The sequence below is a fragment of the Geomicrobium sediminis genome (assembly GCF_016908595.1).
GTDB classification, from domain to species: domain Bacteria; phylum Bacillota; class Bacilli; order Bacillales; family Marinococcaceae; genus Geomicrobium_A; species Geomicrobium_A sediminis.
The window spans coordinates 402646-460131 of record NZ_JAFBEC010000002.1 but is presented as its reverse complement, the minus strand read 5'-3'; the positions used below and the strand labels follow the sequence as shown (position 1 = coordinate 460131).

Genomic DNA, 57486 nt, shown 5'->3' with positions numbered 1-57486 from the left:
CGTGTAGCAAGAGCGGGGTAGCGTGTAGCAAGAGCGGGGTAGCGTGTAGCAAGAGCGGGGTAGCGTGTAGCAAAAGCGGGGTAGCGTGTAGCAAGAGCGGGGTAGCGTGTAACAAGAGCGTGGTAGCGTGTAGCAAGAGCGAGTGAGCGTGTAGCAAGAGCGAGTGAGCGTGTAGCAAGAGCGTGGTAGCGTGTAGCAAGAGCGTGGTAGCGTGTAGCAAGAGCGTGGTAGCGTGTAGCAAGAGCGTGGTAGCGTGTAGCAAGAGCGTGGTGGCGTGTAGCAAGACAGAAGGAACCCGGACCAAGCCCAATGAACGCATGGGAAGTGCGACCCAGCCAAACGTGCATTATCAGCAAAACATACGTTGCCTTTTCACCAACACTTACGTCATATGCTTAACGTTAATTCGATGTATAGAAACCGTCACTCATGATGCTGAATTGCATAATTTAGGAGTAGTGTATGCAATTTGAGGTGAGGGGCTAAGCGGTGTGAGTGAGGAAAATAACTATTTATCGTCGATTGTTCATTTCTTTAGTGAATTTCCAGAAGAGCCCCGCGTCTATTCCTTTTTTTTAGATGGGGTTTTTCATTGGATGGAAAGTGACTATATTATCGGTGAGATTTTAATTTCTTCTGAAGAAGACTTAAAAGAAGTTCATCAGATCTTAATGAGTATGACGCATACGGAAGAGAGTATTCATCGTTTTTTGGAATTAATGGCGAAAGCGTATGTGATGGCAAGATAATTCTGACAAGATTGACAATAAGCGCTTTCAAAGGTATGATGAATTCAAATGATGAACTGTTCAAGTCTTATGTTGCCTAGCCATGGCAATTCTCTGGGACTGACAGCCAGTTTACTTTTCAGGGGAGTAGACTGGCTTTTTGCTGTCCTCCTTTCAAAACTATTCATAATATTAGGAGCTGAGTCGTATGGATTTTCATTTAAGTGAAGAGCAACAAATGGTTCAAAAGACAGTGCGGAACTTTGTAGATAAAGAGATTATGCCGAACATCGCTGAGTGGGATGCAAACATGCATTTCGAGCGTAGCGTTGTAGACAAAATGTCAGAGCTCGGCTTCATGGGTATTTGTATCCCAGAACAATACGGTGGAAGTGGCATGGACTATAACACACTTGCGATTGTTTGTGAGGAGCTTGAACGTGGCGATACAGCATTTCGTACAGCAGCGTCTGTTCACATTGGCTTAAACAGTATGACGATCTTACAATGGGGAACAGAAGAACAAAAACAAAAATACTTAACACCACTTGCCAAAGGTGAAAAAATCGGGGCTTTCGGGTTAACGGAACCAAACGCAGGCTCTGATGTAAAAGCGATGAATACGACAGCTAAGAAAAATGGCGACCACTACGTGTTGAATGGTTCCAAAACGTGGATTTCACTTTGTGATGTTGCGGATACATTCCTCGTGTTTGCGTACACAGGTGACAAAAACGAAAACCATAGTGGGATTTCTGCATTCATCGTAGAGCGTGAGTGGGAAGGCTTTAGTTCAAAAGCGATCAAAGGAAAACTCGGTATTCGTGCCGGTAACACAGGAGAGATTTTCTTTGATAACGTGAAGATTCCAGCGGAGAACCTTCTTGGAGAAGAAGGCGAAGGCTTTAAGATTGCGATGTCCGCACTCGACAACGGTCGTTTTACCGTTGCAGCAGGGGCATGTGGTCTAATTATGGCGAGCCTTGAAGCTTCTGTCGCGTATTGCCACGAGCGTAAAACGTTCGGTGTAGAAATCGGGCAACACCAGCTCGTCCAACAAATGATTGCAAAAATGGAAGCTGGACTTCAAATGAGTCGCTTGCTCGTATTTAAAGCTGGTGAACTGAAAAACGCTGGCGTAAGAAACACGAGAGAAACGTCTCTTGCAAAGTGGCAATCGTGTAACTTTGCAAATGAAGCTGCAAACGATGCCGTGCAAGTCCATGGTGCCTATGGCTACTCAAACGAGTATCCAGCAGAGCGTTTGTTAAGAAACTCAAAAGCACCTGTTATTTATGAAGGTACGAGAGAGATCCATACTGTGATGCAAGCAAAATATGCACTTGGCTACACAGAAGACAAACCTCTTCGCAAAATGTTACCAGCGTGGCCGTTCGAAAAATCTACTGTACACCAAGACTAACGAACGGGAGGGAGAACGATGCACGACGCACTTAACGGGATAAAAATCTTAGACCTTTCGCGTGTTCTAGCAGGACCACTTGGAACGATGCTTCTCGCAGACTTTGGCGCTGATGTTTTAAAGATCGAACAGCCTGGAGGCAGTGATGATATTCGGCATTGGTGGCCGTTTACGAACAGTGAAAGCACTTATTATTTATCAGCGAATCGTAATAAACGTTCCATGACGTTAAATTTGAAGCATGAGCGTGGTCGTGAGCTGTTTTTACAACTCGTACAAGACGCTGACGTTGTTGTTGAGAATTTCAAGGCAGGTACGATGGCGCGGCTCGGTCTTAGTTATGATCGTCTAAAAGAAGTGAATGAAGACATAATTCTCTGCTCAATCACAGGTTATGGTCAAGATGGACCGTATCATACTCATCCGGGTTACGACCCGGTCATTCAGGCAATAGGCGGACTAATGGACGTAACGGGTGAAACCGACGGTGAAGCTACACGGGTAGGTACACCGGTTGTGGACATTATGACGAGTCACTATGTTTGTATGAGCGTTCTTGGTGCCTTAAGAAAACGAGATCAGTCGGGGATCGGGGCGCATATTGATCTTTCGTTGTTAGACGTACAAGTGAGCTCTTTAGGTAACATTTCAAGTAGCTACTTGAATGAAGGACACGTATCAAAGAGAGCTGGTAATGCCCATGGAAACATTACACCTTATGAGACGTTTCCATGTGCCGATAAACCATTGATGATCGCTGCAGGTAATGATCGCATGTATCGAGCCCTTACAGAAGTGATTGGTCGCCCAGAATTAGCGGATGACAAACGCTTCTTAACGAATGGTGATCGTGTTCAACATCGAGGCGAACTTCGAGCGATCTTAGTAGCGGAGTTTAAACGAAAAGATGCCGATCAATGGGCAGAATTACTTGCTGAAAAGAAAGTTCCTTGTGGACCAGTTAATAGCATCGAGCAAGTATTTGAACATGAACAAGTAGTACACCGCAATATGAAAATTAGTGCGCCACATCCGACAGTCGAAACGTATCATGGGGTTCGTAATCCAATTTTAGCGGATGGGCAAGTGTTGCCAGTTCGTTACGCTCCTCCATTATTAGGCGAGCAGACGTCAGACATTTTGGCTGAAACTTTTGATTTTAATCAAGAAACGGTTGATGAACTCAAAAAAGAGGGTATCATATAGGAAAGAGCGTTGGTTAACAACGAGCTGAAGGCTTGCTGCTACTTGGCAGGAAGTCTTCCTATATTTTTACGCTCATTTAGCACAAAATGACCAATGGAGGATATTACAATCATGTTTAATTTTGCTAGCAATTGGGACGAGGCTTCTAATGGGAGTGTCATTATTATCGGCGTAGGAGAAGGTGAACAAAGGTTACCTGATCAACTACTTAACGCAAGTGGCGACTGGATAAAGCCAATTCAGAACAAGCACGAATCTGGGGGGATCCGTAGCAAGTCTGGCGAACTAACGTCATTTACGATCCCGTTTAATGAAACGTTCAAAACGTTGATTTTTGTCGGGAAAGGTTCTTCAAAAGAACAAGACATCATCGCAACGAAAGAAGCACTCGGTAGCGGATTTCAAGCTGCTCATAAATTGAAAGAAGCGCACATTGATGTGCTTTTAGACACATTTATTGACCATACATCAGACACGGAAACGGTCATTTCTGCGGCTGCTGAAATGGCTCATACCGCGACGTATACGTTTGAAGCGTACAAGACCAATAAGCATGACACGCTTGCTAGAACGTACACTTTTTATTGTGCAGAACAACATGACGAGGCGATCAACGTTGGAACTGCGATTGCTAAAGGTGTTAACTTCGCGCGAACACTCGTAAACATCCCCGCAAATGATTTAACGCCTGTTGCACTAGCAGGAGAAGCACGTGCGCTTTCTAGCCGTCACGATCACCTCTCATTTGAAGTACTCGGCAACGAAGAGCTTGAAGAAATGGGTATGCATGCGTTGCTTGCTGTAAACCAAGGAAGCGACCAGCCTGCACAAATGATCGTGTTACGCTATCAGGGGCTAGAAAATTGGGATGAGCCGTTAACGTTTGTCGGTAAGGGATTAACGTATGATACCGGTGGCTATTCAATGAAGCCGCCTGAAGGTATGAAAACGATGAAGTCAGATATGGGTGGCGCGGCGGCTGTTCTCGGTGCAATGGAGATCATTGCTGAGACGAAGCCTGCAATTAATGTTATGGCTGTGATTCCGTCTACGGAAAACATGGTAAACGGAAAAGCGATGAGACCTGGAGATGTGCTCGGCAGCTTTGATGGGCAGACGATTGAAGTAACGAACACTGATGCAGAAGGTCGCCTCGTGCTTGCAGACGGTGTGTCCTATGCAAAACATCTTGGCGCTAAGAAGATTGTTGATGTAGCAACGCTTACAGGTGCTTGTGTTGTCGCGCTTGGCGATGTAATTACAGGCGCCGTATCAAATGACGATGACTTTTACAATCGTACGGCGACAGCTGCAATTGAATCAGGTGAAGACATTTGGCGTTTCCCAACACATCCACGTTACTACAAGATGTTACGTCAAAGCGATGTTGCCGACTTAAATAACGCTCCAGGGCGACTGGCAGGTAGCATTACTGCTGGATTGTTTATCGAATCCTTCGTAAAAGATACACCTTGGGTACACCTTGATATCGCTGGCACATCGTTCCTTGATCGTGTCACTCCGATGGGGCCAAAAGGTGGAACTGGAGTTATGGCACGTACGCTTGCAACGCTTGCCAATCATGAAAGCCGCTCATAGGCAAAGGAGGACATTGCGTAATGGCTTTACAACATACTCGTTTTATCGCAGGTCACTCTAAATTGCCTCAAGGCATGGCTGCAAAAAGTGTCTTTGATACGTTAACGATTACCGCTGAAATTGATTGTAAACACGGTGTGATCTTAGAAGCTTCTTGCACACTGGCGACCGATCACGGTCGTCAATACATTCATGATTTATTGCGTGGGATCAGTCTTTCAGACGGCCCTGAAGAAGCAGAACAATTAATCGAAAAGCATTATCATGGAAAAGCTGCAAACGCCTTAGTAGCAGCCGTTCGAGATTTGCACCGCCAATTTGAAACGTTATGATGAACCGACGGAGCAACAGTTGTTGCTCCGATTAATTTTAGTTAAGAGGTGATCACAGTGCGTTACAAAAAAACGATGACTGCTGGAGAAGCGGTATTTGAAGTGTTAAAGATTGAACAAGTAAGCCGTGTGTTTACAGTACCAGGCGAAAGTTTTCTCGCTGTCTTAGATGCACTTGAAGGTCAAGATGAGATCGAAGTGATCGTGAATCGTCATGAAGGCGGCGCGGGCTTTATGGCAGAAGGTTACGCAAGTTTGACGGGTCAAGTTGGCGTTGCGATGGCAACGAGAGGTGTTGGTGCTGCAAACATTTCAATCGCAGTACATACGGCATTTCAAGACTCTACACCGATGGTTGTGTTCCTCGGTCAAGTGAATCGTTCTTTTAAAGGCCGCGAAGGATTCCAAGAAGTTGATTTTGGTAAGAATTTTAATGAAGTTGCCAAGTGGACAACGGAGATTGATGAAGCAAGTCGTGTTCCGGAGCTCGTACAAAAAGCATTCCGCGTGGCTCAAACGGGACGTCCTGGTCCAGTTATCGTCTCGCTTCCAGAGGATATGCTCTTTGATGAAAGAGAGATGGTATTCGGCCCTCCAACGATGATCGCAGCCCCTGCCCCAGCAACGATTGAAGTTGAAGACTTTGCTCGTCGCTTTACAAAAGCAGAACGTCCAATCGTTATTGCCGGTGGTGGAATCCATTCTGATGATGCTCAAATTGCTCTGCGAGAATTTATCGAAAAATTCAAGCTCCCGCTCGTGTCAGGATTCAGACGGCAAGGCATTATTGATAACGAACACGAGGCATACATCGGACATATGGGGCTTGCAGCAGCACCTAAGTTAGTTGAACATTTTAAAGAATCGGATTTAGTGATTGCAATTGGAACGAGGTTGTCTGAAGCAACGTCGCAAGATTATACATTAATCGGTTGGGATCAACAACTTGTTCACATTGATATTGATGCTGATACGCTCGGTAAAGTTTACCCACCTGATCTTGGAATTGTTGCTGACTCCGTAAACGCTCTTAAAGCCTTTACAGCGCTTGATATTGATCGTGATTGGTCGAGTTGGCAACATAGTTGCCGTGAATCACATCAGAAGCTTATGGACAAGGAGAAAGACCCGAGCATTTATAGTCACGTGATGCAAACGTTAAATGAAACTTTACCAGAAGACACCATTGTGACATGTGATGCTGGGAACTTTGCGACTTGGATGCACAACCAATTAGTGATTCGAGATCGTTTCTCTTTCGTCGGACCGACAAATGGAGCAATGGGTTACGGGATTCCAGCTGCAGTTGGTGCTAAAACCGCCTCGCCGCACCGTCCAGTCGTTGCGTTTTGTGGGGATGGTGGGGCGATGATGACGATTCAAGAAATTGAAACGGCAGTTAGACATGACTACCCGATCATCGTGCTATTGTTCAACAATCAAAGTTACGGCACCATCCGTATGCATCAAGAGATGCATTATCCAGACAAAGTCGTCGCAACAAAGCTTGGAGAGGTCGATTTTGCGAAAATGGCTGAGTCAATGGGAGCGTTAGGTATAACGGTTACTAAGAAAGAAGAGTTCACATCAGCGTTTGAAAAAGCGATTCATGCCAATCAAACAGTGTTGTTAGATATTCAATGTAGCGAAGAGCCGTACGTTTCTAACGGTAAGACATACGAAGATGTAAAAGGTATAAAAGCATAAAGAAAAGGTCGCAAGCATTGCTTGCGACACTTTTTGTATGATTAAAATGTCTGTTCAATGTTGATATCAGAAATTACATAGTGTTCGAGGTCCTCATTAAATGTAAAGACATATTCTTCAATAAATTGTGCACGGTTACCAGCTCCATCTTCAATGGACGACGTATGAACAGTAACAACATGCTCACGATCTTCAGTTGTAGAAATATAAATGTCTTCGAAGTCATTGTGGAGGAGTTGGTCGACAATGGTGTAGTGATCCCAATTGAAATCTTGAATGTAAGCATCTTGGTTGTATTGATGATGAATCGTTTCAGCTAAAGGTACGTCATACATCATTTTAAGTTCATCTAACGGTCTTGCATAATTCGTCGTCATGACAACGTCCATCGTTTTATCTTGAACGTCAATGAGCTGTTCATAAATGAGGCTCTCGTCCATTTCAAACGTATCATGTGTAAATGTAAGTTCTTCTTCTGGTGCAATTCCTAATCCTGAGGTTAATGAAGTCGAACCGATTAGTGCTGTCATCACCATTTTCATGATGATCGCTCCCTTCGTATTCCCAATTGTGGGTTACTTATCTATACCCTTCACATGTAATCCATAAACAATAATAATTACAATTTTTAATTTGATTGTAATTATTGACTTGTTTTTGCAATGGAATGTGTACTTAGTTAGTACATGCTTCTTGCTGAAAAAATAGACTAAGAAATTGGGAGGATCATATAGTCGAGAACCCTAAATTTGGTGTACATACAAAAAGAGGCAATCCAAAGATTGCCTCTCGCATATTCATTATACTTGCCCGATCAATTTCATTTCAGCAAGGTATTCGTCATAAGACATCTTCTTATCAATCATACCTTCAGATGAGAATTCGATAATTCGATCCGCAACGGTTTGAATGAATTGATGGTCATGTGATGAAAAGAGTACAGAGCCTTTGAAGTCTGTTAGCGCGTGGTTCACGGCTTGAATGGCTTCAAGATCCAAGTGGTTTGTTGGCTCATCAAGGATGAGTACGTTTGAACCACTAAGCATTAATTTAGAGAGCATACAACGAACTTTCTCGCCCCCGGATAGTACTTTTGCTTTCTTAAGTGCTTCTTCACCACTGAAAAGCATACGACCGAGGAAGCTTCGAATAAAGCTTTCTGTTTGGTCTTCTGGTGAGTATTGACGTAACCAGTCTACAAGGGTAAGGTCGACGCCTTCAAAGAACTCGCTGTTATCTTTAGGGAAGTACGATTGGCTCGTTGTAACGCCCCATTTGTACGTTCCTTCATCTGGTTCCATTTCACCTGCAAGAATTTGGAACAATGTCGTTTTAGCCGTTTCGTGACTTCCGACAAACGCGACTTTCTCGTTTGGTGATAGTGTAAAGCTAATGTTATCAAGAACTTTTTTGCCGTCGATCGTCTTAGATAAGTTCTCAACTGTGAGTAGGTCATTTCCAATATCACGGTCTGGTTTGAACGCTACGTAAGGTGTTTTACGTGACGACGGTTTAATATCATTCAGTTCAATTTTATCGAGTGTTTTCTTACGGGATGTTGCTTGTTTGGACTTCGATGCATTGGCGCTAAAGCGTGCAATAAAGTCTTGTAGTTCCTTAATTTGTTCTTCTTTTTTACGGTTTTGGTCTTTAGCCATACGACGTGCAAGTTGGCTTGACTCGTACCAGAAATCATAATTTCCAACGAAAAGTTCAATCTTACCGTAATCAATGTCTGCAATGTGTGTACAGACTTTGTTAAGGAAGTGACGGTCGTGAGAAACAACGATGACTGTATTCTCAAAGTTCATTAGGAATTCTTCTAACCAGTGGATGGCTTTAATGTCCAAGTGGTTTGTCGGCTCATCGAGTAAAAGGATGTCAGGACTACCAAATAGTGCTTGTGCGAGAAGGACTTTTACTTTTTCTCCACCTTCAAGCTCAGACATCTTCATATAATGATACTCAGCACCGATTCCAAGACCGTTGAGCATTTGAGCCGCTTCGTTGTCAGCGTCATAGCCGTTCATCTCAGCAAATTCGCCTTCAAGTTCCGCAGCGCGCATCCCATCTTCGTCATTGAAGTCAGGCTTCATGTAGATGGCGTCTTTTTCTTTCATAATGTCATAGAGCCTTTTATGCCCCATGATGACGGTTTCGAGCACTTCATACTCTTCATAAGCAAAGTGATCTTGCTTTAGAACAGCCATACGAGAACCTTTAGCCATGCTCACATGACCATCTTGAGATTCGATCTCTCCAGAAAGAATCTTTAAAAACGTTGATTTACCGGCACCGTTTGCGCCGATTAATCCGTAACAGTTGCCTGGGTTAAATTGAATGTTTACTTCTTGAAACAACTTCTTATCTCCGTAACGGAGACCTACATTTTGACATGAAATCAAGTGTCATCTTCCTTTCATTACGTTAAACTCTCTATTTTAATGGAACAATAATCTCCATAAACACGCTACCCATTATCATACCATGATCTGAAGTTGCAATCAAAAGCACGGTCAGGAATTCTGACCGTGCACTCTTGAATTTAGTACGTTTTAATCACGTTGTAGAACGTGTCTCGCTCTACTGGTACTTTGTTTGCGCCTTTGATCATATGAATGAGCTCTTTTCTCGTAATTCCTTGAGACGTTAACGCCCCTACAGAGTGTGAAATTCGCTCTTCAATGAGTGTACCGTGGATATCGCTTGATCCAAATGTTAGTGCCATTTGGGTTAATTGAGGTCCGATATTAATCCAATACGCTTTAATATGATCGAAGTTATCGAGCATAAGTCGAGAAATTGCAATTGTACGCATATCATCAAATGCTGACGTTCGTCTTGTAAGTCCAGCATTTAACTTACGTGGTTGCATGGCAAGCGGGATAAATACCATATAGCCGTTCGTCTTGTCTTGCAATTGACGAAGGCGATCCATGTGAATTAAACGTTCTTCATACGTATCAATGGAACCGTAAAGCATCGTAGCATGTGTCTTTAAGCCGAGACCGTGTGCAATTTCATGCGCTTCTAGCCATTCATCCGTTGAAGCTTTTTCAGGACTCATCTTCGCACGGTAACGCTCAGTAAGAATCTCTGCCCCGCCACCTGGAAGGGTGTCAAGTCCAGCTTTGATTAGTTCTTGAAGAACTTCTTTCATTGAAAGGCCAGCAATACGTGCGAAGAATTCAATCTCAGCACCAGTATATGCTTTAACTGTTACATCTGGGTAATGTTTCTTTAAGGTGCGAACCGTATCTAAATAATAATCAAATGGAACTTCATTATTATGACCACCAACGATGTGGAATTCTTTAATGTTATCGTTCCAGCGATCGCTAACATATTTCAATAAATCATCGGAATCCATCGTATAAGCGCCTTCTTCACCGGGCTTACGTTTGAAGCCACAGAATGAACAACTCGCTTCACATACGTTCGTCGGATTAATGTACATGTTCTCAATAAAGTAGACATTATCGCCGTTTTTCTTTTCATTTACTTCATTAGCTAGTTGAGCAACCGAAAGTAGATCGGGAGTATCGTAAAGTAAAAGACCATCTTCAATTGTCAATCGTTCACCGTTTCTGACTTTTTCACTAATGGCTGCAAGTTTAGGATCTTGTAGTAACGTAGCCATCGTTATCCTCCTTTAAAACGGGTCTCCGTTGTAAAATATAGTATAATGCATTTCGAACATAAGTAATGGGAATGTTTCTCCTCATCTATTATACGCTTTCCCTATCTTATTGGGAAGGGAAGATGACGGAACACTTCTATAAGCGGACAAACACTTGAAAGTCAATAGAGTTTTAAGATTTTTTTGCTTGGTCATCCAGTTTCTAGTAGAATAACAGTAGATTTACTAAAGAGAGATGAATGCTCGTCATGAGCAAGAAAGGAGATCAACATGGAACAGGATCAACAGGAAATCGTTGAGCAGCTGGAACAGTTACGCTCGAAAATGATTGAAATGGCAAAACAGCATGGCATGGATCATCCTCTTGTATTGAAATATAGCCAAGAAATCGATCTTATGCATACAGAACTGTTAAAAGCATCTCATCAGGAGCTTACTGTTGTCTCGACATATTAAGCCCGTTGAATAAAACCAATCCTCCATGCGATTCTCTGAACTTGCGATTCGTGACATACCATATTACAATAACGACAACGTAATCTTTTCGATTTACCCGAAAGGAGGAAGAGGTCATGATTACAATTACAGAAACTGCGGCAGCGCGAATTACTGCAATGAAGGAAGAAGAAGGCAATTCTTCATTGAAATTACGAGTAGGTGTCAAAGGCGGAGGATGTAGTGGATTGTCTTATGGACTTGGCTTTGATGCCAATCAAGCAGAAGATGATACACTCTTTGAGGTGTCTGGCATTGATGTTCTCGTTGATTCGGAAAGTAAGCCGATCGTTCATGGGCTCGTGATCGATTATAAAGAGAACATGATGGGCGGTGGTTTCACGATCGAGAACCCTAATGCTATTGCTAACTGTGGATGTGGCGCCTCATTTAGAACTGCACAAAATGAGGGAACACCAGAAAATTGCTAAACATCAAATGGAAGCGATACGCTTCCATTTTTTTTGTGCAAAAAAAGCCTGGAATCCCCAGGCTTTTTCCTTTAAAACATATGTGAACTGTGTCCAGGCTGAAGTCTTGCTTTTGGATCGATATAAGCTTTTGCATTACTTACAGCAGTTGGCGCTTCTCCAAAACCAGAAGCAATTAACTTAACTTTTCCTTCATAAGAAGTAATATCACCTGCAGCATAAATACCAGGGATGTTGGTTTCCATTCTTGAGTTAACAAGGATGCTGTTTTTAGTAATTTCTAGTCCCCAGTTTTTAATCGGTCCAAGAGAAGATACAAAACCGTAGTTGACGATCACGTCGTCTACATCGATAATTTGTTCTTGTTCGCCTTTAACTTCTTGCAACACGACTTGTTCGATGCGACGTCCGTCACCGCGAAGCTCTTTAATGTCATATGGTGTGTGTAAGGTTACATCAGATTTGTGTAATTCATTGACGCTATGTTCATGCGCGCGGAACTTGTCGCGACGATGAGTCAATGTTACGTTCGCTTGTTTTTCTAGCATAAGAGACCAGTCAACAGCAGAGTCTCCACCACCACAAATCAACACGTTACGGCCTTTAAATGCGCTCAAGTTGTTCACAAAGTAATGCAAGTTACTCGCTTCATATTGTTCAGCTTCTTCAACTGCTAATTTACGAGGTTGAAACGCACCAACACCGCCAGTAATAATAATCGTTTTGGAGTAATGTACGTCTTTATCTGTTTCAATGCGGAATGTTTCATCTTGAAGCTTATCAACCGTGTTAACTGTTTGTTCTAACACGATCGTTTGATCAAACATTTGCATTTGTTCAAGCAAGTTATCGATGAGTTCTTGCGCACCAACCTTTGGAAAGCCAGCGACATCGTAAATGTATTTCTCAGGATAAAGAGCAGTAAGTTGACCACCAAGTTGAGGCATACTTTCGATGACTTTGACTTTTGCTTGCCTCATCCCGCTATAAAATGCTGCGAATAAACCTGCCGGTCCACCGCCAATAATTGTAATATCGTAAAGATCGATAGAGTTTTCCACGACCTCACACCTCCAAGTAGTATAAAACTGTGACAACCTTTATAGTATACCATTGCTTAGGTTTCTCTGAAAACGTTTGAGTGTCTCTTATTGCTACAAAATTCGACTTTAGCTTGCATAAAGCAAACATTTTCATATTGAAATGTCGAGGGACTATAGCTATAATTAACAGTGTACATTTGTGAACGTTTAGTAACATTAATTTTTTTGTCTGAGTACGTGAATGAAATCACAAACTTAGACACGAGGATTTATTAATAGATTGGAGATGTGAGGAAAGTGGCAAAGAAACCACAAATCGTCATTCTTGGTGCAGGATATGGCGGAATGATCGCAGCGACGAAACTTCAAAAAAAGCTAGGTTCAGGTGAAGCACACGTAACACTTGTGAGCAAGCACAAGTACCATTATCAAACAACTTGGTTACACGAACCAGCCGCAGGAACAATGCATCACGATGATGCTCGTATTGAGATTGATAAGGTTCTTAACTCAAACAGAGCGAACTTTGTTCAAGACACAGTAACTTCAATCAACAAAGACGAGAAAAAAGTCATCTTAAAAGAAGGTGGAGAGCTTGCGTACGATTATTTAATTATCGGTGTCGGTGCAACTGCTGAAACCTTTGGTGTAGAAGGTGTCTTTGAACACGCGTACCATAAGTGGACGATTGATGGTGTACGTGAACTTAAAGATCATATTGAATTCCAATTTAGTAAATACCGTAACGAAACGGTTCATAAAGACGAAGACTTAACGTTTGTCGTTGCAGGTGCTGGATTTACAGGGATTGAATTCATTGGAGAACTAAGCGAGCGAGTTCCAAAGCTTTGTGAACACTATGATGTGCCACGTGAAAAAGTAAAGATGTACGTGATTGAAGCGGCACCAAGTGCACTTCCTGGGTTTGATCCAGAACTCGTTGAGTACGCGATGAACTTACTTGAGCACCGCGGTGTTGAATTCAAAATCAACACGCCAATCGCTGAAGTAAAAGAAAACCTCGTTGTTTTAAAAGATGGCGAAGAAATCCCTGCAAGCACGATTATTTGGGCAACAGGCGTTCGTGGAAACAAGCTTATTGAAGAATCTGGTTTTGAAGCGATGCGCGGTCGTGTGAAAGTAGACGCTGATTTACGTGCACCAGGTGAAGAAGACGTCTTTATCATTGGTGACTGTGCACTCATCATCAATGAGGAAACGGAGCGTCCATTCCCTCCTACAGCACAAATTGCAATGCAACAAGGTGCAGTAGCAGCTGAGAACGTGATGGCACTCATCCGTGGAGGCACAACGTCTAACTTAAAGCCAGAAATTCTCGGAACACTTGCTTCACTTGGTGGTAAAGAAGCGATGGGTACTGTTAACGTATCATTCCTTAAAGGAAGAAAGCTTTATGGACGTTCTGCATATTTCATGAAGCATATGAGTGATAACCGTTACTTGATGAAGCTAGGCGGACCGCTTCTAGTTCTTAGCAAAGGAAGAAACCCATTCTAAAATTTGTATTGAAAACTAACTCAGCTGCAACGGTGCGACTGGGTTAGTTTTTTTGTTTGGGGCGAATGAATTTTTGATGCGTCGCAACGTGAAAAACATATGGACAATGTTTGAACATTGTTTAGTTTATTGACGAGGGTGTTCGCCTTTTGTAAACTTAATGTGATATGGAGGTGAGCGGCATGGGAATTACGAGTTTGCCGCAGTTAGTCATTTCCATGATGTTGTTTTTAATTTTGTTTTTTGGTATTGGTTTTCTTTTAAATATGGTACTTCGTTCAACGTGGATGATGGCGGTTCTTTATCCAATCATCGTCGTATGGATTGTAAACTCGGCGACGTTTACGCAATACTTCACGAACCCAATTCAATCCTTCTCAGCTATTCCAGCCGAGTTTGCTGCACTTAGAATTGCGGATATCGTTATTTTGGCATCCGGTTTTATCGGTGCAATTATTGCAGGGGTTGCGATTCGCATGTTACGAGTTCGTGGTTATCAGATGTTTTAAAAACATACATCGTGGAAGCATAAAGCATTGCCAGTTGGCAATGCTTTTTTGATACGTGCATAAGCACGTCTTGAATTGGGCATGCTGTCGTAAGTGAAAGAAGGTGACAGCATGCACTTGACGACTACCGTTTTGCGACGAACACTTCTCGCACTACTCGTAAGCGCTGCCCTTTATGTAACGTACAATCAGCTTACAGGGTTAACGCATAATGATTGGTATGAGTCGAATACGTTAGATACGCAAATTCACGAACAAGTGATTCAAGAAGCATCGTCGGAAGGATTACTGATTAAAGAAAATGCATCCGTAAGAGAAGCGGTTGCCCAGATTGAAGAATTTGCAAATTTTGATGCATTTCCGACGCGACGTGTCATGGCAACAGGCTATACTGCGGGTATGGAATCAACGGGTAAAGAACCTGGTCATCCTGCATATGGTCTTACATATTCCGGTGTACCGGTTTCAAGAGACGTCTATTCAACGATCGCAGCAGACCCTGATGTGTTTCCAATTGGAACGGTGTTGTTTATTCCAGGATACGGATACGGCGTTGTTGCCGATACTGGCTCAGCGATTCAAGGAGAAATTATTGATTTGTATTATGACACTGTTGAAGATGTATTTGCTGAGTGGGGGAAGAAAGAAGTAGATGTCTACATTATCCAAGAAGGAAATGGTCAACTGAGTGAAGATGAATTTAGAGCTTTCCAAGAAAATCGAGCCGTCGATGGTTTTACACCACCTGTGTAATGAATAAAAAAAGCCAGTGCCTACAATTAAGTAGGTACTGGCTTTTGTCTTAGAATAAGGTAGGTTCTAAAAAGTTGTATACGAAGATTGCGAGCAAAATTCCGAGTAGTGCTCCGAAAAAAACCTCAATTGGCTTATGACCAAGCAGTTCTTTCAATTCTTCGCGCTTCTCAACTTCTTCTTTATGCTGCCAATTCTTCGCTTCATGCATGAACTTGTTAAAATCATTCATTAGTTGATTTAACATCGTAGCATGGTATCCTGCGTGTCTACGTACTCCAGTAGCATCATACATAACAATGATGGCAAACATTGCAGAAAGTGCAAAGAATGTTGAATTAAAACCGTATTCAAGGCCGATCGTCGTTGCAAGGGCGGTGACAGCGGCTGAATGGGAACTAGGCATGCCCCCAGTGCTTGTTATTAAAGAAAAATCCACTTTTCTCGTTGCGATAAAGGCAATCGGGACTTTGACAAGCTGTGCAACGATAATGGCTGAGATTGCCATCCAGAGCGGATAATTATAAATGATTTCCATGAAGCTCAACGTCCTTTCTCATCTAAAAGCGTGGACGTTCTTCGAATCGAAGAAAACCCCGTATACGAACATTTACATATTATAACACAGTCCGTAAGGTCCTACACATGAGAAAGAAGTATTGATCATGAATCGTTATGAATATTGCGATGATAGTGGTCGCTTTACGAGTTGTGGCAGTCGGTGTGCGATGACAGCCGCCATAACTGTTAAGAGGACGTCTTTTATGAAAGGCAACAACATCCAAAGCCACACGAGTCCGTAAGAGAATTCATCAGGTGCACCAAAACCGAGCATATAAATGCCATACATCCAGTTTGTCCCGATCAAGTAGTTGGCGAGTAGCCCGAAAAAGCTAGCAACAACATACGTTTTGATGGTCGGTTCAGCTTTTCGCTCAATGATTTTTCCAACGATAAAAGCAACGACGATAAAAGACAGTATAAACCCAAAGGTTGGACGAACAAACATCCCTGGTCCTCCGTGGAACTGTGTAAACACAGGAGCACCAAGTAAACCAACAAGGGCATAAATTGTCATCGCCCAAGCGCCTCGTTTACTACCGAGTACAGCTCCAGTTAAAATCGCCATAAATGTTTGAAAGGTCACCGGTACTCCGAAGATAACAAGAAATGGAAAGAAACTCGTAATATTAGATGCAACAGCCATTAGTGCAACGAACATAGCAATAATGATTAGGTCGAAAGTTCTCACAGTTCCATCTCCTCTAGTTATGTATGGTTTGAACTATAGCGTGTCGACTTCATATTGTCAACTAAAATTTATAATCGGTTAACGAAAGAGGCGCGAAAAAAATAACCGCTACAAGGTGAGCGTTTAACTCGATCTTGCAACGGTTAATGGATTAGACTGTTTTTTCTTGCCGTGATGATTTTGGCTGTTTGTTATCACTATTTTCATGTGAGAGTACGAGCTTTAAACAAATTGCTGCTACGAAGAATAGCCCTCCTGTAATAATGAACACCATTGGAATGCCTAACGTCCCGGCAATAAAACCACCCGAAACAGGACCGATGACATTTCCGAGAAAGCGGAAGCTTTGGTTGTAACCGAGTACTTCGCCTTGCATTGAAATGGGACAGACTTGACGAATGTAAGCTGTCGTACATGGAATTAATCCACCGACTGCAATTCCGAATAAGAAACGAAGTAGAATTAAATGCCACAGTTCGGTAACAAAGGCTTGAGGTATGAAGAATAATCCTGACAACAATAGCAGCACGAGCATGATTTTCTCATGACCGATTCTGTCCCCGATCTGCCCCCATTTTCTCGTGGCCACTAAGTTCCCAAGCCCTGTAACAGAAAACGCAAGTCCAGCTAAAAACGCGAGATTCTCCGTTTGTGTCAGACTATCCACGTACAATGCAAGCAATGGCTGGACGCTAAAGTTGACGAGTTGTATCAGCATTGCAACGACCATAACCATAATGAGAACAGGCTTGGCTCCAATATGTTGAAGAACTTCTTTCCAGTGATAGCGTCTGCGCTTTTCACCTTTTTCTTCGTAGATGACTTCTTTTACGCCGACAATGACGAGTATTGTCGCAAGTACGAGCACACTTGAGGTAATAAGAAATGTTAATTGCATTCCGACTGTATCGGCAATCATTCCACCCATGAGTGGTCCGAGTAAACCACCAGATACCGTACCGGTTTGAAGGGTACCGAGTGTTTCACCAGCCGTGCGTTTATCACTTTGAGCGGAGATTAATGCCATTGATGCAGGGATAAAGCCTGTCGCAAGCCCCATAAATGCCCGTAAAACAAACAGTGATTCAGCGGATTGGACATACCCCATTAAAAACACACTAATTGCGATCCCAAAGCCAGTACCAATCAATATTTTCTTCCTGCCAAAGCGATCTCCAATTCTACCCCATAACGGAGAAACGAGAAAAGCTACTAAAAAGGAGACACCAAACGTTAGTCCAGCCCATCTCTGTACTTCAGCTGGTGTGTATCCACCAAACGAGTCAATATATAATGATAAAAACGGTAAAACCATCGTCATACTTGCTCCGACGAATAGGTTTGCAAACCACATAATAGTCAAGTTACGTTTTTCAACTTTGATGATAATCACCTTCGTTTATGATTGAAGTCAAACGTGTAAAAGAGAAGTAAGAACATGACATGAAGGGAGAGAAGAAGAGCAAGACACGTGAAGATGCACTCTGGTTTACAGAGTGTTGGTGAGTGTTCAATTTATTTCGCTTATCTAAATAATACATCACTCTGATAAAGTGAGTCAAAGACGCTGTTCGTGCTCCTATGTGAAAAATGCTAGAATAATCTAGCCATTTCATTGAAATGCTCTTCTTGATTAAGAATTTCTAACGTATGCTATAAGGAACAGGTAAGGGAGTGATTCAGTTGGTTGAAGCGACGGTTAAAGTAGTTGCCCACCGTGGAAGTACGAAAGGTTCAATCATCCAAGAAAACACACTCCCAGCGTTTGAACGTGCCATTATGTTAGGAGCCGATTACATTGAAACGGATCTTCGAAAAACGGTGGATGGACAAATCGTCTGTGTTCACGATGAATCGGTAGAAGGAAAAAAAGTAAAGTATTTGACGTATGCTGCATTAAGAAAACAAGGTGTGGCAAAGTTAGAAGATGTGTTGAGGTTGTGCAAAGGGAGAATTCGCCTTAATTTTGAGTTAAAAGAGCAACAGCTTGAAAAGGATTTTGTGAGAATTGTAGAACAAAATGGTATGAGTAACGATATTATCGTTACGTCGTTTGATTACAGTGCAATTCAAACGATACAACGTATAAATCCAATGATTCAAACAGGATTGATTATTGGTAAACGCAATCGCTTCCAAAGAAAACGCTTGCCGCTAGCTCATATCGATGTGGTGTGTATCCACTATTCTTTACTAACCGATCAACTTATTGACACCGTTAAAAATCACCGTTCAATGCTCTGGGTGTGGACAGTCAACAATCGTTCGGACATACAAAAATGTTTAAAAAAGAACAACATTGATGGCATTATTACTGATGAAGTTACGCTATGTCGGAACGTTGTCATGGATTATGAAACCTTCCGATAGGGCTCATTTGTTACATATTCGCTTTCAATGCATAGGCTACTGTAGCGAATGACTGTACAAAGGAGAGCCTTAATCCATGTCTAGACTAGAAGTGTTTGCCGCATGGATGATTGTAACTGGAACGGTTTTTGAAGCCGCATCGGTTACGCCGAAGTTTCCAATAACAAATGAATTACGTGAATCATTAGAAAAAATCGGTGTTGCGTTACAAGCAGCTGGAGATGCGATTATTTATGAACTTATAGAAGAATACAACGCAGAAAAGTTAGGAGCTGGGCTATTTACAATCGGAAACTTGACGATCTTACAAGGTTTACTTCGTGAAGATGTCGATGATGAGCAAATGACTAGATTTGATATGCAAGGAAATGCAATTCAAGCTTTAGGAGGCAGTTTAATTTTGTCGGGCTTGTTTCCGCTAGAAAGGTCGAGAGTAGGAATTCTTGAGTTTTATGGGGTGGCAATTGAATCAATAGGGAACGTGTTGCACGTGTTTGCAGGTGCCAAGAATTTACGTGGTGAAGACGGAGATGGAGATACGCTAGATCTTTTCGGCGCTTGGGCACAAGTCGTAGGTTCAACGATGGGAGCAATTGGCCTTGAAATCAGTTTAGTAGAAGATGAGATGAGTGAAATTGACAAGGAAGCCGACTTGCCTCAACAATTAGAAGAGATGAAGGTGAGAATAGCGGCTAAATATTCATAAGTCACGATGATAGCAAGCAAGATTGTATGATTGCCAAATGTTTTGTCCGTGTCGTAAACTAAGTGTAATTGATGATTGGAGTGATGAGTAATGGCTTCTAGAGTCGAAAGCTTTGAATTAGATCATACTAAAGTAAAGGCGCCATACGTAAGGCAAGCTGGTGTTCAGCATATTGGGACGGATGGCATTGTTCATAAGTTCGATATTCGCTTTGCACAGCCAAATGTCACGAATCTAAACCCACCTGAAATTCATACACTAGAGCATTTGCTTGCAATTCACATTCGTGAGTATACCGAAGCATACGATCATATTGAAATTATTGATTTGTCACCGATGGGTTGTCAGACAGGTTTTTATTTAATCGTTGACGGTCCTGCACAAGTCACAGAGATTATCGACATCTTAGGGAAAACGATGACAAGAGGACTCCAATACGATTATGTACCCGCAGCGACTGAGCTAGAGTGTGGCCAGGCAAAATTACACGATCTTGATGTCGCTAAAACGTGGATGACGTATTGGCTAAAGCAAGACAAAAAAGAGCTAGAACAAGTCTTTTAACGAGGCGGGCCAAAGGGCTCGTCTTTTCTTTGCACATTTGTTTGTTTTTAGAGCTTTCAGAGTGCTTTGTCATTCATGTATACTTATGACGGAACACAAACGGAAGGGGTAATCGTATGGTGAATACAGACATAGAAATTGCACAGCAAGCGAAAATGTTGCCGATTGATGAGGTGGCAGGTCGCTTGAATGTACAGGAAGATCAACTCGAGTTATATGGAAAGTACAAAGCGAAGTTAAAAGATGATTTTTTTCATCATTCTAGGAACGATAAGCTTGGAAAACTTATACTCGTAAGTGCCATTACGCCAACTCCAGCAGGGGAAGGAAAAACAACAACAACAGTCGGATTGGGAGATGCATTAAATCAACTCGGAAAGAAAACAGTCATCGCATTGCGTGAACCGTCGTTAGGTCCAGTCTTTGGAATGAAAGGTGGAGCAGCCGGTGGTGGGTATTCACAAGCAGTCCCGATGGCAGATATAAATCTTCATTTTACCGGTGATTTACACAGCATTGGTGCAGCGAACAATCTTCTTGCAGCGCTCATTGATAATCATATTTATCATGGCAACGAGCAAAAGATTGATCCTAAGAGCATTACTTGGAAGCGATGTTTAGATATGAACGACCGTCAACTTCGCAACATTGTCAGTGGTTTACAGGGCAATACGAACGGTGTGCCTAGAGAAGATGGATTTGACATTACAGTGGCTTCTGAAATTATGGCAATATTATGCCTTGCAAGTGATCGAGCGGATCTGAAGAAACGACTGAAAGAAATCGTGATTGGATTTACATACGATAAAGAAGAAATCACTGCAGGTGACCTTAAAGCAGAAGGAGCACTTGCTACGATTCTTAAAGATGCTTTCAAACCGAACCTTGTTCAAACACTTGAGAACAATCCAGCAATTATTCACGGTGGACCGTTTGCAAACATTGCCCACGGTTGTAATTCGGTTGTTGCTACGAAAACTGCGTTAAAACTTGGTGATTATGCAGTGACTGAGGCCGGATTTGGTGCGGATCTTGGAGCGGAAAAGTTTGTGAACATTAAATGTAGGCAGTCAGGACTTCGTCCGTCAGCAGGGGTGCTCGTTGCAACAGTACGAGCGTTAAAGATGCACGGAGGTGTCAAAAAGGAAGATCTTGCGAAAGAGAACCTTGATGCCATTGAAAAAGGGTTCGCGAATTTAAAACGACATTTCAACAATATGCAACAAGTGTATGGTATTTCAACGGTCGTCTCCATCAACCAATTCCCAACCGACACAGAACGAGAACTTGCCCTCGTACAATCATTATGTGAGCAAGAAGGTATTGAGGCCATTCGTTCTACCGGCTGGCGAGATGGCGGAAAAGGCGTTGTTGAGCTTGCTAACGCGGTCGTAAATATTGCCGAAGTCACTGAACCAGCTATTACGTTCACATATGATGATAACGATGGCTTAGAAGATAAAATCAAAGCCGTTGTTACGAAAGTATATCGTGGAAGTGGCATCCAGCTTTCAAACAAAGCTAAAAGTAAACTACGTGAATATGAGCAGTTAGGATACGATCACTTACCGGTTTGTATTGCAAAAACACAATATTCATTTAGCGATGACGTGCAGTTAAAGGGAACTCCAGCGGAGTTCACCATTCAAGTTCGTGACGTAAAGTTAAATAGTGGCTCTCGTTTTATTGTCGTATTAACGGGTGCCATTCTTACGATGCCCGGGTTGCCAAAACGACCAGCAGCAGAGAACATTGACGTAGATGATAAGGGAGTTATTTCTGGATTGTTCTAAATGGTTCGATCGTAATATTCCTCAGCATCTTCTAATAACGAATCGATCGATAAGTTCTCTGAAGAGGTAGTCGTCGCGCCTAGAACGGTTTTCATGATGGATATGGCCTGTTCATTCTCTTCTTTAGTAAGAGATGCTGACAGGTCTGATGGAATGAAAAGCTGATATCCTCTCATATAGGCATCATTAGCTGTGAAGTGTACACACATATTTCCAGCGACACCACAAAGTATTAAAGTTTGTACGTCTAGCTGACGTAACAAAATATCGAGAGGGGTTGCGTAGAACCCGGAGAATTGCGGTTTTAGGACGAAATAATCGTCCTCTTCGGGTTTTATTAATTCGTTAAACTCCCGAACGTTTTGCTGTTGTTGCATGCAATGGTTGAATAAGTCTTTAAAATCGCTCTGCCATCTGCCGTAATTGTCATTTACATAAATGATCGGGACGTTATATGATTTTAATTGCTTTTTTAATATAGAAACTTTCTCTGGTAAATTTGAGGCGCTTTCAATTAAGTCTTGGCCTTCTTCAAATGAAAAATCATTGATCATATCAATAATTAGCATTGCAACTCTTGGGGATGAATGATTCATAATTTCCTCCAAACATAAAATGTGATAACTATGATAAGATACGATTATAAACGAAACCTAACCTCAGTATATAAGGGGACCTATAAATGAGTAAAGAGCAAGAAACGAGACTCCTTCGTATTCTCGAACAAAATGGAAGAATTGATACAGAAGTTTTAGCTAAAATGCTAAATGAAGACGAAGAAACCGTAATTCAAACGATTAAACGTCTAGAAGACGAACATGTCATCTTAAGTTATGCAGCGGTCATTAACTGGAACAAAGTTGAACAAGAAAGCCAAGTTGCAGCTATGATTGACGTGAAAGTCACGCCACAACGTGGTGTAGGGTTTGATGAAGTTGCTAATCGTATTCAACGATTCCCAGAAGTTAGTGCGCTTTATTTAATGTCAGGAACGTATGATTTATCTGTGATGGTTGAAGGTCAGACGATGGAAGGTGTCGCGCGATTTGTATCAGATAAATTATCTACGCTAGATGCTGTTCTATCAACAACGACCCACTTCCGTTTGAAAAAGTACAAGCATGACGGCATCGTATTTGGTGAAGGTGAAAAAGATCGTCGAATGGTGGTTTCACCATGAGTATGACAGCAAAACAAACGAACCACAGGTTATCCAAAGCGGTGACGAGTATTGAGCCATCAGGAATCCGCAAATTTTTTGAATTAGCATCGACAATGGAGGACTGCATTTCATTAGGTGTTGGAGAACCTGATTTTGTGACACCTTGGAATGTACGAGAAGCGTGTATGACCTCACTTGAACAAGGTTATACCGCCTATACCGCAAATGCGGGATTATTAGAGCTGAGAATGGCGATTTCTGATTATATGGAGGACGCTTTTGATGTAACATATTCTCCGGATGAAGAGATCATCGTAACAGTTGGTGCAAGTGAAGCGATCGATTTGGCTGTGCGCGCAACAGTTGATCCGGGTGATGAAGTACTCGTCGTGACCCCTTCGTTTGTGTCGTATAGTCCTTTGATTACGCTGGCAGGGGCTACACCCGTTCCTGTGCTTACAGACTCTTCTACGAATTTCAAGTTAACGGTTGAACGCCTTGAAGAAGCAATTACTGAGCGTAGCCGTGCGATCATTCTTTCATTCCCGAACAACCCAACAGGTGCGGTCATGACGAAAGAAGAGCTAGAAGCGGTTGCACACGTCATTCAAAAGCATGACTTGCTCGTATTTTCTGATGAGATTTACGCTGAACTAAGCTATGATGAACCTCACACAGCATTCTCATCAATTGAAGATATGAAAGATCGTACGATATTAATTAATGGTTTCTCGAAGGCGTTTGCGATGACAGGTTGGAGACTTGGTTTTGTTTGTGCTCCTAAAGACATTACCGAAGCTATGCTTAAAATCCATCAATACTCACTCATGTGCGCACCAACACAAGCACAACATGGTGCGTTAGAAGCGCTTCGAAGTGGCGGAGATGAAGTGAAAACGATGGTAGACAGTTATTATAGTCGCAGAAATTATATCGTGAACTCATTAAATGAAATTGGCTTGCCTTGTCACATGCCAGGTGGTTCTTTTTATGCGTTTCCATCAATTGAAAAAACGGGAATGGATGATCAGACATTTGCCGAGAAACTCTTACTTGAAGAAAAAGTAGCAGTCGTTCCGGGATCTGTGTTTGGAGCTGGGGGCGAAGGGCATGTACGTTGTTCTTATGCTACGGGAATGAAACAATTACAAACTGCGGTAGAACGGATGGAGCGTTTCGTTCAACGTCATACAAAAACCAACCCGTCTTCTTAAGTGAAGAGGGTTGGTTTTTTAATTAGTTAACCAAAGATTAAATAGAAGAACACGACGATGATACAAAATGGTGTGATAAAGCGAATCATGAGTAACCAAATGGAGAAGAATCGGTCTCCTAATTTACTACCACGCAGTAATTCCTCTCGAAGATCTGGCTTTTTCATCTTATATGCGACGAATAATGAAATGAGCAACGCACCGAGTGGAAGTAGTATATTGCTAACTAGGTAGTCAACAGCATCAAAGAAAATCATACCGAAGAAATAGGTATCCGAAAGTAAACTGTAAGATAAATTGGATGGAATCCCCATCGCAAAAATTAGTAAGCCGACAATCCATGTCATGCGTTTTCTCAAATACTCTTTGCCACGAATTAATGGCGTTACGATAATCTCAATCAGTGAGAATGCTGAGGTTAACGTTGCAAATAGCATTAAGAGCATAAATAGAAAGAAGAATACTTCCCCAAATGCAAGCTGACCGAAAACAGCAGGTATGACGCTAAAGATGAGCATCGGACCTTGATCAGGTGGCATATCAAATGCATAAAGCGCTGGGAATATCGCAAGTCCAGCCATGATCGCAATCAATACACTGAGTAGAACAACGGACCATGCTGAAGAAGGAAGGCTCGCGTTTTTATCAAGGTAAGAGCTGTAAGTAACCATTACTGAAACCCCTAAGCTTAATGAGAAAAAAGCTTGCCCGAGTGCAAAGAGAAATGTATCTCCTGTTAAGGCTGAGAAATCAGGTTGTAAAAAGTAAACGACACCTTCATATGCACCGTCGAGTGTTAATGAACGGACCATAAGGATCAAGAAGATAACAAAAAGTGCGGGCATCATATAGATGCTTGCTTTTTCAATGCCTTTCTTGATTCCCATTTGAACGACTAGAATGGTCATAATCATAAACGCAAGGTGTGCAATTCCTACTTCCCATGGATTCGAAGTAATTTGCTCAAAAAGGGCAGCATGATCACCATCTGGTGGATTGGTGACATTCCCTGTAAAGCTCCGTACGAAGTAGGTTGTTATCCAACCTCCAACAACACTATAAAATGATAATAATAGGAAGGAAGCAACCATCCCGATAATTCCGATTAAATGCCATTGCCCTTTCGGTGCAATTTTTCGGTAGGCTTCAATGGCGCCTTCTTTTGTAGAACGCCCGAGTACAAACTCAGCAAGAAGTAAACTCGTACCGACAGTCATAAGTAAAATGATAAAGATAAAAAAGAAAAGTCCACCGCCTTGCTCTCCGGCGACGTAGGGTAGTCGCCAAACGGTACCGAGGCCGATCGCTGAACCGGCTGCTGCTAATACAAACCCTATTCTTGAACCCCAACTATCTCGCTGCATGTATGTAAGAAACCTCCTTTTTATGATACGTTTAACAGTAATTCAGAAAACTTCTACGTGTCAACTGGTTTTTCTTGCTTAGATTTATACCCCTTATCGACTTACTTCCTAATTATATTTAGCAATTTGAAACATTTACCGTTAACTTCGCTTTGCCTGTTTAGTGAACTTATGGTATGATTTATGAGTTAATAAATGATTAGGGGATGTTTGAATGTCTGTAACACAATACGAAGTTGGCAGCATTGTTGAAGGTAAGATTACCGGTCTTAAGCCGTTTGGTGCTTTCGTTGCCTTAGATGAGAAGAACCAAGGCTTGGTTCACATTTCTGAAGTCGCTCATGGTTATGTGAAAGACATTAACGAAGTTCTTTCCGTTGGTGAAGAAGTTAAAGTTAAAGTCAAGTCCGTTGATAGCGATTCTGGAAAGATTTCTTTATCCATTCGTGCTACTCAGCCTGCCCCTGAAGGGTCTGAGCAAAGGAGCGAACGTCCACGTAACAATAACAACCGTGGACCGAAGAATTTCAGTAGCAACAACAACAAGAATCAAGGGTTCAACACTCTTGAAGACAAGCTGAAAGATTGGTTAAAGCAATCGAACGAGATCCACGCTGACCTCAACAAAAGAGCACGTAAATAACTGTCAACCCCAATAAATTAAACCCGGACGACGCCTCGCTTTTCGGCAGTCCGGGTTTTTTTTAGAAGTTTAATGATACCCTAATGTCTTTCTGGCTCAGGGCTTCTCTCTAACTCTTCACTAGGCTTGAAGAGAATTGATAAGCTATATAGACCGGCAAGACCTACGATTGCATAAATCACTCTGGCAAAAGCAGCAGATTGACCACCGAAAATTGCTGCCACTAAGTCAAAGCTAAAAAATCCTATAAGACCCCAGTTAATCGCACCGATAATCACTAAAATGAGTGCAATACGTTGTAAACCGCTCATCAAACGTCACCTCCTATCGTACGCACTTAAGGTACATACATAGGGTGATGAATTTGATGTTTCGTTATGTACGATTTAAGCGGGAACTGTTTCCACATCAGTAAGGAGGTTTTCGTATGATAACATTCTCAAACATATACGCGGATTCTTTTATTAAGTCGCATGAATATGAGCAACTTAAACCGAGCCTATCTATTGCTCACGAGCAACTTCACAATCAAACCGGTGTCGGTGCAAATTACTTAGGATGGCTCGACTTACCTCTTGATCTCAATCAAGATGAGTGGGAACAAGTTCAAGAAAAAGCAAATGAAATCAAAGAAAATGCGGATGTACTGATTGTTGTCGGAATTGGGGGCTCGTATTTAGGTGCGAAGGCAATTATTTCTGCATTAACTCCAACGTTTAAACGAAGCGATTTAGGACCTGAAGTCGTGTTTGCGGGTCAACATCTTGATGGTGATTACCTTAATGACATGTTTGAAGCTTTTCAAGATCGTAGTGTTTATGTGAATGTGATTTCAAAATCTGGCACGACGACAGAACCTGCTATCGCCTTTCGATTTATTAAACGTTGGATGGAAGAGCGTTACGATAAAGGTGCATCCAAACGCATTATTGCAACGACCGATGCCAAAAAGGGAGCTTTACGTGAACTAGCTGAAACCGAAGGCTATGATACGTTTATCGTACCTGATGATGTTGGTGGACGCTATTCTGTGCTTACGTCTGTAGGACTTTTACCGATTGCTGTTGCAGGAATCGATATTCTTGAGTTGTTACGTGGAGCTGAACAAGCAAAAAAACAGTTTGACGTGAATGACTTGGAGCAAAATGAGGCTTATCAATACGCAGCCTTTCGTACTCTGGCCTACAAAAAGGGAAAAACAATTGAGTTATTAGCAACGTTTCACCCGAAGCTTCATGAATTAAGTGAGTGGTGGAAGCAATTGTACGGAGAAAGTGAAGGAAAAGACGGAAAAGGTCTATTCCCAGCTTCGGTTCAATACACAACAGACTTACACTCGCTCGGGCAGTATGTACAAGAGGGTCAGAGAACAATGATTGAGACCGTCTTAAATATTCGTTCACAAACGAAGACGTTACATGTCCCAAGCGACGCAACTGATTTGGATGGGTTAAATTATTTATCAGGCAAATCGCTGCATGACATCAATCAAAAAGCAGTTCAAGGAGCCATGCTTGCTCACATTGATGGGCAAGTGCCGACGAGTCTAATTGAATTAGATACCTTAGATGCGAAGCATTTAGGTGCGCTCATTTACTTTTTTGAAAAAGCATGTGCGATGAGCGGTTATATGCTCGGAGTAAATCCATTTGATCAACCTGGTGTTGAAAGTTATAAACGCAACATGTTTGCCCTTTTAGGGAAGCCAGGTTACGAATTAGAACGACAAACATTAGAAAAGCGTTTGTGGGAATAACTCCCGTCTTATTTTTTGCATGAAATGGACTACGTTTAGGGGAGGGTAATGGCAAAAGGAGGCGGCTTCATGATTGAACTGCGATCAGCCATTACCGATTTAACACTAAACATGCACGACTTAGAAAAACAACTACACCCACTAGGCTTTGTTACGAGCGACAATTGGGATTATGATCACGGATATATCGATTATCAAATGGACGACTCTGGAGAAGCGTATCATTTTTTAAGGATTCCTTATAAGGCAATCCAAGGTGAAATCGGTTCAGGGAACCCCGAAGTACAATTAGGGCAACCGTTCTTGCTAGCCCATCGATATGAATCAGGAATTGAACACGATGGGATCACCGCTTATAGTGCTGTCTATAACCAGTTTTCAGCACCAGAGGAAAAAGATGCGTATGTCGATCAAAAGTACATCCGAGACGGTGTTCTCATCTTAAAGGAAGTCGAGAATCGTCTCGTTCATTAGTCGTCCAAGGGAGAGGTACTATGGGAGCGATTCTTTTTGGCGCGGCCGTTTTTGTCGGATGGACCCTCATTGATTTAAGTAAACATAAAGAGCTAAAGAAAGAAAATGTGCTCGGTTCATTATTCGTAGCCATCATCGCTGCAATTGGCTGGGCTGTGTTTGATCTTATTTTATAGGGCGGGGATGAGTTGGAGCACCTCACTTAGGTTAACTTTAAAATATAAGCAGTCGTTAATAAGCATCGTTCATATGAGCGATGCTTTTAATTTTGGATCTGTGGATTGTTGTAGCAAGCCGGGGCAAGAGTGTAGCAAGCGGGAGCAAGAGTGTAGCAAGCCGGGGCAAGAGTGTAGCAAGCGGAGGCAGGAGTGTAGCAAGCGGAGGCAGGAGTGTAGCAAGCGGAGGCAGGAGTGTAGCAAGCGGAGGCAGGAGTGTAGCAAGCGAGAGCAAGGGTGTAGCAAGCCGGGGCAGGAGTGTAGCAAGCGGAGGCAGGAGTGTAGCAAGCGGAGGCAGGAGTGTAGCAAGCGGAGGCAGGAGTGTAGCAAGCGGAGGCAGGGGTGTAGCAAGCGGAGGCAGGAATGTAGCAAGCGGAGGCAAGGGTGTAGCAAGCCGGGGCAGGAGTGTAGCAAGCGGGGGCAAGGGTGTAGCAAGCGGAGGCAGGAGTGTAGCAAGCGGGGGCAAGGGTGTAGCAAGCGGGGGCGCAATGTGTAGACAGCCGAGCCTAAGAGCCTGCTTCCTAGCTTCTCATTCAGCAGTAAGAGTAAAAAACACAATTACAGAACCAAGTTTTTCTCGTCTTTTCAACGAAAAACCCCCTCCAAAGCCTACTTTGGAGGGGGAGCTGTCGAATTTAGATTGCGGTTGCTTTTTCGAAAAACTCTTCTAATGTTAAGTCGTGCTCAACCATCATTGTAGCGATTTCTTCGCCGACATAACGAAGGTGCCACGGTTCATAGCTAATGCCTGTTACATCAACTTTATGTTCTTCGTAGCGGATAATATATCCGTGCTTGTGTGCATTTTCTTCTACCCATTGCCCTTCAGGGGTATCTCCAAAAGCTTCGCTGAGTAAGAAATTATTGCTTTCACTAGACACGTCCATGGCTAGGCCGGTTTGATGTTCGCTGTTTCCGGGATAAGCAATCGTTTCACTTGCGATGTCTTCTCCTCGTTCTGCTGCGGCGTTTGAGAAGATGGCATCTTGACGATCGTAAGAACGGTATCCTGACACTGCAAAAAGGTGAATATCGTCTTCAACCGCAGCTTCAAATAAGGATTCAAGTGCTATCGCTGCAGGTTCTCGTAAGTAGCGCTTTTCGACATCTTCGTCAAAAGAAAACGTAACGTCTGGGACGACGAGGTCTTCTGGTTCATATCCTTCGGGTAATGCGTACTCATAATTAACGAGGACGGCTACGTTATCTGGGTTTTGAATGACTTCTTGTCCATCAACCGTCTCTGTTTGCGTGAAATGCTCTGCGTCGATTGACCACGGATCGGTTTCGGCGCTTGCTTCAGGTGTTGGTTCTTCAACTTCATCAATCTCATCGGTCGAATCAGCTGGGGACGGCTCGTCTTGAACTGAATTTCCGCAACTTGCAAGTACGAACAAGGCGGACGTGATGACGAATGCCTTTATAAGTTGTTGAGCCAAATGTGCCCCCTACCTTTCTAGTTGTGTTTCGGTTTTGCTAAAAATAATAATACAGTAATTAAAAGAAAAGCAACGAGTGCTTGGAACGGAATCGTAATAAATCCAAGTACGTTCATATATTCAGCGTTACAAGGAACTCCGGATTGACAAGGGGTTACACTCCCAAAACCAGGAATCTTTTGTAAAGCATAATGATACGCAGCCATGACCGCTCCAATAATACTAAACGGCAATGCGTACCATCGGATGTTAAAGTCTGATCGGAACGTTGCGATACCGAGAATAATCGCTAGCGGATACATTGCGATGCGTTGGTACCAACACATATCACAAGGAACAAACCCTAAGCCGATGCTATAAAACAGGCTCCCTCCTGTTGCGATGAGTGAGATCACCCAAGCAACATAAAGGAAAATTGAAGATCTAGTCATGACGCATTCTCTAATTGTTCGTCAATAATTTCTGAGATTGCATCGTAATCAAACGGATCACTAACTTCAACGTCATTTATAAAGATTGTCGGTGTGCCTGTCACATCAAACTCTTCAATCATCTCATGCTCTCGCTCAATCTCGGACATATATTCTTGTTGTTCGATGGATTCACGGAGTTCATCTTGATCAACGCTAGGCGCTGTTCCTTCCGCTATTGCAAGCACTTCATCGATGCCGATTGTTGAACCTTGTACACCAGCGGTTTGCATGAGTTCATGGTGGAAATCCCAAAATTCTTCATCGCTCGCATCATTATGAACTTTGTGGCTAGCTAGAGAAGACACTAATGATTCTTCACGAAAACCTAGGTAATTCACATAGGAATAAGAAACGTCACCAGAGTCGAGATAGTCTGCTTGAAGCTCTGGGAATATATCGCGGTCCCAAGTTCCACATGCCGGACATTTGTAGTCTCCAAACTCAATGACAGAGACTGTCGCATTTTCATCCCCATATGTCGGTTGTTCATCAACTGGTGGAGCCCCTTCGTGAACATTTGCCGAATTGCTGCCTCCATCACTATTAACGACGAAAAGTAAGGCCCCCATGACAACGACGAGTAATGCTGTAATTGCTACGAGAAATTTCATTGGGGCTTTGTTCGTTTTTGTTTGCTTACGATTTTTAGCCAAAACCTCTCACCTCTTAGGAATAAATCTATTAGTTTTCACCATCATAACACTTTACGTTTCCTCTTATACAAGGAAGGTGTGACATTTTCAAAAAACAATCCGTTAAAACGTTTTATAAAAAAAAATAAAGGGTATCTCGTTCTTTATACTAACTTATGTGGACACCTAAGCGGTGCCTGCCATAAACATAGCATGATAGATGCATGGAGGGGATTAATTTGTCAAAACGTTTAACAACAAATCAAGGTGTACCTGTTAGCGATAATCAAAACTCAAGAACTGCCGGTAGTCGAGGACCTACGTTACTTGAAGACTATCATCTAGTAGAAAAGCTTGCCCATTTTGACCGCGAGAGAGTACCTGAGCGTGTCGTTCATGCACGTGGGGCCGGTGCGCATGGCGTGTTTGTTACAAAGAAAAGCCAGAAACGCTACACAAAAGCGCATTTTCTACAAGAAGAAGGTCAAGAAACGCCTGTATTTGCTAGATTTTCCACAGTTATTCACGGTCATCATTCTCCAGAGACGTTGCGAGATCCTCGTGGATTTTCAATTAAATTTTATACAGAAGAAGGAAACTATGATTTCGTAGGAAACAATTTGCCAGTGTTCTTTATCCGAGATTCTATTAAGTTTCCGGATGTCATTCACTCGTTAAAGCCAGATCCTACTACGAATCTTCAAGATCCCAATCGCTATTGGGATTTTATGGCGAATAGCCCTGAGTCTACGAACATGCAACTTCACCTCTTTAATGATGAAGGAATTCCACGTTCGTATCGCCATCTTCGTGGTTCGAGTGTTCACGCATTCAAGTGGATTAATGCTCATGGGAATACGACGTATGTAAAGTATCGTTGGGTCCCAAAAGCAGGCATTGAAGGGTTGTCACCAGATGAAGTGAAAGAGATTCAAGGAGAAGAATTTAACCATGCGACTCGTGATTTATACGAGCATATTGAAAATGGCGACTACCCAGAATGGGAATTATACATTCAACGCCTTGATCCAGCCGATTTGGATTCGTTTTATTTTGATCCTTTAGATGCGACCAAAGATTGGCCAGAGAAAGATTTTCCTTATGAGCATGTCGGTACGATGATCTTGAATAAAAACCCTGAGAACGTATTCTCTGAAACTGAGCAAGTTGGGTTTAACCCTGGCGTTCTCGTTCCTGGTATTCAAACTTCAGAAGATAAAATGTTACAAGGTCGGATTTTTTCTTATTCTGATACACAGCGTTACCGAATTGGTGCGAATTATTTACAATTGCCGATTAACTGTCCATTTGCACAAACGAACAATAACACTGAAAACGGTGTAATGGCAAATCCGAAGTTCCAACCAACAAGTTCAGTAAACTATGAGCCGAGTGAAGAGGGACTTCAAGAGTCAGATGAGCAAGTAGAATTTGATGAACCATTGCCTGACAACGCCGTTGCTGGACGTAATAAAACCGAAAAAGCCGATGACTTCCGTCAACCAGGTGAACTATATCGCGGTTTTGATGCAGAGAAGCAACAGCAAATTATTCGTACGTTAACCGAAGAGTGGAGTCAAGTGAAGAACGAACAAGTGGTCTTGAAGCTCATTTGCAACATGTATCGAGCAGATGAACAATTAGGAAAGACCCTTGCGGACAACTTAAATGTAGACATCACACCGTATGTTGGACAAGAGACACGCTAAAATAAAAGGTGCTGATTCATCGAAAGGGCTGCAATCTCCATTGCAGCCCTTTCGTTACGTTATTCTTCTTGTTGTTCGATGGTTACATCACTTGGCACTTCAAATAACGATTCATCAAATTCAGGATCGATCGAATACTCAACGACGCGTCTACCGTCATTTAAGTTCTGTACTTCGTCATCGGATTCATTTTCAGCATTGTATTCATATTGTGATTGAACTTCGAAAAACGTTTCTTGGTCGAACCAATAATGGGTACGGTGTTGGTCTTCAGTGACGATAATGTGGTGCGTGTTATAATCTCCGATTTCCTCTTCGCCACCATACGAAAGCTCCGCATGTTCTAGCGCATGCTCATACATTGGAACGGGCACGTACGTGTCTCTTGATTGACGATTAGGGTATGTAAATCCTTCGTTTGTATCGCTCGTATATTCAACGATATAACCATCTTGTTCTAAACTCGTAAACGTTACTTGGACAGTAGTTTCTTCGTTTTCCTCTTGGTTTAGCTGATCAAAGTGGTGCACTTCATGGCGGAACTGTTGTGGCTCGTCGTCTTCAAGAGTATACATCCATTCATATTCTAATGCTTGTCGCCCGCCATCTTCCACATCGATGACGTGCTCCCGTTCAACATAAAGTCCACTCAGATCATCGTAAAACGAGATTGCCTCAGTTAGAATCTCGACAGCTTGCTCGTCATGTTCGACGGTTTCTTCAGCATCTTCACTTTCATCAGGAATTTCTGTATCTTGTTCTTCACGATCTGTGCATGCAACTAGGATTATAAGGAATGATAATAAGGAAGCATATCGGAAATAGGACATGCATAAAACTCCCTTTCTTCTATAATTAATTATACCTAGTATAACATGTTGGAAGTTTTTACTAGAACTAATAAACCTAACCGAGATATACTAGAGGAAAAAGTAAGGATGAATATGAACGATGAGTAAACCAACATCAAGAGCAATGGGGCATTCTCATACGCTACAAACCCACCTCGTTAGTCCGCAAGATACGAACCATTTGAACACGATATTTGGTGGCAACATATTGGCATATATCGACGAAGCCGCTGCCATCTGTGCAATGCGACATTCTAGTGAAATTGTCGTGACAGCTTCTGTTGATAGCGTTGATTTCCATGCATCTGTTCAAAAAGGTGAGATTGTTAACGTTGAAGCATGGGTCGCATCTACAGGAAGATCTTCAATGCTCATTTATGTCCATGTAAGTGTCGAGAATCCGTTAACGCAAGAAGTAAAAACGACAACAACGTCGTTTGTAACGATGGTTGCTATTGATCAATCGGGCAAGTCTACACCTGTTCCAAGTGTGTATCCAGAGACGCAAACGGAAAGAGACATCGTTATGCTTGCTGAAGAGCGAACGTCACGATAAGTGAAATCGAATGACATTTTTTATCGTATTCGTACAAAATCTGACATAGTTAATTAAGGAATTATCCATAATATATTGCGGTCGACAACTTTCGATGATACTGTTAATAGTGGTTTGGGAACGAATCGGATGTAATATAACTATGGGGAGGTACTGCAATGGATATTTTAATTAATATTCTTTGGGGGCTTGGGGCAATTATCGTTTTAATGGGCCTCGCATACTTATTATCTCTTGAAAAGAAAGCGATTAATTTCCGCACAGTACTTGGCGCATTAGCGATCCAAATACTTACAGGTGCGATCTTTTTAAGTTGGACAGGAGGTCAAGAGGCTCTTCAATGGATTAGTGGAGTTGTCGTCGGGATGCTTGGCGCAGCCAATGAAGGAATTGCCTTCTTGTTTGGTGGTTTAGAGCAGACTGTCGGTGGACATGTCTTCTTTATTAACGTACTATCTGTCATTATTTTCTTCGCAGCATTCATGGGTATTCTTTGGTATATCGGTTTTATGCCGTTAGTCGTTAATACATTAGGACTTGTTGTTTCTAAAGTGCTTGGACTTAGTCGAGCAGAATCAGTGGCAGCGACAGCGAATATTTTTGTTGGAATTACAGAATCACCATTATCAATCAAGCCGTACTTAGCGAATATGACTCGTTCAGAGTTGTTTACGGTTATGACGGTTGGTTTAGGTACTGTAGCAGGTTCCGTTTTAGCGGGGCTCGTTTCAATGGGAACAGATCCAGGGTACTTAATTGTAGCAAGCTTTATGGCAGCTCCTGCTGGAATTGTCATGGCAAAGATCGTTATCCCAGAAACTGAGACGCCTGAAACGAATGAAAAAATCAACCTAGAGCGTGATTCAGACGTCACAAACGTCGTTGATGCAGCAGCAAAAGGAACGACAGACGGATTAAAACTAGCACTTAACATTGGTGCGATGGTTCTTGCGTTCGTATCCCTCGTCGGTCTTGTTAATATTGGTCTTGGAATATTTAATGAAGGTTTAACGTTAGAACTCATTATGGGATATGTATTTGCTCCATTTGCTTTCTTAATTGGTGTACCTTGGGAACAAGCACCACTTATTGGACAAATGATCGGTGAAAAGACAATCCTCAACGAATTTATTGCATTTGGTACTCTAAATGAAGCTATTGCAAGTGGTGCAATTACAGATCCGCGTATTATTGCCATCGCAACATTTGCATTGTGTGGTTTCGCTAACATTGGAACCGTTGCCATTCTAATTGGTGGTCTTGGAGCACTCGTTCCGAGTCGTCGTGGTGACATTGCGAAGTACGGTCCTCGTGCCCTTTTGGCAGCAATTCTTGCAAACCTAATGAACGGTGCAATCGCCGGTATGATGATCTTTTAATGAAAGATTAAGGCCACTCAACTTACATGTTGAGTGGTTTTTTTATGGTTTAAGAACTTATAATTAGAAAATGTTTGAAAATAGACTTGTGTAATCATTAGTAGTGTTATACTGTATATATAGATATAAACACAAGAACAGTATAAATGGGGTGATCGATGATGAAGCAAGTCTGGCAGCTAGCATGGTTTGAGATGAGGCACATTTCAGTTTTAAGTATCATCTTGTTTAGTATTTTGGTGCCGGTAGTAGGTGTATCCATTTCTGTATTACAAGAGGATTTACCGATCGGTTTCGATGTGATTTTCTTGCTTATGATCGTTTTCTACTCAGCAATCATGACATTATCTAATTCAAGCTATAAAACAAATGAACAAACAGGACTGATTCAAACGTCGTTGTATCGATATACGAGACGGCTCCCGATTTTAGAGCGAAAGCTCTTTTATAGCCGTGTTGTTGCAAATATTGCCCGGGTAATGATTCTAGCTGTGTTGCTATTCTCTGTAATCGTTTGGTTTACAAATAATCGGCAACTTGACTTTGGGACACTTCAACACGTGGCGTTTGTTCTGATCTGGTTTAGTATTGCGTTAAGTTCAATTGCGATCGTCTTGAATGAAGGCTCTGAAAAAAGTTTTCAGAAGTACTATAAGGGCACATGGAAAAAGGGATACGTTCAGCAATTTGTGTTCTTAATTGCTTATGGACTCGTTCAATTGATCGTTTACTCCTTTACCGGTACGACCGTGTCATCATTGCAAGCAACTGCGACATTTGCTAGTAGTGAGCCGTTCTTAGCGATTGGATTTGCTACACTTTTCAGTACGTTAATTATTGTGATTGTATTAAAGTGTGGGGTTAGAGAATTAAGAAAGCGAGGTGTTGACGAATGAAAACAACACTTTTCTTGATGAAATCAAGTATTACATCAATTTTACCTTGGGGTTGGGCAACGACGATGATTTGGTATATGGCTTACGGTATAACCTTTTCAATCCTTTCTGAGGGAAATGCAGACTCATTTTCATTGCGCGCGTATTCTTTTGAGTTCTTATTCATCGTCGCTCCTCTCGTCATATTTCCTTCGTTTACAGTCGGAATGGGAATCACGAGAAAAATGTACATGAGGCGACTTCCCGTAAGCGAGAAGCAGCTTTTCGTCTCAAATATAATAATTACGTTATTACTCATGTGGGTGGCACCTTTTATTGGTACGGTTATTCATGTTTTTAAAGAGATTCATTTAATGGATTACTTTCTACCGCTTATTCTAACGTGGTTAGCCTTGAGTTCAGTAGCAACAATTACAGCGGTCTTTCCGCTTTTTGGTCCGAGAGCGCTTGGAATCTGCTACTTTTATTACTTGATGATTATCGTTGTGCTATATGTTGGGTTTGGTTCCTTTACGTTTATGCAACAAGGTTCTTACTTTTACTTTTTTATTACTGATTCAGTTGCAACGAATCCATTCGTTACGATTTTGAGTAGTCTTTTGTTCGAATTCATCGTCATCGGATTGGTTTTGATCATCGGATTTAGAAAGATTCACGAAAAGGAGGGAGCAGATGTCGTTACCGATTGAAATTAATGAAGAACGCCAAGAACCGATCTATCATCAGATTGAAGAGCAGATCATGACGTTAATCGTGTCGGAGCATCTGCTGGCAGAAACCGCTTTGCCTTCCATTCGTGCACTTGCTTCTCAACTCGGTTGTAGTGTGATTACGACGAGACGGGCGTATCAGAATTTAGAACAACGAGGCTACATTAAAACCGTACGAGGGAAGGGAACGTTTGTGCAACAAGTTGATACGAAAGAAAAATCAACACAAAAGTTTAAAACGGTCCATGATGCTGCAAAGCGCGCCGTACAAATTGCAAAGCAACATGAGTATTCAGAACCTGAGGTAAAAGAACTGTTCTTAAAGATCATTAAGGAGGAATACGATGCTTAAAGTGAGAGGACTAACGAGAAGAATGGGCGAAAGTCAGTTAGAATCAATCAATTTAGACGTTGAGCGTGGAACCGTACATGCAATCATTGGAAACAACGGTGCAGGAAAAACGACGTTGTTCGAGGCGATGTCAGGGGATTATCCTGGTAAAGGATCAATTACAATAAATGGTCATCCGGTTTCGTCATTAAAAGGAAAAGAGCAGTTCTCGTATATCCCACAAACGATAACAGAGTTAGAAGCGTTCTCATTAAGAATTCTTCATAAGTTACACAAGACACATGACTCTCTGTGGCGCGAAGATCGCTTTCAAACGCTCGTAAAGCAATTCAATCTACCAATGAACAAACATCTACAAAGAATGTCCATCGGTATGAAACAAAAATCAATTCTTGCATTGCAGTTATCTAGAGATACTCCGTTGCTCATGTTAGATGAACCATACACGGGCCTTGATATGGAAGGACAACAGATTCTTGACCGATTACTACTTCAACATATGGAAGCAAGTGACGAGCATGCGATTGTGCTTGCCACACATATTGCAGATGAGGTTCAACGTCTAGCTGATTATATTTCTATTTTACATGACGGAACGTTGAGTGAACGTGTGGAAAAAGATGAGCTCCAACGGCGTTGGCAACGGATTTGGATTGAAGAACGTGTGGAAGGAATTAGTCAAGCACCAGGCGTTGTATCTGTTAGTAGCACACGTACACAAGAAATCATCACTCAAGATGCAGAAGCAACAAAAGCGTGGCTCTCAGAACGAGGTGTTATGATTATTAAAAGTCAAAGCCTAAAGTTACATGAATCGATTCCGCACATATTAAAAACTGGGGTGAGCGCATGAATGAAGTCGTCGTAGACATAAAAAACGTCAAAAAAAGCTTTCGCACGAAAAAGGCAGTAAACGATTTATCACTTTCTGTCAGCCGAGGCAAAATCACAGGGATTCTTGGACCAAACGGAGCTGGTAAGTCGACGATGATTCGGATGTTAATGGGAATAATGATTCCTGATTCTGGTGAAGTGATCTATCATCTTGATAGTCATGAAAAAATTCCACGCTCGCGTATCGGTTTTTTACCTGAAGAGCGTGGGTTGTATAAGAATGAAAAAGTAATGGACGTTATTCTTTATTTGGCTGACCTCAAAGATTATGACAAAGAGAAAGCCAAACAACGGGCGCTTGATTTACTCGTTCGCTTCGGTTTGGAAGGTCACGAGAAGTCAAAGATTGAAGAGCTTTCTAAAGGGATGGCTCAGAAAGTTCAGTTCATCGGTGCAATTATTCATGAACCTGAATTCCTCATTTTAGATGAGCCGTTTTCAGGACTGGATCCAGTTAGCCAAGACGTATTTAAAGAAGAGATTCAAGCGTTAGCGGACAACGGTACAGCAATTTTGTTATCTGCACACCAAATGAACATCGTTGAACGATTATGTGATGAAATTTTCCTCATTCATAAAGGCGAGAAGGTTGTTTATGATACGGTCAATAACATCAAAGAGCAATTTTCCAATTATAAATGCGTCCTAGTGAACACAGACACTACGTATCCATTTAATGAAGATGAGCGAGTGGAGAGAGTTGAAGTAGAAGGAAATCAGACGACAATTCACTTCCATCAAGATGTTCATCCATTATCGTATATCCGTAGTTTCCCAGATGATTTACACTGGGATGAACTTCATATTGATCGAAAATCACTGCACGATATCTTTGTCTCCATTGCGAAAGGAGAAGGTTCATGAGAAACAAAAAACTAAAAGTCGCCAAATGGGAAATCAAGCGTAACTTGCAAAACAAAACATTTATTATCTCGACATTCGTGACACCAGCAATCTTTCTATTTTTCCTTTTTATAGGGTCACTTGTAGGTGGGAATGACGAACCAGATATGACTGAGGTGGGTGAGGGCTCTTCAGCGGATCATGAAATTCCAGTCTATGTTACAGGAGACGAAGAAGCTGTTGAGTCTTTCCAAGATATTGCTTTAGTTGAGGCTGAGGTTGCTCACTATGAATTATTTGACGGTCCTGTCTCAGAACTTGAAGAACGCGCGGCAGTAGAAGCGATTGCATACGTACATATTGAAGACCCAACGAATGCAACCCTTGTCGTTTCAGAAGAATACACAAGTCCTACGATGGTGATTCGAACTGAAGTTGAACAGTTATTACAAAGCACTCAACTTGAACAAGTGGGAGTCGAGCAAGCAGAACGTGAACTCGTTTTATCTACCTCAGTTCCTGTTCAAACGATCAGTAGCAGTGGTGATGGGAATGAATGGTTAGAAGATATCATTCCTGCAGCGTTTGCTGGGATCGTTTTATTAAGCATTATCATGACCGGTATGATGACATTAAACAGCTCAATGCAAGAGAAGAAAGACAAAATGGCGGAAACATTACTTTCCTCCGTCAGTGCTAATCAATTAATGCAAGGAAAGATTTTAGGGTACTTTGTCGTTGGGATGGCCCAAGTCGCCGTCTGGTTATTGCTTGTTATTCCGTTCGCTGAAATCTTTAGCGACTTTACGATTATTGAACACTTGTTTACGCCAATCACGTTATTGTATCTGCTGTATGCCGTCCTCGGTTATCTGCTGTTTGCATCCATGTATGTCGCACTAGGAGCTACGATGGAAGACGCAAGTACAGCGAGCAACTTAACAGGGATGATGATGATGTTACCATTTTTACCATTTGCACTCGTATGGGTGTTCATATCTGATCCAAATGGCATTGTCTCAATCGTTGCAAGTTACTTCCCGTTCAGTGCGTCTGCTGCGATGATCGTTCGAATTGTCATGCTTGATGAACTGCCAGTCTTAGAAATTGTCATTTCAATACTCGTGTTAGTCGTCTTCGTATGGCTAATGATGAACGCGGCGGGTAAGGTCTACCGCACGGCAATGCTCATGTCCGGTAAGAATGTGACCCCTGGTGAAATCATTCGAATGATTCGCCACAAAGATTAAATGATGAGAAAACGAGGCGTAACTTCCTCGTTTTTTCTATTGTAAAAGGATTAAGCATCGAGCCCAAAAACCCCATCTTAAACTCGTTTATGATGAGGTTTTTCACCCTATATTTAGAGAAAATCAATGAAAAACCCCACATTGATGTGAGCTATCCCCCACTGAATTTTCTATGTGGACGGTTGACGACTATAATTCTCGTCTTTGCTGAATCAATAAAGGTACAGTACAATGTAGGAAAGTAGGACAAGGAGTTGACAACACGTTGAACTTTGATGAGATTATTGATCGTAAACAAACGAATTCGATGAAATGGGACGCGCTCAAAGAGCGATATAAATCCGATGACTTATGGCCGATGTGGGTCGCTGATATGGACTTTAAAGTTCCGGAAGTCGTGCAAAAGGCTTTACACAATGTAACTGAACACGGTGTATTTGGTTATCATTTTCCTCCAGCTTCTTTACGAGAAGCGATCGTTGAGTGGATGGACAAGCGGTTTGAGTGGACCATTGAACAAGAGGATATTACTTTTACGCCAGGTGTCGTGCCTGCAATTCATCAGCTTATAAGTGTTCTTACAGAAGAAGGTGACGGAATTATCGTCCAACCACCTGTCTATTATCCGTTTTTTGCGCTCGTCAACACGAACCGTCGCACATTACTTGAGAATGATCTAGTTGAGCGTAATGGCACGTATGAGATTGACTTTAATGATCTTGAAGAGAAGATGAAGTCAGGTGCGAAGATGCTCATTCTTTGTAATCCTCATAACCCAGGTGGAAGAATGTGGAACAAAGAAGAATTAACGAAAATTGCTGTTCTCGCGAAACAATATGACGTGATTATTGTGTCAGATGAAATTCATAGTGATATTACGTTCCGAGGGAATCATGTACCGTTTGCTTCATTAGAAGCAGCTACTGATCTTCAAGTCGCAACGTGTATGGCACCGAGTAAAACGTTTAATTTAGCAGCATTGCAATTGTCTTATGTCATCTCCAATCAACGTGAACTTCAACAGAAGCTAGAACTTAGTATGCGCCAGAACTTCACTGGAATTGGTAATCCATACTCTTCAGCAGCGGCTGAAGCGGCTTATCGTGAAGGAGAGCCGTGGCTTACGAATCTATTAGCGTACGTTCGGGACAATATTGATTACGCAGAAAAACGATTGAAAGAAGAAATGCCAAAGATTGACTTTGTTGATCCAGATGCGACGTACTTACTCTGGATGGACTTTAGACAATTAGGGATGGATGACCAAGCGCTACAGCAATGGTTAAGAGAAGAAGCGAGACTTGCATTGAACGATGGGCATACGTTTGGAAAACCTGGATCTGGATTCGCACGAATGAACCTTGCTTGCCCGAGGAGCCATGTCGAAGAAGGATTAAATCGCTTGAAACAAGCGTATGACCGTCTACAACAACCTTAGTAATACAACAAAAGGTTATAAAAAAAAGGAAATCTAGCATGTTTATCGAAATAGCTCAATAGACTATAGAGGAAGAACGAATTGATTTGTTATAACGAGAACATGTGAATATGAGGATAAATGGGACTTGCATAGAATTCGGTAAAAGGGGACGATTCTACATGAATGCACAAAAGTTTGTTCCAACACTGTCCGAAGAGTTTGAAGTCGAATTAAAGCGAGCACTCACTGAAGAAGAAGTACAATTTTTGCAATGGCTTGACCAAACACGAGCAATAAAAGAACCAGTTCATCATGATGACCAATTCAGTAACGGAAGTGATAAATGTGAAGACATTTCGTCTCAAAGGTTTACGACTATTATTAGAAAAAGACGTTGAACCTGAGGAAGAACGGATTAACATGAGAGAAGGACTTGTCATTAACCGCGAAGAGGAAGGTTGGTGGCTCGTTGAAGCTGTTGTAGATGAGACGGCAAAAACGTTGTTTGAAGACTTATTGAACAATGAAACGGACGTCATGATGGAAGTTATCATTTCACATGAAAATAATGATCCTGCAACGATGGTTGGTCGTGTTCGCTCCACTCGCCCGTTAGAAAATGGTTTTGCCATTTTAATTGATAGCAAGATGGCGATGAAGAAAGAAGATGTGTTTAACTACATTTTAGATTCACTCATCGCTGATGGTTATACAGGAGATCAGTTAATCGAGGAATTTCGCAATCGAAAAGCGGATAACGCGAGTTGGTCACAACAAATGGCGCGCTCGTTATATGAACAGTACCGAGAAAAAGGTTCGCCACTTAGCCGTTAACAGAGTAGGTCGAAGTCATTATGACTCGACCTATTTCTCATTAAATATTAAGAAAAGGGATAATCAACATGTATGACTTCCAAGATTACTATGATAACGCTGTGAAGCTATCTTTTGAGCGGGAGCCTTTCTCAATTGAACCAAAACACGTTTGGGTGATTTGTAAGTTCAAAGATCAATGGCTCTTAACGAAGCATTCAGACCGAGGACTAGAGTTTCCAGGTGGAAAAGTCGAAGAAGGTGAACTGCCTGAAATGGCTGCTGTACGTGAAGTATGGGAAGAGACAGGGGCTCGTATTCATAACTTGGAATATGTTGGGCAATATGAAGTAAAGGGAAAAACAGAAACCGTCATTAAAAACATTTACTTCGCTGAGGTTGCGACAATCGAGAAAAAAGCCACCTATTTGGAAACCGATGGTCCAGTCTTAAAGCAGCAACTCCCCGATACGATCCGAACTGACCGTTCGTATAGTTTTATCATGAAAGATGATGTACTCCGATATTGCTTACGCAGATTAGACCAGTAAACGTAACGATGTTTGCTGGTTTTTTTCTGTTCATATTCTGATTATGTATAAGAATAGCCATGTAAAAGTGCCCAATCTTCAACAAAAGTGACGTAGTAAAAAGCAAATAATTCGATTGCCGAAATAGTAAAAGAGGCGTATAATTTTCAATTAGTCTTACATCATTTCGGATTTTCAGCGAGGAGCCTTACTATGGAGAAGACGGAACCTTATAGTCGTGTTCTCATTGCATCGTTGTTAATTGCTGGTTCTTTTATTGCGGTGCTTAACCAAACGTTGATGATTACAGCCATTCCTCCAATTATGAACGAAATGGATATTACAGCGAATACCGCACAGTGGTTAACGACGATTTTTATGTTAGTAAATGGAATTATGATTCCAATTACTGCTTTTTTAATTGAGAAGTTTACGACAAGGCAATTATTTTTGACAGCGATGATTGTATTTATGTTCGGTACACTTGTAGGGGGACTAGCGACGAATTTTCCTTCGTTAATGACTGCAAGGGTGATTCAATCCATCGGTGCAGGGGTTATGCTGCCGCTCATGCAGACGGTTTTTTTACTTATTTTCCCTATTGAAAAAAGGGGAGCAGCAATGGGGTATATTGGCCTTGTGATTTCCTTTGCCCCAGCAATTGGTCCAACAGTTTCAGGTTGGATAACTTCGAATTATGAATGGCGCTTTTTATTCTGGGGCGTGTTGCCACTGACGATCATCATGCTCGTGATGGCGTATTTTACGATGCGTAATGTGACGGAGAAAAAAGATAGAAAAGTGGACCCCATTTCAATCCTGTTATCGACAGTCGGGTTCGGTGGGCTGTTATACGGTTTCACGAGTGCAGGTAATAATGGTTGGAGTAGCCCAATTACGATAGCTGTGTTACTCGTCGGGATTGTCACGTTGCTCTTCTTCGTGTTGCGACAACTGCGAATGGAACATCCGATGCTAGAACTGCGCGTACTCAAACTACGTATCTTTACAATTACCTCAATCATCTGTGCAATTGGGTTTTTAGGGTTAATTGGATTAGAGACGATTATTCCACTGTATTTACAAAATATGCGTGGATTTACAGCGATGGAAGCAGGTCTTGTCATCTTACCAGGGGCACTTATTTCAGGTTTTCTAGCGCCGATTACAGGTCGAATTTTCGACCGGATTGGTGCAAGGGCACTTGCGATCCCAGGACTAATACTTATGTCTATCTCGACCGCAATGTTAATGTTTATTGATACGACAACCTCTCTCACGTTCATTGCGACGATGTTTGCGATTCGGATGTTTGGGTTTTCGATGGTGATGATGCCAGTCAATACAGCGGGTCTAAACCAATTACCACCTAAGCTAATCCCACACGGGGCAGCAGTAACGAATACGATTCGACAGATGACTGCGTCGATTGGTACGGCGTTAATCGTAACGATGATGACAACAACGGCGGCTGTAACTGAGGGACAGCCGATGGCTACTTCCATACCACCTGATATTCTCGGTGCGATTGTTGCCATTGGTTTCGTTACACTTCTCACGGTTATTTCATTTTTGCTCGTCTTCCAAGTCAAACATACGTATCCGATGACGAACGAACAATGGGATGAATTAGAACGAAAGAAAAAGGTCGGCACTTTCTAAGTGCGACCTTTTATTGTTTTCGTTGTTTTGTCATCTGTTTTTCGAGAAGTGCGACCCCTTGATACATTAATGTGGCAAGTATGGCGACAACGACTAAGCTTAACATGACCATATTAAAGTTAAAGACTTGGAATCCATAAATAATCATATAACCAAGACCTTGATTAGACACAAGGTACTCCCCAACGATTACACCGACCCAAGCGAGACCAACGTTAACTTTTAATGCTGAGAGAATGGCAGGGTAGGATGCTGGGAAAATCACGTAGCGAAAACGTTGCGTTTTTGATGCACCAAACGTATCAACCACTTTGACTAAGTTTGCATCGGTTTCCTTAAATGCACTATAGATGACAAGGGTTGTAACGATAATTGAAATAAGAACACCCATAGCGATGACTGAGCTCATGTTTGGACCAAAGCTTACAATGAGGATCGGACCAAGAGCAACCTTAGGCATGGCATTTAAGATAACAAGGTAAGGGTCTAACACGCGAGAAAGAAAGGGTGACCACCAAAGCATCGCAGCGATTAACACACCGCCAATCGTACCGATGAGGAATCCCATAATCGTTTCGAACAATGTGACACCCGTATGGGTGAGAAGTGCTCCACTTTGCATCATAGAAACAAAAACAGAATACACACTCGACGGTGAACTAAATAATAGTGGATCAATCCAATGCATCCGACTCGCAATTTCCCAAAGTGCAAAAAACGCAATCAAAATGGCAAGTTGCGTAAGCCGAATTTGCCAACGCTCTCGTTTTTTCATTCGTAAGTGTTTTGTGAACTGTGAATTAACTTGTTGATTCAAGGGACTCTAACTCCTTCCAGATCCTCTGAAACCATGTTTGATACGTCGGATGATTTCTCGCTTGTAGAGGTTTTAACTCACGTAGTTCATTTGGAATTGTAAAAATTTCTTGTACGAAGGAAGGTCGATGACCGAGCAAGACGACCCGATCGCTCATGGCAATGGCTTCTCCAATATCATGGGTAACGAGCACGGTCGTTTTCTTTTGAGCTTTTAACGTATCGTGAATGAGGTCTTCTAATTTCAGTTTTGTTTGAAAGTCGAGAGCGGAAAAGGGTTCATCTAATAGCAGAAGAGAAGGTTTCGTAGCTAATGTTCGAACGAGTGCGACTCGTTGGCGCATCCCTCCTGACAGTTCATGAGGCATGTCATCGACCCGATCTAAAAGCCCCATTTGCTCTAACAAATCAAGGGCATACTCTTTATTTTCAACTGTCTTCATCTTTGTTACATCAAGACCAATCGTCATGTTTTTTCCGATGGTAAGCCACGGAAACAAATAATCTTGCTGCAACATATAGCCGATCTCAGCGGAAGGTTCTGTCACTCTTGAACCGCTTAATTCAATCTGACCACTTGATGGTGAGGTTAAGCCAGCGATCATTGAAAGGACAGTCGTCTTGCCACAACCACTTGGCCCAATGATCGATACAAATTCACCTTTTTCTACTTGAAAGTTAATCTCGCGGATTGCCTCAACGACATGTTCTTGTGTGAAAAAGTGTTTTTTTACGTGACGTAGATTTAGCAGTGCCATTCGGTACCTCCTTTGTTTTTATCGGTACTCATCGTAAAGGGCTTCTGAGAACGCTCAGAAGCCCCCGTTTTATCATTAACGTTGAAGCGCTTGATCTGTAATGGTTGTATTTACGAGGTCTTCGTAATCAAAACGTGCAGGTAATTCACCTGAAGCTTCCATAATATCTTGCAAGTGATCCCAGCCATCTTCATCAATATACGGATCGATTGCGTAGGAATCTTGGTCGCGGTACCGATCGACGACTTGCGCAATTAAATCGTCAGGTGTTTCTTCAAAGTAAGGCTCGATGGAAGAAGCAATGACTTGACTATCTTCCTCTTGCACAAATTGTTGTGCCTTGTATAGTGCACGATTAAACTTTACGAGCGCTTCCTCGTTATTCTCGACGGTACTCTCTTTCGTAATAAACCCTGTATACGGTAAGATGCCGGACTCTTCACCAAATGAAGCGACAACATGACCGACACCTTCGCGTTCAAATTCACTTGCAGTAGGCTCAAATAATTGAACAAAGTCGCCCGTACCAGCTGCAAATGCTGCAGCGATGTTTGCATAGTCGACACTTTGGTCCAACACGACATCTTCATCTACATCAATGCCGTTTGAGGCAAGCGCAAATTCCCCAGCCATTTGCGGCATTCCCCCGGCACGTTGACCTAAATATGTCGTCCCTTTTAAATCATCCCAACTAAAGTCGTCAATCGGTTCACGTGAGACGAGAAACGTCCCGTCAGTTTGAGTTAAGGCTGCAAAGTTTACGACTGAATCCATCGGATTTTGTGCATGCACGTAAATCGACGTTTCAGCACCTACGAGGGCAATATCCGCACTGTCTGCTAGGAGTGCAGTCATCGTTTTATCTCCACCCCAAGTCGTCGTAATGTCGACGTCTAGCCCTTCCTCTTCAAAAAATCCTTCTTCCACCGCAACGTAAAGCGGTGCATAAAAAATCGAACGTGTAACTTCTGCTACTTCTAACGTTTCTACTGATTGATCATCCCCACAAGCTGAAAGTACTAATGAACCACTAAGTACAGACAGCAAAGCGAATTTCCCCGCACGTTTCATGTACATTCGTCCCCTCTACTTCCATAGATGCAATATCTTATGCGATCGCCTGTATAGAGGTGTGTAAAACAAAAAAAGAACTCCCAATGAATTATTGGAAGTTCTTATACATGTGTAATTTATTTAAAGGTAGGTCCAGCGTTACGAATTTCATCTGAAACGTGAGAGAAACGTTCAAAGTTCTCTTTGAACTTCTTCGCAAGCTGTGACGCTTTTTCATCGTAGGCTTTAGGATCGTCCCAAGTTGACTTCGGTTGAAGCACTTCGTCAGGAACACCCGGTACACGCTTCGGAATATGAAGACCAAAGATCGGGTCTTGATTCGTTTGAACGTTCGTCAATTCACCTTCAAGTGCCGCTTGCACCATTGCACGCGTATAATTCAATGGAATACGATCACTTGAACCGTAACCACCTGCATTCCAGCCCGTATTGACAAGGAATACATTCACTTCATGTTGGTCAATCTTCTCACCGAGCATCTCTGCATAAACCGATGCATGTCTTGGTAGGAACGGTGCACCAAAGCAGCTTGAGAACGTTGCTTCAGGTTCAGTAACTCCTCGCTCAGTTCCTGCTAGCTTGCTCGTATAACCACTTAAGAAGTGGTACATTGCTTGTTCTTTTGTTAGACGGCTAATTGGTGGCAATACACCAAATGCATCAGCAGTTAAGAAAATAATTGTATTCGGATGACCGGCAACACCTTGAGGGAGTACATTTTGAATGTGCTCAAGTGGATAAGCTGCACGTGTGTTCTCCGTGTAGTAACCATCATCATAATCTGGTTTACGACTCTCTTCATCAACAACGACATTCTCGAGCACTGCGCCAAAGCGAATGGCATCGTAAATATCTGGTTCTTTTTCTTTTGAAAGGTTAATGGTTTTAGCGTAGCAACCACCTTCAATGTTAAATACACCATTATCAGACCAACCGTGCTCATCGTCTCCGATTAGAAAACGCGTACGATCTGCAGAAAGTGTTGTTTTCCCTGTTCCAGAAAGGCCGAAGAAAAGCGCAACATCGCCTTCTTTGCCTGTGTTAGCAGAACAGTGCATTGGTAAAACGTTTTGAGCAGGCAACAAGTAGTTCATAATAGAGAAGATGGACTTCTTCATTTCGCCGGCATACTCAGTACCACCAATTAATACGATTCGCTCTTCAAACGAAATATGAACAAATGCTTCAGAACGTGTGCCGTCCACTTCAGGATCCGCTTTAAATCCTGGTGCTGAGACAATTGTAAATCCGTTCTCTTCTTCAGCAGGACGTTCATTCTCCTCAGGACGAATGAATAATTGGCGTGCAAAAAGGTTGTGCCAAGCAAATTCATTCACTACGCGAAGAGAAAGACGATAGTCGGTGTCTTTGCCTGCGTAACCATTTGTAACAAAAAGTGCATCCTGTTGACCTAAATAGTGAAGCACTTTACGATATAGTTTAGAGAATACATCTTTATCAACCGCAGCGTTTACGACACCCCAATCAATGGAATCGTGTACAGACGGTTCATCAACGATGAATTTATCTTTAGGTGATCGACCTGTGTACAAACCTGTAGTGGCTGCAAATGCGCCAGATTTTGTTAGTACACCTTCGCCTCGTGAGAGTGCTCTTTCCACTAATCTCGATTCAGGAAGATCAGTTTCAATGTGATCTCCATTCAGTAAGTGTTGCAGTGCAGACTCAAAAGATACGGTACTCATAGTAGCAAAACTCCTTCTCACAATAATCACGGAACGAAAGTGTTGAATTGATTTGAAATTAGTATAACACATTTTGATTTATAGTCTATACTATTTTTCGATTTCACAAAGGTGTCATGTTTAACGTGGATTTTATAAAAAAGGTGTGATCAACTATGGACTCATGTGTCGTCTTTTATGATCAAAAATGTACGATTTGTCAAAAAACAAAGCGTGTGATCCAAACCTACGACCAGTTTAACCATGTTAAATGGGTGGATCTGCATGAACCTGAGTTAGAACAACAATATCCGTTTGTTCAATCGACTGATTTAACGAAAGAAATGCATGTTTTAATCAATTCGACGTACGTGTATCGTGGTTTTGATGGCGTTATTAGGCTACTGGAAGAACACGCATTATTAAAGTACCCGATGCGCATCATAAACATGAGACCATTTAACGTGATTGGCAAAGGGTTATATAGGAAGATTGCCGAAAATCGGCCAATCATTGGGCAACATTGCAATCATGATCAATGCAAAATCGACAATTCTTAGTCAATAGAACAGAAAATTCTACGATTCGATTAATCCCTTGTCGAGATTTGCAATTCTTTGCGTTTGCCGTTATATTTACTTGGTAGGCTTTTATCAGGAGAAGGTGGAGGGACAGGCCCTGTGAAACCCAGCAACCATCTGTAGTCATACAGATAAGGTGCCAACCTGGCAAAACATCATCTGTTTTGCAAGATAAGAGGCGAAAGGTGAAAGGTAATGCCCCTTCCCTCATCGGTGAAGGGGCTTTTTTTCATGAAATCATACGATACAACTCGCCCTTATATTCTTTATGGTTCTTGCCATAAAGGGAAATGAAGTGTTTTGAGTCGATACACGCACTCTAGGGCACTTCAAACATATAAAGTAATACAGTGTTTCATAAGGAGGAGAATCATGGAAGCAAATGGGCGTCGCCTTTTTACGTCAGAATCTGTAACAGAAGGCCATCCAGACAAGATTTGTGATCAAGTGTCCGATGCAATCTTAGATGAAATTTTACGACATGATCCAAACGCAAGGGTGGCATGCGAAACAGTAGCCAATACTGGGATGATCTTAGTAACTGGTGAAATTACTACAACGACATACGTCGATATTCAAAAGATCGTTCGTGAAACGTTAACTGAAATCGGCTACACGAGAGCGAAGTATGGCTTAGATGCTGAAACGTGCTCGATTCTTACCGCGATTGATGAGCAATCTCCTGATATTGCTCAAGGTGTTAACGCAGCACTCGAAGCTCGCGAAGGGGCAATGACCGACAAAGAAATCGAAGAGATCGGAGCTGGCGATCAAGGGTTAATGTTTGGTTATGCGGACAATGAAACGAAAGAATATATGCCTATGCCAATTTCATTGTCACACCGACTTGCCCGTCAATTAGCAAAGGTCCGTAAAGACGGCACATTAGATTACTTACGACCTGATGGTAAAACACAAGTGACAATTGAGTATGATGAAGATGACAAACCAGTACGAATCGATACGATTGTTATCTCAACACAGCATCATCCAGAAGCAACACTAGAGCAAATTGAGCGTGATTTGCAAAAGCATGTGATTGATCCGATTGTCCCAGAAAAGTGGGTCGACGAAAAAACGAAGTTCTTTATTAATCCGACAGGACGCTTCGTGATTGGTGGACCTCAAGGGGATGCAGGATTAACTGGACGAAAGATTATTGTTGATACGTACGGCGGATTTGCTCGTCACGGTGGAGGCGCGTTCTCAGGAAAGGATCCAACAAAAGTTGACCGTTCGGGTTCCTATGCCGCACGCTACGTTGCGAAGAACCTCGTAGCCGCTGGACTTGCAGAGAAATGTGAAGTTCAATTGGCTTATGCGATTGGGGTTGCAAAGCCTGTCTCTATTTCAATTAACACGTTTGGTACGGGTAAAGTAAGTGAAAGTGAACTGCTTACGCTCGTTGAAGGTCATTTTGACTTGAGACCTGCAGGTATTATTAAAATGCTCGACTTACGTACTCCGATTTACAAGCAAACCGCAGCTTACGGACATTTCGGCCGTACAGATGTTGATTTACCATGGGAACGTACGGATAAAGCAGACCAACTCAAAAGAGCAGCAAACATCTAGACGATGTAGAAGCCTTGTCATTATGACAAGGCTTTTTTTGTTGTGGAGTATAGGTTGTCCTTTCACGTTGCCATGACAATAATCTAATGACAGATGTCACTACTTATTCATCTAAGAACGCTACATACTAAAGGTAATCTAATTGGGATGGTGAAAAGAATGACAATTGCATCAATCAAAGGCATCGTGAAGCGGTATAAAGATCAAATTGCTCTTGATTATGTTGATTTAGATATTCATGAAGGGGAAATTCTCGGTTTGCTAGGACCGAACGGTGCAGGGAAAACGACGCTCATTCAATGTTTAATGGGGATTATTCCTTTTGATAAAGGCGTGATTCAACTATTCGGGGAAGAGGGAGCGGTATTTCACCATGAAAATAAAAAGAAAATGGGTCTCGTTACGCAAGAGATTACCGTATTTGAGGAATTAACGGCGAAAGAAAACTTAGAGTTTTTTGCAGGCGTATACGGTTTGAAGGGTGAAGAGAAGAAGCAACGGGTCAAAGAAGCGCTTGAGTTCGTTGGACTATCGTCAAAGGCAAAGCAATCGCCAAACAAATTCTCAGGTGGGATGAAGCGAAGATTGAACATTGCTTGTGCTCTTACCCATCGTCCGAAGCTTCTAATTATGGATGAGCCAACCGTTGGCATTGATCCGCAATCAAGAAATCATATTCTAGACGCGGTCAGAAAGCTAAAAGAACAAGGCACGACCATCTTATACACGACGCATTATATGGAAGAGGTTCAATCGATTGCTACACGGGTTGTCATCGTTGATCAAGGACAGGTGATTTCAGAAGGTACTGTGGATGAATTAATTAAAAACATTCAGCATGAAGAGAAAATCTTCATTGATGTAAACGATGTGTCAACAATACCAATCGAGCGTTTACGAGGCTTGGAAGGTGTTAAGCAAGTACAAGTGAGCGGATCAGTCGTGCAAATCATTTCAAATGCGGGTGCAGGTAACCTTGATCGAGCACTTTCTATCGTGAAAGAAACGAGTGGTGTCGTCGGAATTCAAGCAGAAAAGCCGAATTTAGAAGACGTTTTTCTAACACTTACAGGCAAACAACTTCGTGATGGAGAGGATGATCCTTCATGAAAGAACTAGCTACGATTCGGTTCATTGGAATTAGAATGAGTCGTGATTTTATTACGATGCTTTTGTTGCTTGTCGTTCCAATTATTTTAATTACAGTCTTTTCAATTATTCTAGGAGAAGCGGAAGGGCTTACTGGTACACCGATTAGAGATGAAACCGTTGTCCTTTTAGTTCTCGGATTTCAACTGTTCGGCGGTGCGATCACCATGAATTACGTTCATCAAGACCTCTTTGCGGAAAGAAAGGATCGCTTGCTTTCATTACCGATGAATACGAGGTTATATGGATTTACGATAATGCTTGCGGGCATCGTTTACTCGATTGTGTTAGGGACTATATTAATCGCTTATACGGCCTTGATCTTTGATGTGAACTGGGGTAATTTCATGTGGGCATTACTCGTCATTACGCTCATGTCGTCTTTATCCAGCATCATTTGTCTCGTATTCACTTTTTCAGTAAACAACTTTAAAATCGCTGAGCGATTAAGTGAAGTGTACGGTGTTGGGATGATTTTACTGGCGGGGATGTTCTTTCCGATGCCAGACAATGCTTTGATCAACATGTTCAATGACTATGTGAACCCGCTTATGCTTGCGTATACGACGATTGATCAAGTGAGAAGCGGGGGGCTTTCAGACGGTTGGTTGAATGCAGTACTGCTTAGTGTGCTCATTATAATAGCTTTTGGATTGTTACTTCTGACCGGACGGAGACGTATGCCATGACAATATTTATATTTGCACTCAAACGAATACTACGTGATAAAACGAACGTATTGTTTCTGACACTATTTCCAATCGCTGCGATTTTTCTACCTTTAGCGCAAGAGGGTTGGCCACTGCTTCCTCTCGGTTATCAATATTTTGGTGTTCTACTACTTTTTGTTAGCATTCGCCTTACGGGTATTATGATTGAAGATCGTCAAAAAGGGGTTGTTAAACGACTTGCCGCAGCGCCAATTTCACACTTTAACTACTTGTGGCAAAACTTGCTCGCATTTTCGGTCATTATGGTGATCCAAACTGTCATCGTCATCATAGGTGGGCACGTGTACGGTCATGAATTATATGGGCCTTGGAACTTGGCGATTCTTTATATTGTCTTTACGTTCACATCCATTTCAATTAGTCTCGCTTGGAACTCATTATATAGAAGTAAAGAATCATCATTTCTAATATTTATGGCAGTGATCGTCTTGATGGCTTTGCTCGGTGGAATTCTTTTCCCTATGGAGATGATGCCTGAAGCTTTTCAAAGAATTGCTGTGATCTTTCCAACGTATTGGCTCTCAGAAGGTATAGAATGGATCGTTTTAGGTGAAGATCGTGGAGATTTCTTGTTCATTAATGGTGTTTTACTGCTATATGCATTGTTCTTTTTAATCATAGGAAGCATACGAAGAATTAGTTAGAGGTTTACGTGTTGCCCTTCAGCTCTTGAGCGGAGGGTTTTTAACACTTATAGTAAGTTTAAAGAGGTGATCATATGGTGAATGTATGGCGATTTATGAACATCGTGTTTTTAATTGCACTATGGATGTACCAAGATCCCCCCCTTGTTAGTTTCTTATTTGTAATTTCCCTCGCCATCATCGTCTGCTTACGGTGGCGTTTTCGTCTGCCGAGTTGGATGATCATCATTGACCTACTCTTATGCTTTCTATTTATTCCGTTTTGGAGTAGTAGTGCATACGGCTTAGCGTTACCTGTATATGAAATGATGTCTCGTCAAAAATATCGCTTCCTCATTATTGTGATTTTACTTCTTACACTGTTTGAGCTTTATTCAATCGTTTTATTATGGTTACTTTTCCAAGCAGGTGTTTTTGGTGTGTGGGACGCAAGTTCGAGTAAACAACGTGAACGATACATAACTGAAGCGGACCGGGAACGTCACGCTCGCCATGCACTTGAAAATGTGAAAGAAGAGTTGTTGCAGTCTAGTCGCAAAGCGGCCCAACTAGCAGAAGTGTCTGAACGCAATCGGATTGCGCGAGATCTTCATGATCACGTTGGTCATGATCTAACTGGAGCAAACCTTGCTTTAGAAGCTTACGAGCAATTAGAAGGAAAAGAAGCAGAAGTGATGTTGAATGAAGTGAAGCTTCGGGTAGCTCGTAGTACAGCAATGCTCCGTGACACTGTCCATGATATGACGCCAGTTGCCAGAATCGGTGTTGATGTGCTCGAGCATATTGCCAAAGAATTTATTCACACACCAGTTTCTTTTCAATGTTCAGGAGATATGCAGCTTGTTCCTGCTCATTATTGGGGACTATTAGAACCTTGTTTAAAAGAAGCGTTAACGAACGTGGCAAGGCACAGTGACGCAACTGAAGTAAACGTTAATCTTGATGTAACGATGTATTTAGTGAGGTTAAGCATACAAGACAATGGGACTGGATCAAAGCATCTAGGAGAAGGTAGCGGCATTCGGAACTTAAAAGTCCGTGCCCGAGCGAATGGTGGCAGCGTAACCGTTAATGCTGTGAACGGTTATCAAGTTGTATGTGTATTACCACTTGAGGAGGATGGAAGATGAAGTTAGTTATCGTTGACGACGATCCCCTCGTCAGGCAAAGCTTAACATTGTTATTAGAAAAGGAAACAGACTTTACGGTTATAGGTGTAGCTGCAAATGGTGAGGAGGCTCTGCGTCTTTGCGAAAAACATCAACCTGATGTCATTCTTATGGATATTCGCATGCCTGTGATGGATGGAATTGAATGCACAAAACGAGTGAGTGAAACGTGGCCACAAATTCGAATTATGATGCTGACAACGTTTAAGGATGAGCAGAACATTCGTCTTGCGCTAAACGCAGGGGCAAAAGGATACGTCTTAAAATCCTCCTCAATTGATGATATGGCACAACAGATTCGTACGCTTGCAGCAGGAAGTTCAGTTCTCGATGCGGATGTGCTAAAGGAAATTGTGAGTCCAACCGAACAGTATCAGCATGTTGATCAATTAACCAAAAGAGAAAATGACATTGTCGAAGCGATTGCAAAAGGGTTGTCCAACCAAGAGATTGCCGATTTGCTCTTTTTAAGTGTTGGTACGGTGAGAAATACACTCTCGGTAATCTTAGATAAATTAGAATTAAGAGACCGCACACAGCTTGCGATTTTTTATTGGAAACAAGTGCGAAAGTAAAATGAGTAACTTCGCAGGAGCGGTTTAATGATACGAGACAGCGCTACACCCCGTAGGTGTTTCTGACACTTCACGCGCTCGAAATCGCCGCATAAACATTTGTATGTTTATTTGATACTGAATTGATCAAAATCACCCCATATAAGACTGGACTGTTCAAATGTCCAACATAGAGAAGAAAACCCTGGTTCTCTGAACCAGGGTTTTCTCGATGATCTGTATTAGATTGCCCATTCTCCGTTACGGAACACCGCTTCGCGAGTTCCATCTGCATGGATCCCATCGATGTCCATATCTGCAGCGCCCATCATAAAATCTACGTGAGTGATGCTTTGGTTAATGCCATTTGCTTCGAGTTCTTCTTTGTTCATTTCTTTGCCACCTTCAATGTTAAAGGCGTATGCACTACCGATGGCTAAGTGGTTTGAAGCATTCTCGTCAAAAAGCGTGTTATAAAAGATTAAATCCATATCAGAAATTGGCGAACGGTGAGGAACTAATGCTACTTCACCGATGTATTTTGAACCTTCATCGCCTTCTAAAATGCCCTTTAATGTTGCTTCACCTTGAGCGGCTTTGAAATCGACAATCTTGCCGTCTTTAAACGTTAAAGTAAAGTCGGTAATTAATGTGCCACCGTAGTTGAGTGGCTTTGTACTCGTGACGGTACCGTTCACTCCGTGTTTCTTAGCAGCAGTAAACACTTCTTCAGTCGGGATGTTGGCAACAAAATCTACGCCCGCTTTACTTGTACTTCCGCCTGACGCCCAGATGTGTGTTTCTGGTAGTTCAATCGTTAAGTCAGTGCCGTTTGCTTTATAGTGTAAGGCGTGGAACTTCTTGTTGTTAAGCTTTTCGCGTTTTTCGTCAAGTACGGCTAGGTGATTTTGCCAAGCTTCAACTACATCGTCTTCATGCATGCGTGTCGCTTGGAAGATGTCATTCCAAAGCTTTGAAACCGCTTGTTCATCACTTTCGTTCGGGTACACTTTCTTTGCCCATGCTGCAGATGGAACAGCAACAATCGACCAACTTACTTTGTCTGACTGAATATAGCTTCTAAACGTTTCATTCGCTTGTCCACCTGCTTTTTGTTGCATGGCGACATGTTCAGGGTTGGCTTCTTTTAATAAGTCGGGATTGCCACCAGTGATTGAAAGAAATGCAGCGTCTTCTTTTGCTGCTTCAACAAGTGGGTCAGCTTTCCATTGTGGATAGGTTTTGAACGCTTCTTCGTCCGCATATTGGAATTTAAGACGAGTTGCTTCTTCATCATTCCATTCGATATGCACGTTGTGTGAGCCAAGTTCGTAAGCGCGCTTTGTGAGAGCGTGAACAAATGGCGCAGCATACGTGGGTGTCCTGACGTAAAGCGTTTGTCCTTTTTGTAAATTCACACCTACTTTAAGAGCTAAATCTGCGT

62 protein-coding genes, 1 pseudogene and 1 riboswitch (2 of these 64 cut by a window edge) are annotated in these 57486 nt (G+C 42.1%); of the genes and pseudogenes, 43 read left to right on the top strand and 20 right to left on the bottom strand.

The window, feature by feature from the left end; genetic code table 11:
* Positions 1 to 347: the 5' portion of a hypothetical protein gene (locus JOD17_RS05230; RefSeq protein WP_204695987.1), read on the bottom strand. It extends 181 nt beyond the left edge of the window; the window shows 347 of its 528 coding nt (coding positions 1-347); its start codon is at positions 345 to 347; its stop codon lies off the left edge, out of view.
* A gap of 144 nt (positions 348 to 491) precedes the next feature.
* Here JOD17_RS05230 and JOD17_RS05225 point away from each other — a divergent pair, with 144 nt between their 5' ends.
* From JOD17_RS05225 to JOD17_RS05200, 6 genes are all read left to right on the top strand, one after another.
* Complete coding sequence (locus JOD17_RS05225) at positions 492 to 749, top strand: hypothetical protein (RefSeq protein WP_042417750.1); 258 nt, start codon at positions 492 to 494, stop codon at positions 747 to 749.
* Positions 750 to 936: 187 nt separating this feature from the next.
* Positions 937 to 2151 carry an acyl-CoA dehydrogenase family protein gene (locus tag JOD17_RS05220; RefSeq protein ID WP_042360320.1) on the top strand — a complete coding sequence of 405 codons (1215 nt, stop codon included), beginning with the start codon at positions 937 to 939 and terminating at the stop codon, positions 2149 to 2151.
* Between the two features lie 18 nt (positions 2152 to 2169).
* Positions 2170 to 3357 carry a CaiB/BaiF CoA transferase family protein gene (locus JOD17_RS05215; RefSeq protein ID WP_204695986.1) on the top strand — a complete coding sequence of 396 codons (1188 nt, stop codon included), beginning with the start codon at positions 2170 to 2172 and terminating at the stop codon, positions 3355 to 3357.
* Positions 3358 to 3468: 111 nt separating this feature from the next.
* Entirely contained in the window at positions 3469 to 4956 is a 1488-nt protein-coding gene (locus JOD17_RS05210; RefSeq protein WP_204695985.1) for a leucyl aminopeptidase, read from the top strand.
* A 20-nt stretch (positions 4957 to 4976) separates the two neighbouring features.
* The gene (locus JOD17_RS05205) at positions 4977 to 5288 is read left to right on the top strand and encodes a DUF3870 domain-containing protein (protein ID WP_042360321.1); all 312 of its coding nucleotides are present in this window, start codon (positions 4977 to 4979) and stop codon (positions 5286 to 5288) included.
* A 57-nt stretch (positions 5289 to 5345) separates the two neighbouring features.
* Positions 5346 to 6995 (top strand): thiamine pyrophosphate-dependent enzyme, encoded by a 1650-nt coding sequence (locus JOD17_RS05200; RefSeq protein ID WP_204695984.1) that lies wholly within the window; start codon positions 5346 to 5348, stop codon positions 6993 to 6995.
* 41 nt (positions 6996 to 7036) lie between these two features.
* Here JOD17_RS05200 and JOD17_RS05195 read toward each other — a convergent pair whose 3' ends face one another.
* From JOD17_RS05195 to mqnE, 3 genes are all read right to left on the bottom strand, one after another.
* Complete coding sequence (locus JOD17_RS05195; protein ID WP_204695983.1) at positions 7037 to 7537, bottom strand: hypothetical protein; 501 nt, start codon at positions 7535 to 7537, stop codon at positions 7037 to 7039.
* Positions 7538 to 7795: 258 nt separating this feature from the next.
* Complete coding sequence (locus JOD17_RS05190; RefSeq protein WP_204695982.1) at positions 7796 to 9400, bottom strand: ABC-F family ATP-binding cassette domain-containing protein; 1605 nt, start codon at positions 9398 to 9400, stop codon at positions 7796 to 7798.
* A 140-nt stretch (positions 9401 to 9540) separates the two neighbouring features.
* Positions 9541 to 10635: an aminofutalosine synthase MqnE gene (gene mqnE, locus JOD17_RS05185; RefSeq protein ID WP_204695981.1), complete on the bottom strand. Its 1095-nt coding sequence runs from the start codon at positions 10633 to 10635 to the stop codon at positions 9541 to 9543.
* 270 nt (positions 10636 to 10905) lie between these two features.
* On the opposite strand from mqnE, the gene JOD17_RS05180 reads away from it, so the two are divergent.
* Together JOD17_RS05180 and JOD17_RS05175 are read left to right on the top strand one after the other, a co-directional pair.
* On the top strand, positions 10906 to 11091 hold the full coding sequence (locus tag JOD17_RS05180; protein ID WP_042360324.1) for an aspartyl-phosphate phosphatase Spo0E family protein: 186 nt from the start codon (positions 10906 to 10908) through the stop codon (positions 11089 to 11091).
* Positions 11092 to 11204: 113 nt separating this feature from the next.
* Positions 11205 to 11561, top strand: a pseudogene (locus JOD17_RS05175) (HesB/IscA family protein); the annotation flags it as partial.
* A gap of 71 nt (positions 11562 to 11632) precedes the next feature.
* Here the strand turns inward: JOD17_RS05175 and JOD17_RS05170 are convergent.
* Complete coding sequence (locus JOD17_RS05170) at positions 11633 to 12622, bottom strand: FAD-dependent oxidoreductase (protein ID WP_204695979.1); 990 nt, start codon at positions 12620 to 12622, stop codon at positions 11633 to 11635.
* A gap of 279 nt (positions 12623 to 12901) precedes the next feature.
* Between JOD17_RS05170 and JOD17_RS05165 the strand changes: the two genes are divergently transcribed.
* The 3 genes from JOD17_RS05165 (at position 12902) to JOD17_RS05155 (ending at position 15384) form a co-directional block, all read left to right on the top strand.
* Positions 12902 to 14122: an FAD-dependent oxidoreductase gene (locus JOD17_RS05165; protein WP_204695978.1), complete on the top strand. Its 1221-nt coding sequence runs from the start codon at positions 12902 to 12904 to the stop codon at positions 14120 to 14122.
* A 182-nt stretch (positions 14123 to 14304) separates the two neighbouring features.
* On the top strand, positions 14305 to 14631 hold the full coding sequence (locus JOD17_RS05160; protein WP_204695977.1) for a YuiB family protein: 327 nt from the start codon (positions 14305 to 14307) through the stop codon (positions 14629 to 14631).
* Between the two features lie 111 nt (positions 14632 to 14742).
* Positions 14743 to 15384 (top strand): 3D domain-containing protein, encoded by a 642-nt coding sequence (locus JOD17_RS05155; RefSeq protein ID WP_204695976.1) that lies wholly within the window; start codon positions 14743 to 14745, stop codon positions 15382 to 15384.
* Positions 15385 to 15433: 49 nt separating this feature from the next.
* Here the strand turns inward: JOD17_RS05155 and JOD17_RS05150 are convergent, their stop codons facing one another.
* The 3 genes from JOD17_RS05150 to JOD17_RS05140 form a co-directional block, all read right to left on the bottom strand.
* A complete protein-coding gene (locus JOD17_RS05150; protein ID WP_204695975.1) occupies positions 15434 to 15922 on the bottom strand; it encodes a divergent PAP2 family protein in 489 nt (162 codons plus the stop codon).
* 135 nt (positions 15923 to 16057) lie between these two features.
* A complete protein-coding gene (locus tag JOD17_RS05145; RefSeq protein ID WP_338028753.1) occupies positions 16058 to 16636 on the bottom strand; it encodes a biotin transporter BioY in 579 nt (192 codons plus the stop codon).
* Positions 16637 to 16787: 151 nt separating this feature from the next.
* Positions 16788 to 18020 carry an MFS transporter gene (locus JOD17_RS05140; RefSeq protein WP_420827929.1) on the bottom strand — a complete coding sequence of 411 codons (1233 nt, stop codon included), beginning with the start codon at positions 18018 to 18020 and terminating at the stop codon, positions 16788 to 16790.
* Positions 18021 to 18319: 299 nt separating this feature from the next.
* On the opposite strand from JOD17_RS05140, the gene JOD17_RS05135 reads away from it, so the two are divergent.
* The 4 genes from JOD17_RS05135 to JOD17_RS05120 all read left to right on the top strand — a co-directional run bounded on the left by JOD17_RS05135 (position 18320) and on the right by JOD17_RS05120 (position 22069).
* Positions 18320 to 19006: a glycerophosphodiester phosphodiesterase gene (locus tag JOD17_RS05135; RefSeq protein WP_204695974.1), complete on the top strand. Its 687-nt coding sequence runs from the start codon at positions 18320 to 18322 to the stop codon at positions 19004 to 19006.
* A gap of 76 nt (positions 19007 to 19082) precedes the next feature.
* Complete coding sequence (locus JOD17_RS05130; protein ID WP_204695973.1) at positions 19083 to 19712, top strand: DUF6944 family repetitive protein; 630 nt, start codon at positions 19083 to 19085, stop codon at positions 19710 to 19712.
* Between the two features lie 90 nt (positions 19713 to 19802).
* Positions 19803 to 20276, top strand: coding sequence for an S-ribosylhomocysteine lyase (locus JOD17_RS05125; protein WP_204695972.1), 474 nt, complete (start codon positions 19803 to 19805; stop codon positions 20274 to 20276).
* A 116-nt stretch (positions 20277 to 20392) separates the two neighbouring features.
* Positions 20393 to 22069, top strand: coding sequence for a formate--tetrahydrofolate ligase (locus JOD17_RS05120; RefSeq protein ID WP_204695971.1), 1677 nt, complete (start codon positions 20393 to 20395; stop codon positions 22067 to 22069).
* Here the strand turns inward: JOD17_RS05120 and JOD17_RS05115 are convergent.
* Positions 22066 to 22665 carry a cysteine hydrolase family protein gene (locus JOD17_RS05115; protein ID WP_204695970.1) on the bottom strand — a complete coding sequence of 200 codons (600 nt, stop codon included), beginning with the start codon at positions 22663 to 22665 and terminating at the stop codon, positions 22066 to 22068. The two genes, JOD17_RS05120 and JOD17_RS05115, sit on opposite strands and share 4 nt — an antisense overlap.
* Positions 22666 to 22751: 86 nt before the next feature.
* Between JOD17_RS05115 and JOD17_RS05110 the strand changes: the two genes are divergently transcribed.
* Positions 22752 to 23249, top strand: a complete 498-nt coding sequence (locus tag JOD17_RS05110) for an Lrp/AsnC family transcriptional regulator (protein WP_204695969.1) — start codon at positions 22752 to 22754, stop codon at positions 23247 to 23249.
* A 2-nt stretch (positions 23250 to 23251) separates the two neighbouring features.
* Positions 23252 to 24445, top strand: coding sequence for an aminotransferase (locus JOD17_RS05105; RefSeq protein ID WP_204696099.1), 1194 nt, complete (start codon positions 23252 to 23254; stop codon positions 24443 to 24445).
* A 26-nt stretch (positions 24446 to 24471) separates the two neighbouring features.
* Here the strand turns inward: JOD17_RS05105 and JOD17_RS05100 are convergent, their stop codons facing one another.
* Positions 24472 to 25809, bottom strand: coding sequence for a sodium-dependent transporter (locus JOD17_RS05100; protein ID WP_204695968.1), 1338 nt, complete (start codon positions 25807 to 25809; stop codon positions 24472 to 24474).
* Between the two features lie 214 nt (positions 25810 to 26023).
* Here JOD17_RS05100 and yugI point away from each other — a divergent pair, with 214 nt between their 5' ends.
* Positions 26024 to 26452, top strand: coding sequence for a S1 domain-containing post-transcriptional regulator GSP13 (gene yugI / locus JOD17_RS05095; protein WP_042360334.1), 429 nt, complete (start codon positions 26024 to 26026; stop codon positions 26450 to 26452).
* An 80-nt stretch (positions 26453 to 26532) separates the two neighbouring features.
* Here the strand turns inward: yugI and JOD17_RS05090 are convergent, their stop codons facing one another.
* Positions 26533 to 26763, bottom strand: a complete 231-nt coding sequence (locus tag JOD17_RS05090; protein ID WP_042417791.1) for a DUF378 domain-containing protein — start codon at positions 26761 to 26763, stop codon at positions 26533 to 26535.
* A gap of 116 nt (positions 26764 to 26879) precedes the next feature.
* Between JOD17_RS05090 and JOD17_RS05085 the strand changes: the two genes are divergently transcribed.
* From JOD17_RS05085 to JOD17_RS21815, 4 genes are all read left to right on the top strand, one after another.
* The gene (locus JOD17_RS05085; protein WP_204695967.1) at positions 26880 to 28208 is read left to right on the top strand and encodes a glucose-6-phosphate isomerase; all 1329 of its coding nucleotides are present in this window, start codon (positions 26880 to 26882) and stop codon (positions 28206 to 28208) included.
* 69 nt (positions 28209 to 28277) lie between these two features.
* Positions 28278 to 28682: a YugN family protein gene (locus JOD17_RS05080; RefSeq protein ID WP_204695966.1), complete on the top strand. Its 405-nt coding sequence runs from the start codon at positions 28278 to 28280 to the stop codon at positions 28680 to 28682.
* Positions 28683 to 28702: 20 nt separating this feature from the next.
* On the top strand, positions 28703 to 28858 hold the full coding sequence (locus JOD17_RS05075; RefSeq protein WP_169965845.1) for a hypothetical protein: 156 nt from the start codon (positions 28703 to 28705) through the stop codon (positions 28856 to 28858).
* Between the two features lie 80 nt (positions 28859 to 28938).
* Complete coding sequence (locus JOD17_RS21815) at positions 28939 to 29568, top strand: hypothetical protein (protein WP_420827926.1); 630 nt, start codon at positions 28939 to 28941, stop codon at positions 29566 to 29568.
* Here JOD17_RS21815 and JOD17_RS05070 read toward each other — a convergent pair.
* From JOD17_RS05070 to JOD17_RS05060, 3 genes are read right to left on the bottom strand one after another with little or no spacing between them, the layout of a single operon-like run.
* Positions 29533 to 30336, bottom strand: coding sequence for a M15 family metallopeptidase (locus tag JOD17_RS05070; protein WP_204695965.1), 804 nt, complete (start codon positions 30334 to 30336; stop codon positions 29533 to 29535). The genes JOD17_RS21815 and JOD17_RS05070 overlap by 36 nt on opposite strands.
* A gap of 17 nt (positions 30337 to 30353) precedes the next feature.
* On the bottom strand, positions 30354 to 30767 hold the full coding sequence (locus JOD17_RS05065; protein WP_042360335.1) for a disulfide oxidoreductase: 414 nt from the start codon (positions 30765 to 30767) through the stop codon (positions 30354 to 30356).
* On the bottom strand, positions 30764 to 31462 hold the full coding sequence (locus JOD17_RS05060; protein WP_204695964.1) for a thioredoxin domain-containing protein: 699 nt from the start codon (positions 31460 to 31462) through the stop codon (positions 30764 to 30766). The genes JOD17_RS05065 and JOD17_RS05060 overlap by 4 nt, the downstream gene beginning before the upstream one ends.
* Positions 31463 to 31665: 203 nt before the next feature.
* On the opposite strand from JOD17_RS05060, the gene JOD17_RS05055 reads away from it, so the two are divergent.
* Positions 31666 to 33150, top strand: coding sequence for a catalase (locus JOD17_RS05055; RefSeq protein ID WP_239575226.1), 1485 nt, complete (start codon positions 31666 to 31668; stop codon positions 33148 to 33150).
* 59 nt (positions 33151 to 33209) lie between these two features.
* Here the strand turns inward: JOD17_RS05055 and JOD17_RS05050 are convergent, their stop codons facing one another.
* Entirely contained in the window at positions 33210 to 33980 is a 771-nt protein-coding gene (locus tag JOD17_RS05050; protein WP_204695963.1) for a hypothetical protein, read from the bottom strand.
* Between the two features lie 121 nt (positions 33981 to 34101).
* On the opposite strand from JOD17_RS05050, the gene JOD17_RS05045 reads away from it, so the two are divergent.
* From JOD17_RS05045 to JOD17_RS04985, 13 genes are all read left to right on the top strand, one after another.
* Positions 34102 to 34557: an acyl-CoA thioesterase gene (locus JOD17_RS05045; RefSeq protein ID WP_239575225.1), complete on the top strand. Its 456-nt coding sequence runs from the start codon at positions 34102 to 34104 to the stop codon at positions 34555 to 34557.
* Between the two features lie 158 nt (positions 34558 to 34715).
* Positions 34716 to 35936, top strand: a complete 1221-nt coding sequence (locus JOD17_RS05040) for a NupC/NupG family nucleoside CNT transporter (protein WP_239575224.1) — start codon at positions 34716 to 34718, stop codon at positions 35934 to 35936.
* Positions 35937 to 36094: 158 nt separating this feature from the next.
* Positions 36095 to 36832, top strand: coding sequence for a hypothetical protein (locus JOD17_RS05035; protein ID WP_204695962.1), 738 nt, complete (start codon positions 36095 to 36097; stop codon positions 36830 to 36832).
* Positions 36829 to 37521, top strand: a complete 693-nt coding sequence (locus tag JOD17_RS05030; protein ID WP_204695961.1) for a hypothetical protein — start codon at positions 36829 to 36831, stop codon at positions 37519 to 37521. The genes JOD17_RS05035 and JOD17_RS05030 overlap by 4 nt, the downstream gene beginning before the upstream one ends.
* Entirely contained in the window at positions 37505 to 37894 is a 390-nt protein-coding gene (locus tag JOD17_RS05025) for a GntR family transcriptional regulator (RefSeq protein WP_204695960.1), read from the top strand. The genes JOD17_RS05030 and JOD17_RS05025 overlap by 17 nt, the downstream gene beginning before the upstream one ends.
* A complete protein-coding gene (locus JOD17_RS05020) occupies positions 37887 to 38747 on the top strand; it encodes an ATP-binding cassette domain-containing protein (protein ID WP_204695959.1) in 861 nt (286 codons plus the stop codon). The genes JOD17_RS05025 and JOD17_RS05020 overlap by 8 nt, the downstream gene beginning before the upstream one ends.
* Complete coding sequence (locus JOD17_RS05015) at positions 38744 to 39652, top strand: ABC transporter ATP-binding protein (RefSeq protein ID WP_204695958.1); 909 nt, start codon at positions 38744 to 38746, stop codon at positions 39650 to 39652. Before JOD17_RS05020 ends, JOD17_RS05015 begins: the two co-directional genes overlap by 4 nt.
* On the top strand, positions 39649 to 40881 hold the full coding sequence (locus JOD17_RS05010) for an ABC transporter permease (protein WP_204695957.1): 1233 nt from the start codon (positions 39649 to 39651) through the stop codon (positions 40879 to 40881). The genes JOD17_RS05015 and JOD17_RS05010 overlap by 4 nt, the downstream gene beginning before the upstream one ends.
* A 265-nt stretch (positions 40882 to 41146) precedes the next feature.
* Entirely contained in the window at positions 41147 to 42319 is a 1173-nt protein-coding gene (locus JOD17_RS05005; RefSeq protein WP_204695956.1) for a MalY/PatB family protein, read from the top strand.
* Between the two features lie 161 nt (positions 42320 to 42480).
* Positions 42481 to 42699 (top strand): hypothetical protein, encoded by a 219-nt coding sequence (locus JOD17_RS05000; RefSeq protein WP_204695955.1) that lies wholly within the window; start codon positions 42481 to 42483, stop codon positions 42697 to 42699.
* On the top strand, positions 42647 to 43135 hold the full coding sequence (locus tag JOD17_RS04995; RefSeq protein WP_193745173.1) for a YwpF family protein: 489 nt from the start codon (positions 42647 to 42649) through the stop codon (positions 43133 to 43135). The genes JOD17_RS05000 and JOD17_RS04995 overlap by 53 nt, the downstream gene beginning before the upstream one ends.
* A gap of 68 nt (positions 43136 to 43203) precedes the next feature.
* Positions 43204 to 43665, top strand: coding sequence for an RNA deprotection pyrophosphohydrolase (gene ytkD / locus JOD17_RS04990; RefSeq protein WP_204695954.1), 462 nt, complete (start codon positions 43204 to 43206; stop codon positions 43663 to 43665).
* Positions 43666 to 43857: 192 nt separating this feature from the next.
* A complete protein-coding gene (locus JOD17_RS04985; RefSeq protein WP_204695953.1) occupies positions 43858 to 45306 on the top strand; it encodes a DHA2 family efflux MFS transporter permease subunit in 1449 nt (482 codons plus the stop codon).
* A 10-nt stretch (positions 45307 to 45316) separates the two neighbouring features.
* Here JOD17_RS04985 and JOD17_RS04980 read toward each other — a convergent pair whose 3' ends face one another.
* The 4 genes from JOD17_RS04980 to pckA form a co-directional block, all read right to left on the bottom strand.
* Positions 45317 to 46081: an ABC transporter permease gene (locus JOD17_RS04980; RefSeq protein ID WP_204696095.1), complete on the bottom strand. Its 765-nt coding sequence runs from the start codon at positions 46079 to 46081 to the stop codon at positions 45317 to 45319.
* Between the two features lie 25 nt (positions 46082 to 46106).
* Positions 46107 to 46880 carry an ABC transporter ATP-binding protein gene (locus tag JOD17_RS04975; RefSeq protein ID WP_204695952.1) on the bottom strand — a complete coding sequence of 258 codons (774 nt, stop codon included), beginning with the start codon at positions 46878 to 46880 and terminating at the stop codon, positions 46107 to 46109.
* A gap of 75 nt (positions 46881 to 46955) precedes the next feature.
* Positions 46956 to 47951, bottom strand: coding sequence for an ABC transporter substrate-binding protein (locus tag JOD17_RS04970; RefSeq protein WP_204695951.1), 996 nt, complete (start codon positions 47949 to 47951; stop codon positions 46956 to 46958).
* Between the two features lie 119 nt (positions 47952 to 48070).
* Entirely contained in the window at positions 48071 to 49660 is a 1590-nt protein-coding gene (gene pckA, locus JOD17_RS04965) for a phosphoenolpyruvate carboxykinase (ATP) (protein WP_042420938.1), read from the bottom strand.
* A gap of 155 nt (positions 49661 to 49815) precedes the next feature.
* Here pckA and JOD17_RS04960 point away from each other — a divergent pair, with 155 nt between their 5' ends.
* From JOD17_RS04960 to JOD17_RS04930, 7 genes are all read left to right on the top strand, one after another.
* Positions 49816 to 50199, top strand: a complete 384-nt coding sequence (locus JOD17_RS04960; RefSeq protein ID WP_204695950.1) for a thiol-disulfide oxidoreductase DCC family protein — start codon at positions 49816 to 49818, stop codon at positions 50197 to 50199.
* 87 nt (positions 50200 to 50286) lie between these two features.
* A riboswitch (SAM riboswitch) is annotated at positions 50287 to 50398 on the top strand.
* 194 nt (positions 50399 to 50592) lie between these two features.
* Positions 50593 to 51795, top strand: coding sequence for a methionine adenosyltransferase (metK, locus tag JOD17_RS04955; RefSeq protein ID WP_204695949.1), 1203 nt, complete (start codon positions 50593 to 50595; stop codon positions 51793 to 51795).
* A 159-nt stretch (positions 51796 to 51954) separates the two neighbouring features.
* A complete protein-coding gene (locus JOD17_RS04950) occupies positions 51955 to 52905 on the top strand; it encodes an ABC transporter ATP-binding protein (protein WP_042360352.1) in 951 nt (316 codons plus the stop codon).
* Positions 52902 to 53633, top strand: a complete 732-nt coding sequence (locus JOD17_RS04945; protein WP_204695948.1) for an ABC transporter permease — start codon at positions 52902 to 52904, stop codon at positions 53631 to 53633. The genes JOD17_RS04950 and JOD17_RS04945 overlap by 4 nt, the downstream gene beginning before the upstream one ends.
* Positions 53630 to 54319: an ABC transporter permease gene (locus JOD17_RS04940; protein WP_204695947.1), complete on the top strand. Its 690-nt coding sequence runs from the start codon at positions 53630 to 53632 to the stop codon at positions 54317 to 54319. The genes JOD17_RS04945 and JOD17_RS04940 overlap by 4 nt, the downstream gene beginning before the upstream one ends.
* Positions 54320 to 54393: 74 nt before the next feature.
* Positions 54394 to 55449, top strand: coding sequence for a sensor histidine kinase (locus JOD17_RS04935; RefSeq protein ID WP_204695946.1), 1056 nt, complete (start codon positions 54394 to 54396; stop codon positions 55447 to 55449).
* Positions 55446 to 56063: a response regulator transcription factor gene (locus tag JOD17_RS04930; protein ID WP_204695945.1), complete on the top strand. Its 618-nt coding sequence runs from the start codon at positions 55446 to 55448 to the stop codon at positions 56061 to 56063. Before JOD17_RS04935 ends, JOD17_RS04930 begins: the two co-directional genes overlap by 4 nt.
* 221 nt (positions 56064 to 56284) lie before the next feature.
* Here the strand turns inward: JOD17_RS04930 and JOD17_RS04925 are convergent, their stop codons facing one another.
* Positions 56285 to 57486: the 3' portion of an aminopeptidase gene (locus JOD17_RS04925; protein WP_204695944.1), read on the bottom strand. It continues 31 nt past the right edge of the window; only the last 1202 of its 1233 coding nucleotides appear in the window; its start codon lies beyond the right edge, outside the window; its stop codon occupies positions 56285 to 56287.

Bases quoted from the DNA above. Each gene is read 5' to 3' on its own strand.
- JOD17_RS05220 (WP_042360320.1), top strand. From the start codon at position 937: ATGGATTTTCATTTAAGTGAAGAGCAACAAATGGTTCAAAAGACAGTG.
- JOD17_RS05215 (WP_204695986.1), top strand. From the start codon at position 2,170: ATGCACGACGCACTTAACGGGATAAAAATCTTAGACCTTTCGCGTGTT.
- JOD17_RS05210 (WP_204695985.1), top strand. From the start codon at position 3,469: ATGTTTAATTTTGCTAGCAATTGGGACGAGGCTTCTAATGGGAGTGTC.
- JOD17_RS05205 (WP_042360321.1), top strand. From the start codon at position 4,977: ATGGCTTTACAACATACTCGTTTTATCGCAGGTCACTCTAAATTGCCT.
- JOD17_RS05195 (WP_204695983.1), bottom strand. From the start codon at position 7,537: ATGAAAATGGTGATGACAGCACTAATCGGTTCGACTTCATTAACCTCA.
- mqnE (WP_204695981.1), bottom strand. From the start codon at position 10,635: ATGGCTACGTTACTACAAGATCCTAAACTTGCAGCCATTAGTGAAAAA.
- JOD17_RS05180 (WP_042360324.1), top strand. From the start codon at position 10,906: ATGGAACAGGATCAACAGGAAATCGTTGAGCAGCTGGAACAGTTACGC.
- JOD17_RS05160 (WP_204695977.1), top strand. From the start codon at position 14,305: ATGGGAATTACGAGTTTGCCGCAGTTAGTCATTTCCATGATGTTGTTT.
- JOD17_RS05155 (WP_204695976.1), top strand. From the start codon at position 14,743: ATGCACTTGACGACTACCGTTTTGCGACGAACACTTCTCGCACTACTC.
- JOD17_RS05150 (WP_204695975.1), bottom strand. From the start codon at position 15,922: ATGGAAATCATTTATAATTATCCGCTCTGGATGGCAATCTCAGCCATT.
- JOD17_RS05130 (WP_204695973.1), top strand. From the start codon at position 19,083: ATGTCTAGACTAGAAGTGTTTGCCGCATGGATGATTGTAACTGGAACG.
- JOD17_RS05125 (WP_204695972.1), top strand. From the start codon at position 19,803: ATGGCTTCTAGAGTCGAAAGCTTTGAATTAGATCATACTAAAGTAAAG.
- JOD17_RS05120 (WP_204695971.1), top strand. From the start codon at position 20,393: ATGGTGAATACAGACATAGAAATTGCACAGCAAGCGAAAATGTTGCCG.
- JOD17_RS05115 (WP_204695970.1), bottom strand. From the start codon at position 22,665: ATGAATCATTCATCCCCAAGAGTTGCAATGCTAATTATTGATATGATC.
- JOD17_RS05110 (WP_204695969.1), top strand. From the start codon at position 22,752: ATGAGTAAAGAGCAAGAAACGAGACTCCTTCGTATTCTCGAACAAAAT.
- JOD17_RS05105 (WP_204696099.1), top strand. From the start codon at position 23,252: ATGACAGCAAAACAAACGAACCACAGGTTATCCAAAGCGGTGACGAGT.
- JOD17_RS05100 (WP_204695968.1), bottom strand. From the start codon at position 25,809: ATGCAGCGAGATAGTTGGGGTTCAAGAATAGGGTTTGTATTAGCAGCA.
- yugI (WP_042360334.1), top strand. From the start codon at position 26,024: ATGTCTGTAACACAATACGAAGTTGGCAGCATTGTTGAAGGTAAGATT.
- JOD17_RS05090 (WP_042417791.1), bottom strand. From the start codon at position 26,763: ATGAGCGGTTTACAACGTATTGCACTCATTTTAGTGATTATCGGTGCG.
- JOD17_RS05085 (WP_204695967.1), top strand. From the start codon at position 26,880: ATGATAACATTCTCAAACATATACGCGGATTCTTTTATTAAGTCGCAT.
- JOD17_RS05080 (WP_204695966.1), top strand. From the start codon at position 28,278: ATGATTGAACTGCGATCAGCCATTACCGATTTAACACTAAACATGCAC.
- JOD17_RS05075 (WP_169965845.1), top strand. From the start codon at position 28,703: ATGGGAGCGATTCTTTTTGGCGCGGCCGTTTTTGTCGGATGGACCCTC.
- JOD17_RS21815 (WP_420827926.1), top strand. From the start codon at position 28,939: ATGCTTTTAATTTTGGATCTGTGGATTGTTGTAGCAAGCCGGGGCAAG.
- JOD17_RS05065 (WP_042360335.1), bottom strand. From the start codon at position 30,767: ATGACTAGATCTTCAATTTTCCTTTATGTTGCTTGGGTGATCTCACTC.
- JOD17_RS05055 (WP_239575226.1), top strand. From the start codon at position 31,666: ATGGAGGGGATTAATTTGTCAAAACGTTTAACAACAAATCAAGGTGTA.
- JOD17_RS05050 (WP_204695963.1), bottom strand. From the start codon at position 33,980: ATGTCCTATTTCCGATATGCTTCCTTATTATCATTCCTTATAATCCTA.
- JOD17_RS05045 (WP_239575225.1), top strand. From the start codon at position 34,102: ATGAGTAAACCAACATCAAGAGCAATGGGGCATTCTCATACGCTACAA.
- JOD17_RS05040 (WP_239575224.1), top strand. From the start codon at position 34,716: ATGGATATTTTAATTAATATTCTTTGGGGGCTTGGGGCAATTATCGTT.
- JOD17_RS05035 (WP_204695962.1), top strand. From the start codon at position 36,095: ATGATGAAGCAAGTCTGGCAGCTAGCATGGTTTGAGATGAGGCACATT.
- JOD17_RS05030 (WP_204695961.1), top strand. From the start codon at position 36,829: ATGAAAACAACACTTTTCTTGATGAAATCAAGTATTACATCAATTTTA.
- JOD17_RS05025 (WP_204695960.1), top strand. From the start codon at position 37,505: ATGTCGTTACCGATTGAAATTAATGAAGAACGCCAAGAACCGATCTAT.
- JOD17_RS05020 (WP_204695959.1), top strand. From the start codon at position 37,887: ATGCTTAAAGTGAGAGGACTAACGAGAAGAATGGGCGAAAGTCAGTTA.
- JOD17_RS05015 (WP_204695958.1), top strand. From the start codon at position 38,744: ATGAATGAAGTCGTCGTAGACATAAAAAACGTCAAAAAAAGCTTTCGC.
- JOD17_RS05010 (WP_204695957.1), top strand. From the start codon at position 39,649: ATGAGAAACAAAAAACTAAAAGTCGCCAAATGGGAAATCAAGCGTAAC.
- JOD17_RS05000 (WP_204695955.1), top strand. From the start codon at position 42,481: ATGAATGCACAAAAGTTTGTTCCAACACTGTCCGAAGAGTTTGAAGTC.
- ytkD (WP_204695954.1), top strand. From the start codon at position 43,204: ATGTATGACTTCCAAGATTACTATGATAACGCTGTGAAGCTATCTTTT.
- JOD17_RS04985 (WP_204695953.1), top strand. From the start codon at position 43,858: ATGGAGAAGACGGAACCTTATAGTCGTGTTCTCATTGCATCGTTGTTA.
- JOD17_RS04980 (WP_204696095.1), bottom strand. From the start codon at position 46,081: ATGAAAAAACGAGAGCGTTGGCAAATTCGGCTTACGCAACTTGCCATT.
- JOD17_RS04975 (WP_204695952.1), bottom strand. From the start codon at position 46,880: ATGGCACTGCTAAATCTACGTCACGTAAAAAAACACTTTTTCACACAA.
- JOD17_RS04970 (WP_204695951.1), bottom strand. From the start codon at position 47,951: ATGAAACGTGCGGGGAAATTCGCTTTGCTGTCTGTACTTAGTGGTTCA.
- pckA (WP_042420938.1), bottom strand. From the start codon at position 49,660: ATGAGTACCGTATCTTTTGAGTCTGCACTGCAACACTTACTGAATGGA.
- JOD17_RS04960 (WP_204695950.1), top strand. From the start codon at position 49,816: ATGGACTCATGTGTCGTCTTTTATGATCAAAAATGTACGATTTGTCAA.
- metK (WP_204695949.1), top strand. From the start codon at position 50,593: ATGGAAGCAAATGGGCGTCGCCTTTTTACGTCAGAATCTGTAACAGAA.
- JOD17_RS04950 (WP_042360352.1), top strand. From the start codon at position 51,955: ATGACAATTGCATCAATCAAAGGCATCGTGAAGCGGTATAAAGATCAA.
- JOD17_RS04945 (WP_204695948.1), top strand. From the start codon at position 52,902: ATGAAAGAACTAGCTACGATTCGGTTCATTGGAATTAGAATGAGTCGT.
- JOD17_RS04940 (WP_204695947.1), top strand. From the start codon at position 53,630: ATGACAATATTTATATTTGCACTCAAACGAATACTACGTGATAAAACG.
- JOD17_RS04935 (WP_204695946.1), top strand. From the start codon at position 54,394: ATGGTGAATGTATGGCGATTTATGAACATCGTGTTTTTAATTGCACTA.
- JOD17_RS04930 (WP_204695945.1), top strand. From the start codon at position 55,446: ATGAAGTTAGTTATCGTTGACGACGATCCCCTCGTCAGGCAAAGCTTA.